This is a genomic window from Verrucomicrobiia bacterium (assembly GCA_035574275.1).
In the GTDB taxonomy this organism is placed as follows: domain Bacteria; phylum Zixibacteria; class MSB-5A5; order DSPP01; family DSPP01; genus DSPP01.
The window spans coordinates 1-57,671 of sequence record DATLYY010000073.1; the positions used below are offsets into that span (position 1 = coordinate 1).

General features: G+C 55.1%; 42 protein-coding genes and 1 tRNA gene (1 of these 43 running past the window's edge). 38 read left to right on the plus strand and 5 right to left on the minus strand.

Annotated elements, in window-relative coordinates:
- The 3 genes from VNL73_09780 to VNL73_09790 all read left to right on the plus strand — a co-directional run.
- Positions 1–971, plus strand: a 971-nt coding sequence (locus tag VNL73_09780) for an ATP phosphoribosyltransferase regulatory subunit (protein ID HXF49696.1), incomplete at its 5' end; no start/stop codon positions are given.
- A 9-nt stretch (positions 972–980) separates the two neighbouring features.
- Complete coding sequence (locus VNL73_09785) at positions 981–1,736, plus strand: enoyl-CoA hydratase/isomerase family protein (protein HXF49697.1); 756 nt, start codon at positions 981–983, stop codon at positions 1,734–1,736.
- Positions 1,733–2,575 (plus strand): amidohydrolase family protein, encoded by an 843-nt coding sequence (locus VNL73_09790; GenBank protein ID HXF49698.1) that lies wholly within the window; start codon positions 1,733–1,735, stop codon positions 2,573–2,575. Before VNL73_09785 ends, VNL73_09790 begins: the two co-directional genes overlap by 4 nt.
- Before the next feature lie 8 nt (positions 2,576–2,583).
- Here VNL73_09790 and VNL73_09795 read toward each other — a convergent pair whose 3' ends face one another.
- Positions 2,584–3,729: a saccharopine dehydrogenase C-terminal domain-containing protein gene (locus tag VNL73_09795; GenBank protein ID HXF49699.1), complete on the minus strand. Its 1,146-nt coding sequence runs from the start codon at positions 3,727–3,729 to the stop codon at positions 2,584–2,586.
- An 81-nt stretch (positions 3,730–3,810) separates the two neighbouring features.
- On the opposite strand from VNL73_09795, the gene VNL73_09800 reads away from it, so the two are divergent.
- From VNL73_09800 to VNL73_09825, 6 genes are read left to right on the plus strand one after another with little or no spacing between them, the layout of a single operon-like run.
- On the plus strand, positions 3,811–7,827 hold the full coding sequence (locus VNL73_09800) for a response regulator (GenBank protein ID HXF49700.1): 4,017 nt from the start codon (positions 3,811–3,813) through the stop codon (positions 7,825–7,827).
- Positions 7,824–8,384, plus strand: a complete 561-nt coding sequence (locus tag VNL73_09805; protein HXF49701.1) for a response regulator transcription factor — start codon at positions 7,824–7,826, stop codon at positions 8,382–8,384. The genes VNL73_09800 and VNL73_09805 overlap by 4 nt, the downstream gene beginning before the upstream one ends.
- 23 nt (positions 8,385–8,407) lie before the next feature.
- A complete protein-coding gene (locus VNL73_09810) occupies positions 8,408–11,578 on the plus strand; it encodes a PAS domain S-box protein (GenBank protein HXF49702.1) in 3,171 nt (1,056 codons plus the stop codon).
- Between the two features lie 17 nt (positions 11,579–11,595).
- On the plus strand, positions 11,596–12,063 hold the full coding sequence (locus VNL73_09815; GenBank protein ID HXF49703.1) for a response regulator: 468 nt from the start codon (positions 11,596–11,598) through the stop codon (positions 12,061–12,063).
- Positions 12,060–13,211 carry a hybrid sensor histidine kinase/response regulator gene (locus VNL73_09820; GenBank protein HXF49704.1) on the plus strand — a complete coding sequence of 384 codons (1,152 nt, stop codon included), beginning with the start codon at positions 12,060–12,062 and terminating at the stop codon, positions 13,209–13,211. The genes VNL73_09815 and VNL73_09820 overlap by 4 nt, the downstream gene beginning before the upstream one ends.
- A gap of 4 nt (positions 13,212–13,215) precedes the next feature.
- On the plus strand, positions 13,216–17,265 hold the full coding sequence (locus VNL73_09825; protein HXF49705.1) for a PAS domain S-box protein: 4,050 nt from the start codon (positions 13,216–13,218) through the stop codon (positions 17,263–17,265).
- A gap of 19 nt (positions 17,266–17,284) precedes the next feature.
- On the opposite strand, the gene VNL73_09830 is transcribed toward VNL73_09825, so the two are convergent.
- Positions 17,285–17,370: transfer RNA gene (locus VNL73_09830), tRNA-Leu, on the minus strand.
- 143 nt (positions 17,371–17,513) lie between these two features.
- On the opposite strand from VNL73_09830, the gene hrcA reads away from it, so the two are divergent.
- The 11 genes from hrcA (at position 17,514) to dnaG (ending at position 28,713) form a co-directional block, all read left to right on the plus strand.
- The gene (gene hrcA / locus VNL73_09835) at positions 17,514–18,545 is read left to right on the plus strand and encodes a heat-inducible transcriptional repressor HrcA (protein HXF49706.1); all 1,032 of its coding nucleotides are present in this window, start codon (positions 17,514–17,516) and stop codon (positions 18,543–18,545) included.
- A gap of 36 nt (positions 18,546–18,581) precedes the next feature.
- Complete coding sequence (gene grpE / locus VNL73_09840; GenBank protein HXF49707.1) at positions 18,582–19,178, plus strand: nucleotide exchange factor GrpE; 597 nt, start codon at positions 18,582–18,584, stop codon at positions 19,176–19,178.
- Positions 19,162–20,022 carry an MBL fold metallo-hydrolase gene (locus tag VNL73_09845; protein ID HXF49708.1) on the plus strand — a complete coding sequence of 287 codons (861 nt, stop codon included), beginning with the start codon at positions 19,162–19,164 and terminating at the stop codon, positions 20,020–20,022. The genes grpE and VNL73_09845 overlap by 17 nt, the downstream gene beginning before the upstream one ends.
- A gap of 82 nt (positions 20,023–20,104) precedes the next feature.
- On the plus strand, positions 20,105–21,265 hold the full coding sequence (gene dnaJ / locus VNL73_09850; GenBank protein ID HXF49709.1) for a molecular chaperone DnaJ: 1,161 nt from the start codon (positions 20,105–20,107) through the stop codon (positions 21,263–21,265).
- Positions 21,258–22,118 carry a 50S ribosomal protein L11 methyltransferase gene (locus tag VNL73_09855; protein ID HXF49710.1) on the plus strand — a complete coding sequence of 287 codons (861 nt, stop codon included), beginning with the start codon at positions 21,258–21,260 and terminating at the stop codon, positions 22,116–22,118. Before dnaJ ends, VNL73_09855 begins: the two co-directional genes overlap by 8 nt.
- Positions 22,119–22,120: 2 nt before the next feature.
- Positions 22,121–22,855 carry a 16S rRNA (uracil(1498)-N(3))-methyltransferase gene (locus VNL73_09860; protein ID HXF49711.1) on the plus strand — a complete coding sequence of 245 codons (735 nt, stop codon included), beginning with the start codon at positions 22,121–22,123 and terminating at the stop codon, positions 22,853–22,855.
- Between the two features lie 95 nt (positions 22,856–22,950).
- Positions 22,951–23,151, plus strand: a complete 201-nt coding sequence (gene rpsU, locus VNL73_09865; protein HXF49712.1) for a 30S ribosomal protein S21 — start codon at positions 22,951–22,953, stop codon at positions 23,149–23,151.
- On the plus strand, positions 23,142–23,588 hold the full coding sequence (locus VNL73_09870; GenBank protein HXF49713.1) for a GatB/YqeY domain-containing protein: 447 nt from the start codon (positions 23,142–23,144) through the stop codon (positions 23,586–23,588). Before rpsU ends, VNL73_09870 begins: the two co-directional genes overlap by 10 nt.
- A 132-nt stretch (positions 23,589–23,720) precedes the next feature.
- Positions 23,721–24,368, plus strand: a complete 648-nt coding sequence (locus VNL73_09875) for a CvpA family protein (GenBank protein ID HXF49714.1) — start codon at positions 23,721–23,723, stop codon at positions 24,366–24,368.
- Between the two features lie 76 nt (positions 24,369–24,444).
- A complete protein-coding gene (locus VNL73_09880; protein ID HXF49715.1) occupies positions 24,445–26,805 on the plus strand; it encodes an endonuclease MutS2 in 2,361 nt (786 codons plus the stop codon).
- 138 nt (positions 26,806–26,943) lie between these two features.
- A complete protein-coding gene (gene dnaG / locus VNL73_09885; protein HXF49716.1) occupies positions 26,944–28,713 on the plus strand; it encodes a DNA primase in 1,770 nt (589 codons plus the stop codon).
- Positions 28,714–28,766: 53 nt separating this feature from the next.
- Here dnaG and VNL73_09890 read toward each other — a convergent pair whose 3' ends face one another.
- Entirely contained in the window at positions 28,767–32,291 is a 3,525-nt protein-coding gene (locus VNL73_09890) for a hypothetical protein (protein ID HXF49717.1), read from the minus strand.
- A gap of 209 nt (positions 32,292–32,500) precedes the next feature.
- Between VNL73_09890 and cmk the strand changes: the two genes are divergently transcribed.
- The 6 genes from cmk (at position 32,501) to VNL73_09920 (ending at position 42,282) form a co-directional block, all read left to right on the plus strand.
- Positions 32,501–33,844: a (d)CMP kinase gene (gene cmk / locus VNL73_09895; protein HXF49718.1), complete on the plus strand. Its 1,344-nt coding sequence runs from the start codon at positions 32,501–32,503 to the stop codon at positions 33,842–33,844.
- A gap of 11 nt (positions 33,845–33,855) precedes the next feature.
- Entirely contained in the window at positions 33,856–34,728 is an 873-nt protein-coding gene (gene ispH, locus VNL73_09900) for a 4-hydroxy-3-methylbut-2-enyl diphosphate reductase (protein HXF49719.1), read from the plus strand.
- 157 nt (positions 34,729–34,885) lie between these two features.
- Positions 34,886–36,787, plus strand: coding sequence for a 30S ribosomal protein S1 (gene rpsA, locus VNL73_09905; protein HXF49720.1), 1,902 nt, complete (start codon positions 34,886–34,888; stop codon positions 36,785–36,787).
- 3 nt (positions 36,788–36,790) lie between these two features.
- A complete protein-coding gene (mtaB, locus tag VNL73_09910) occupies positions 36,791–38,062 on the plus strand; it encodes a tRNA (N(6)-L-threonylcarbamoyladenosine(37)-C(2))-methylthiotransferase MtaB (GenBank protein HXF49721.1) in 1,272 nt (423 codons plus the stop codon).
- On the plus strand, positions 38,059–40,830 hold the full coding sequence (locus tag VNL73_09915; GenBank protein ID HXF49722.1) for a GAF domain-containing protein: 2,772 nt from the start codon (positions 38,059–38,061) through the stop codon (positions 40,828–40,830). Before mtaB ends, VNL73_09915 begins: the two co-directional genes overlap by 4 nt.
- A gap of 66 nt (positions 40,831–40,896) precedes the next feature.
- The gene (locus VNL73_09920; protein ID HXF49723.1) at positions 40,897–42,282 is read left to right on the plus strand and encodes a dockerin type I domain-containing protein; all 1,386 of its coding nucleotides are present in this window, start codon (positions 40,897–40,899) and stop codon (positions 42,280–42,282) included.
- A 2-nt stretch (positions 42,283–42,284) separates the two neighbouring features.
- On the opposite strand, the gene VNL73_09925 is transcribed toward VNL73_09920, so the two are convergent.
- Positions 42,285–43,844 carry an NAD(P)/FAD-dependent oxidoreductase gene (locus VNL73_09925; GenBank protein ID HXF49724.1) on the minus strand — a complete coding sequence of 520 codons (1,560 nt, stop codon included), beginning with the start codon at positions 43,842–43,844 and terminating at the stop codon, positions 42,285–42,287.
- A gap of 96 nt (positions 43,845–43,940) precedes the next feature.
- Here VNL73_09925 and aroC point away from each other — a divergent pair, with 96 nt between their 5' ends.
- From aroC to VNL73_09985, 12 genes are all read left to right on the plus strand, one after another.
- Positions 43,941–45,146 (plus strand): chorismate synthase, encoded by a 1,206-nt coding sequence (gene aroC / locus VNL73_09930; GenBank protein ID HXF49725.1) that lies wholly within the window; start codon positions 43,941–43,943, stop codon positions 45,144–45,146.
- An 18-nt stretch (positions 45,147–45,164) separates the two neighbouring features.
- Complete coding sequence (locus VNL73_09935; GenBank protein ID HXF49726.1) at positions 45,165–46,289, plus strand: methylcobamide--CoM methyltransferase; 1,125 nt, start codon at positions 45,165–45,167, stop codon at positions 46,287–46,289.
- Positions 46,290–47,552 carry a serine hydroxymethyltransferase gene (glyA, locus tag VNL73_09940; GenBank protein ID HXF49727.1) on the plus strand — a complete coding sequence of 421 codons (1,263 nt, stop codon included), beginning with the start codon at positions 46,290–46,292 and terminating at the stop codon, positions 47,550–47,552.
- Positions 47,542–47,847 (plus strand): MTH1187 family thiamine-binding protein, encoded by a 306-nt coding sequence (locus tag VNL73_09945; GenBank protein ID HXF49728.1) that lies wholly within the window; start codon positions 47,542–47,544, stop codon positions 47,845–47,847. Before glyA ends, VNL73_09945 begins: the two co-directional genes overlap by 11 nt.
- Positions 47,844–48,164 carry a divalent-cation tolerance protein CutA gene (gene cutA, locus VNL73_09950; GenBank protein HXF49729.1) on the plus strand — a complete coding sequence of 107 codons (321 nt, stop codon included), beginning with the start codon at positions 47,844–47,846 and terminating at the stop codon, positions 48,162–48,164. Before VNL73_09945 ends, cutA begins: the two co-directional genes overlap by 4 nt.
- A complete protein-coding gene (locus VNL73_09955; protein ID HXF49730.1) occupies positions 48,164–48,583 on the plus strand; it encodes a PPC domain-containing DNA-binding protein in 420 nt (139 codons plus the stop codon). Before cutA ends, VNL73_09955 begins: the two co-directional genes overlap by 1 nt.
- On the plus strand, positions 48,580–49,347 hold the full coding sequence (locus VNL73_09960; protein HXF49731.1) for an SAM-dependent chlorinase/fluorinase: 768 nt from the start codon (positions 48,580–48,582) through the stop codon (positions 49,345–49,347). The genes VNL73_09955 and VNL73_09960 overlap by 4 nt, the downstream gene beginning before the upstream one ends.
- Positions 49,344–49,796: a transcriptional regulator NrdR gene (gene nrdR / locus VNL73_09965; GenBank protein ID HXF49732.1), complete on the plus strand. Its 453-nt coding sequence runs from the start codon at positions 49,344–49,346 to the stop codon at positions 49,794–49,796. The genes VNL73_09960 and nrdR overlap by 4 nt, the downstream gene beginning before the upstream one ends.
- Before the next feature lie 37 nt (positions 49,797–49,833).
- On the plus strand, positions 49,834–50,541 hold the full coding sequence (gene tatC, locus VNL73_09970; GenBank protein ID HXF49733.1) for a twin-arginine translocase subunit TatC: 708 nt from the start codon (positions 49,834–49,836) through the stop codon (positions 50,539–50,541).
- Positions 50,542–50,656: 115 nt separating this feature from the next.
- Positions 50,657–53,119: a protein kinase gene (locus tag VNL73_09975; protein HXF49734.1), complete on the plus strand. Its 2,463-nt coding sequence runs from the start codon at positions 50,657–50,659 to the stop codon at positions 53,117–53,119.
- Positions 53,120–53,145: 26 nt separating this feature from the next.
- Positions 53,146–54,399, plus strand: coding sequence for a Xaa-Pro peptidase family protein (locus VNL73_09980; protein HXF49735.1), 1,254 nt, complete (start codon positions 53,146–53,148; stop codon positions 54,397–54,399).
- An 18-nt stretch (positions 54,400–54,417) separates the two neighbouring features.
- Positions 54,418–56,655 carry a protein kinase gene (locus VNL73_09985; GenBank protein ID HXF49736.1) on the plus strand — a complete coding sequence of 746 codons (2,238 nt, stop codon included), beginning with the start codon at positions 54,418–54,420 and terminating at the stop codon, positions 56,653–56,655.
- Between the two features lie 7 nt (positions 56,656–56,662).
- On the opposite strand, the gene VNL73_09990 is transcribed toward VNL73_09985, so the two are convergent.
- Positions 56,663–57,671, minus strand: partial view of an HYR domain-containing protein gene (locus VNL73_09990; protein HXF49737.1) — the 3' portion only. 1,823 nt of this gene lie beyond the right edge of the window; 1,009 of the gene's 2,832 nt are visible here — the last part of the coding sequence; its start codon lies beyond the right edge, outside the window; it ends in the stop codon at positions 56,663–56,665.

The window sequence follows — 57,671 nt, forward strand, 5'->3', positions numbered from 1 at the left end:
GGCGGGCGGACAAGCCGCAAAAGGGGCGGTACCGGGAATTTTACCAGTGTGACGTGGATATCGTCGGGCAGGAAGCGCCGCTGGCGGATGCGGAGCTGGTGGCGATGACGTATGAAGTTTTAACGGCGCTGGGATTTTCCAATTTTTCCATCCGTGTCAATCACCGCCAGATTCTTTCCGCCCTCGCCGAGTGGGCCGGGATTGCCAAGGAAAAACAGGGGGGATTTTTTTCGGCCTTGGACAAACTGGACAAGGTCGGGTTGGACGGAGTAAAAAAAGAGCTTGGAGAACAGGGATTGTCCCCGGAGGCCGCTAAAAAGATACTGCCGGTGATAGAGGCCAATTCGCTGGATTTTTTAAGGCAGGGTTTGGGGCATACCGAGAAAGGGAAGAAAGCGATCGAAGAAACCGAAACCCTTATGACATACTGCGCGCGTCTCGGAATTCCCGCCGAGGCCGCGGCTTTTGACGTTTCTCTGGCGCGGGGACTCGATTATTACACGGGACCGATTTTTGAAACCGTTTTGAGCGACGCCAAAATCGGCAGCGTCACCGGCGGGGGGCGGTACGACCATCTCATCGGGCTTTTTACCGGCAAAGAAGTGCCCGCCACGGGAAGTTCTTTCGGGCTGGAACGGATTATCGATGTGCTGGAGGAGAGAGGAAAGTTGGAAGAAGCAGCAGGCGTCACCCAAGCGGTCGTTTTGCCGTTTGATGAAGCGAGTTTGGTATACGGGCTGGAGGTTGCGGCTTTTCTGCGGAAGAAGAAGGTTCGGACGGAAATATATCCTTTTGCGGAGGATAAAATGCGGGACAAGTTTGGGTGGGTATCGAAAAGAAAAATCGGCTTTGCGGCTGTGGTGGGGCCAGATGAAATGAAGGAGCGGCAGGTGGCGTTCAAAAATATGTCCACCGGCCAGCAGGTGAAGCTGCCTTTTGGGGAATTGCCTGTGGAGTTGAAACGGGGTTAAAATTGTTTTATGAAGTATCAGAATATCTTCGTTGAAAAAGAAAAGCATCTGGCGAGGGTTGTCATCAGCCGCCCGCCGTTGAATATCCTCGATATTGCCACGTTAGGGGAAATGAGCAAGGCGTTTGCAACCTTGGAGAAGGAAAAACCGCTTTTGGTTGTCTTCTCGGGGGAGGGCGAAAATTTCTCGGCGGGGGTTGAGATAAAAGAGCATTTTCCAAAAACGGTCAAAAAGATGCTTTCGGCTTTTCATGGGTTTTTACGGCGCATCGTCGGGTCGAACCTGATTACCTGCGCGGCGGCGGATGGTTATGTTTTCGGCGGCGGGTGCGAACTGGCGGCGGCCTGTGATTTCATTTTTGCCACACCCAAATCGGTATTTGCTCAACCGGAAGCAGCGGTTGGATGTTTTCCGCCGTTTGCCGCCGCTTATTTCCCGGTTCGAATGGGGCATCGGGCGGCCGCGGAGCTGATTCTGGAAGGAAAAAGTTATTCGGCGGAAGAGGCATGGCAAGCCGGACTGGTCAACCGAGTGGCCGATGATTTGGACGGCGAGATATGGAAGCTTTATGAAAAGCTTGCGCATTTCAGTCCGGCGGTTTTGCGGCTTGCCAAGAAAGCTTTAGCGGGACCAAAGGCGGGTATGGAGGCAAGGCTTAAGCACTCGGAAAACATATACTTGCGGGAATTGGTTAGAGTAAAGGATATGACGGAGGGGTTGAACGCTTTTCTTCAAAAACGAACGCCGGTTTGGAGCGGAAAATGAAGGTTATCGACTGCCACGTGCACATCCAGCCGTGGAATCAATTGAAGCCGGAGGTTCTGGTGCGGATGAAAAACGGGCGGCAGGATTATGACCAGATACAAAAATTCATCCAGTCGCCGGACGCGTTCGTAGAGTACCTCGACTCAACCGGAATCGCCCAGGCTTGGATCATCAATTATGATTCCCCCGATTTGATGGGATTCTCGTTTGAGGTCAACCGGTTTTGCGCCAATTACTGCAAGAGTCATCCGAAACGGCTGATCCCGTTCGGGTCGGTCAACCCGCGAACTTCCAAAAACGTCACGGAGGATTTGAAGAAGGTAATGGACTGGGGAATTCGGGGAATCAAGTTGCACCCGCCGCATCAGCTTTTTTCACCCAATGATTACCTATCGTCCCACCGCAACTTGGAGGAATTATACCGGTTTTGCGAGCTGAAGAAACTGCCGGTGATGTTTCATACCGGCACTTCGATTTTTCCCGGCGCCCGCAGCCGGTACGGGAATCCGATTCCGATTGATGACGTGGCCGTAGATTTTCCGAACTTGAAAATCATCCTGGCGCACGGGGGACGACCGCTCTGGCAGCAGGAGGCATTCTTTTTAGTGCGGCGGCACCCCAACGTTTATCTCGAAATCTCGGGCATTCCGCCGGCGAAGGTTTTGGAGAATTTTCCGCGGCTGGAGGAAATCGCCTCAAAAACACTTTTCGGCACGGACTGGCCGGGGCCGGGAGTGGCTTCCATCGCCAAAAACATCGAGGATTTTAAGAAGCTAAAGCTCTCCGATGAGGCCAGGGAGAACATCCTGCACAAGACGGCGGAGCAGTTTTTCAGTTAGAGAGGGAATCAAACCTCTTCGAGTTTGGTCTGGACGCGGAGGCCGCGGGCTTCCAATTCCGCAATAAACTTTTTCAAGGGGACGGCTTCTTCCTGACGGAGGGCGCCGGTTTGGGAAATCTCTCCACGAGCCAACAGAAGGGTAATAACGGAGGCGGGGAAGGCGGTGGCCTTCATCATCGCGGTGAATTTCGAATCGGCTCTTTCCACCAACTCATAGATCAAACGCATTTTCCTTCCTGCCTTGACGCCGTCCAGCCAGACGCGAAGCAGAACGACATCCGGGCCGGTTTTGGGGAGGAGTTCCGACAAGAGTTTAATCCATACCGCCCGCGGTGTCACTTTCATCTTGCCGATAACAATCTCCTTCTGTGACGCAAGCCCCATCTCGACAGCGGCGCGGATTATTTCGGTGTGGCCGGGGTAGCGGATGGTTTTATAGTCCAGCTCTTTCACTTTTCCCTTCAGCATTTCCGGCAGGGCGGCGGCGCCTCCGGAGGTGTAAAAGGCCTCCATTTTACCGAACGGGTCGGGGAAGCGAATCTCCTCCAATCCGTCCATCGACTCCGCGGCGGCCAGCCGGCCTTCCTTCAGGATTTTGGCCGGCTCGACGTATTCGTTGATCAAACCCTCCAAGGAGAAGACCTCCTGATAATTGAGCGGCGGTTTGGGATTGAGGGGCAAGCCGCCCACACGCATATGGATTTCGTCGACGGTATCGAACTGCTTCATTCCACCGTAGGCCAAAATCGAGGCCAAACCGGGGGCGAGGCCGACTTCGGGAATTATGGCAATTCCGGCCTTTCTTGCGGACGAATCCAATTTTCTTTGGGCGGCTACAACAGTGTCGTTTCCTCCCAAATCAACGAAGTGGGCGCGGTTTTGAACGGCCGCGCGGGTGGCGGCAAGGTTCAAAAAATACGGCAGCGCCGAAGCGAGGGCGGAATGTCCTTTTGTTAGACGGGCTATATGGGACGCACTGGAGAGGTCGGCGTGAATGGCCTTCAGTTTTGAGTTTTTGATGAAGCCCGCCGCTTCTTTAAGAATCCTCCGGTTTCCCTCCAACAGTGTGACTTTCTTTACATCCGGCTGCCGGCAGAAATCGAAGGCGATTGCCCGCCCCATTTTTCCCGCTCCCAAAACGGCCAAGTTCACCCCGGCGAATGTAACGGATGAAGACCGCAAGCACAAACCCCTCTTTGGGGTGGCAGGTATCCCTTTATGTTTTTTGGGGTTATGCCGAAAAAGAATAATGACATGCAGCAATTTGAACACAGCCTTCCCGGATTGGGAGGGCCCTCGTTTGGGGGGCACGAGCCCCTGCCTCCGGAAAGCCGGAAGGGATGGCTGGTAGTTTTTTCCGCGCTGGCCGTTTTAATCTTCGGCATCTGGGCGATTAACGTCATCAGCTCGGGATTGGAAATCCATTCCGACCGGGAGGATTTAAACCAGGCCTTGCAGATGGAAAGCCGGCTGCGGGATGCGCTTTTGCAGCTGAATCGGCCGGCCAACGACGTTTTGGAAAACTACCAGGTTGAAAAGGAACGGAAGCTTCTTGCGGCCTATCACCGGCACTACCAAAACGCCCGTTCCGAGTTTGTGGCCGCCTTGTCCAATGAGGTCCCGGCGGCTGTCATCATCAGCCAACTGGACAGCAGTGTGACCCGGCTTTTGGAGGAAGCTGAAAAGACCTTGGATGCGGCCGCAAGGAGGGAACGGCTGCGGAAGGGGGGGGCGGCGGAAAGAAAAATCCGGGAAATGGAGACTTTGGCCGGCGCCTCGATGGCCCGAATGGACCGGTATTGCGCCAGGGCGCTTGAAATCCTGCGAACGATCGAGAAAAAGCACCAAGAGGAACGGGCCAAGCTCATGGACGCCCAAAGCGGCCTCTTCAAGGATTTATACCTCTTGGCGGGGATCTCTTTTTCAATCGGCCTGTTCGCCGTCTGGCTTTTGATGCGGGTGCGGGTGGGGCAGAAGCGGGAACGGAGCGTCTCGGAGTCGCTTTCCCAGACGCTTGCGGAAGTGAAAGCCACGGAGGAGGCGCTGCGGCAGTCCAACGAGCGTTTTCACCTGGCCGCCTCGGCCACCAGCGGCGTGATTTATGACTGGGACATAGAAAAGAACAGGATTATATGGACCGAAAATATAACCGCCGTTTTTGGCTACAAACTGCAAGAGGTTGATCCGAACTTCGCCTGGTGGGAGGAACGGGTGCATCCCTCCGATCAGGCCCGCATCCTGACCCAAATCGAGGAGAACCTGGCGGCCGGGAAGGACTTTATCGGGGAGTACCGGTTTCGCCACAAGGAAGGGCATTACATCGACGTATGGGACAAGGGGCGTTTGGTGCGGGACGCCGCCGGCCGGATCAAGCGGATGGTCGGCAGCATGGTGGATGTTTCCGAGCAAAAACGGGTGGAAAAGGCCCTGCGGGCCATTGCCGAGGGAATCTCGTCGGCCACCGGCGTCAACTTTTTCCGTTCCCTGGTCCGCCACCTGGCGACGGTGCTCGAGGTCCGCTACGCCTTTATCGGCGAAGTACTGGAGGGAAGTCCGGAACGGGCCCGCACCATCGCCGTCTGGGCGGGGGACGGGTTTATGGAAAACTTTGAGTACGAACTGGCCGGGACGCCCTGCGAAAACGTGATCGGGAAGGGGATGGAGTTTTATCCCCGCGAAGTGCAGAAACACTTTCCGGACGACCCGATCCTGAAGGATTTGAACGCCGAAAGCTACCTTGGGACCCCGCTTTTTGATTCCGCCGGCAAGCCGCTCGGCGTTCTGGGCGTTTTGCACACCGAGCCGGTGGCGGACGAGTTCGACTTGCGCTCCATCCTCGGCATCTTCGGCGTGCGGGCCGCCGCCGAGCTGGAGCGGAAGCACACGGAGGAGGCATTGCGGCAGAGCGAAGAGCGTTTTCGCTCGATATTTGAGAACGCCTCGGCCGGGATGGTTACAGTAAGCCCCGAGGGCCGCTTCCTGCAGGTCAACCCGGCGTTCTGCAAGTGGCTGGGATACTCGGAAAAAGAATTGTTGCAAATGGCCCTGTTCGATGTTACCCATCCGGATGACTTCGACAAATCCCGGGTGGCTTTACGAGAAGTAACCGTTAGGGGAAAATCGACCGTCGAATTGGAAAAACGCTACGTCCGAAGAGACGGACAATTGGTTTGGGGGCACGTGTCGTCGGCTTGGCTGCACAGTGCAGATGGCAAACCTCTATACGGGGTCTCCCTGATTCAGGACGTTACCGAGCGGAAACGGGCTGTGGAGGAACTGGCCATGGCCCGGGATGCCGCACTGGAGCAGGCCAACTTGAAAAGCCAGTTTCTGGCCAACATGAGCCACGAAATCCGCACGCCGATGAACGGAGTTCTGGGCTATCTGGGGCTTCTTTCCAGCCGGGCCTTTGCTGACGAGCGGGAGATGGCCGAGTTCATCCGCGGGGCCAAAAGTTCCGCCGAATCTCTTCTAACCCTCATCAATGACATTCTGGATTTCTCCAAAATCGAGGCGGGGAAGCTTTCCATCGAGTCGATCGAGTTCGATTTGCGCTCCGTGGTGGAGGATACCGCCTCCCTTCTGGCTCCCAAAGCGGAACAGAAGGGGCTGGAGCTGGCCTGTCTGGTGGAGTTCGGCGTTCCGCTCGCCTTGAAAGGGGATCCCACCCGGCTGCGCCAGGTGCTCATAAACCTCACGGGTAACGCCGTCAAGTTCACAGAGAAGGGGGAGGTCGTCATCCGCGCCAGCTTGCTGGCGGAGGATGATAAGACCGCACGCATCCGCTTTTCGGTCAAGGACACCGGGATCGGCATTCCGGCAGAAAAGCACCATTTGCTTTTCCAGAGCTTCACCCAAGTGGATGGCTCCTCCACGCGGCGCTTCGGGGGAACCGGTCTGGGCCTGGCCATTTCCAAGCAATTGGTGGAGCTGATGGGGGGGGAGATCGGGTTTGAAAGCGAGCCGGGCAGGGGGAGCGAATTCTGGTTCGAAATACCCCTTTCCAAAAACCTGGCCGCCCGTCCCCGGATCGTCAGCGCGGATATCCGCAACGCAGCCGTTTTGATTGTGGACGACAACACCGTGAACCGGGACATTCTCTGCCGGATGGTGGAGTCGTTCGGCTGCCGGGCCTTTCCCGCCGGAAATTCGGCCGAGGGGATGAGGGTTCTGCAAAAACAGCTGACGCTGGGGGATCCCATCCGCATCGCCATCATCGATTTTCAGATGCCGGATGAAAACGGGGAGGAACTGGCAAGAAAAATAAAATCCCATCCGGCCTTGCAGCCGACTTTTCTCGTTCTTCTAACCTCCGTGGGGACGAGGGGGGACGCCGTCCGGGCCAAGGCGGCCGGGTTTGCCGCCTACTTGCACAAGCCGGTGAAGCAATCCCAACTATTGGAGGCGATAACGGCGGTTTTGGGGCGTTCGAAAGAAAGGGAGGCCGAGCAGCCGCTGATTACCCGTCACTGGCTGGAGGAGGCCAAACGGGGGGGGAGCATTCTCGTCGCCGAGGACAACCAGGTCAACCGGGCGGTGGCGGAGGCCGTGCTTTCACGGGCGGGCTATTCGGTCGTTTCCGTCAAGGACGGGCGGGAGGCGGTGGAGGTTTTATCCGCGCGGGAGTTTGATTTGGTTTTGATGGATGTGCAGATGCCGGAACTGGACGGGCTGGAAGCCACGCGGGAGATCCGAAAGATGGCGGGGCCGCAGGCCAAAATTCCCATCATCGCCATGACCGCGCATGCCCTTTCCGGCGACCGGGAAAAATGCCTGAAGGCGGGAATGAACGACTATGTATCCAAGCCGATCGAACCTTTGGAATTACGGGAGGTGGTCGAGCGCTGGATGGCCCGCCGGCCCCTCGCTCCTCCGGTTGTGGCGGCAAAGGAGAACAACCGAAGGGCGGCGCCGGTGGACTGGGCCCGGCTGGAGCAGGCCTCCGGCGGAGATGCCGCCTTTCGCCGGCAGTTAATCGAGGTTTTTCTGGCGGACTGCGAAAACCGCCTGGGTCTTTTGAACGAAGCGCTGCGGACGAAAAATTTCACCCGGATGGAGCGGGAGGCGCATTCCATCAAAGGGGCTTCCGCCAATTTCGGGGCATCCGGGCTTTCGCGTCTGGCCGGGGAACTGGAAGAGCAGGCGGGAAAAAAATCGCCGGCCCACTGCCGCAACACGCTCAAACAGATGGCCGGGGAGTTTGAACAGGTAAAAGGGAGTTTAGCCGCAAAGGGGGTGGTCAAAGGATGAAGATACTGGTGGCGGAAGATGACGCCGTTTCGCGGCTGATTTTGGAAAAAACGCTGACCGGCTGGGGGCATGCGGTTGCCGCCTGCGACAACGGCGCGGCGGGCTGGTCCCTTTACCGCTCGGGGGAGTTCCGGTTGGTGATCCTGGATTGGATGATGCCGGAGATGGACGGGCCGGAGCTTTGCCGGAAAATTCGTTCCCTCAAGCGTTCCGATTACACCTATCTCATCCTGCTCACCGCCAAGACCGGCAAGGAGAATTTTCTGGAGGGGATGGAGGCGGGGGCGGACGACTATTTAACCAAGCCGTTTGATGCCGATGAGTTGAAAGTCCGCCTGCATGTAGCGGAGCGGATTTTGTCCCTGCAGGCGGACATCCAGACGCTGCGCGGGATTTTGCCCATCTGCGCCTGGTGCAAAAAAATTCGCAGCGACAAGGCCCTCTGGCAGACGGCGGAAGAATATCTCAAGTCCCATACGGAAGTGGATTTCAGCCATTCCATCTGCCCGGAGTGCGCGGAGAAACAGAAAGAACTGCTGGTGGAAAGGAAAAAGTAATCACCGCTTTCAATTGAATTCAGATGTTTGACAAATACCCGCATAAAACTCCCATACCCAAAACAAGGAACGTCTGGCCGGTGGCACCGGTCGTTTTTGCCGCTCTCTTCCTGCCCGTTCTGGCCGTCGGTGTTTTCAGCTATTTGAAAACCAAAAAGGATTTGACCGAACTCGCCTTCGCCCAGAAGCGCTCGACTGCCCATCTCACCGCCATCACGGTAAAGGAAAAGTTTGACCGGTTGAAAGATTTGGGCTTGGCTTTGGCAACCCGGGTGCAGTTCCGCCGGCTGGTGGCGGAGAAAAAGTGGGGGGAGGCCATCCGGATTCTCGAGCACGTGCCGAAAGATTTCCCCTTTGTGGAACGGGCGTTCTTGGCGGACAGCTCCGGGACGCTTTGGGCCGACACGCCGGAGCTTGTGGGTGTGCGCGGGAGAAACTTTTCCCACCGGGATTGGTATCGCGGGGTGCTCGCCAGCGGTCAGGTTTATGTTTCGGACGTCTACACCCGCGCGGCGGAGCCGCGGATGAACGTGGTGGCCGTGGCCACACCCATCCGGGGGCGGGACGGGGGGATAGAGGGGATTTTGGTTTTGCAGATCGCGATCGGCACCCTGTTTGAATGGAGCAAAAGCATCGAGGCGGGACCGGAAGGGTTCGTCTACCTGACGGACCGTCAGGGGCGGGTGGCCGCCCATCCAAAATATTCCGGACAGGGAACAATCGCTGATTTCTCTTCCGTTCCGGTCGTCCAGCGGCTTTTGCGGGGGAAAGTGGGCGTGGATGTATTGTACAACCCCATCGAAAAGGAGGAGCGGCTCTCCGCCTATGAGCCCGTGCCCGGTTACGGTTGGGGGGTGGTGGCGCAGCAACCGACGGCAGCCGCTTTCGCCGAGCGGGATGCCAACCTGCGGCGGGTCACGGAGGTTTACGGCTTTGCGCTTTTCGTAAGCCTGCTCCTTGCCTATTTGATTCAACACGCTCTGACCGAACGCCGGCGCTCAGAAGAGACCCTTCGGGTCAGCGAGGAGCGTTTCCGGTCGGTCACGGAAATGGCGCATGACGCCATCGTGATGGCAAACCGGGAAGGGGTCATCATTCTCTGGAACAAGGGGGCGCAGGCCATATTCGGTTACACGCCGGATGAGATCATGGGGAGGCCGCTGACGCTTTTAATGCCTGAGCGCTACCACGATGCTCACCAAAAAGGGCTACACCGTTTTCTGCAAACCGGCGAGGCGCGCGTCATCGGGAAAACAGTGGAGTTGCACGGGGTGCGGAAGGACGGCACTGAATTTCCGCTGGAGCTTTCGCTGACCAGCTGGACGACGGCGGGGGAGGTTTTCTTCAGTGGAATCATCCGTGACATTTCCGAGCGTAAACGGGCGGAGAACCAGTTCCGGACGCTTTTGGAGTCGGCCCCGGACGCCATGGTCATCGTCGGAGAGGACGGCAAAATCGTGTTGGTAAACGCCCAGGCGGAAAAACTTTTCCGCTACGAACGGTCGCAGTTGGTTGGAATGAATGTGGAGCAGTTAATGCCCGAACGGTATAGGGGCCGGCACGTCGAGAACCGCAGGGGCTATATGAAGGAGCCGAGGGTGCGGTCAATGGGAACGGGGCTGGAGCTATACGGACGGCGCCGGGATGGCACGGAGTTTCCAGTGGAAATCAGCTTATCCCCCATAGAAACCGAACGGGGGCGGCTGGTAACCGCGGCCATCCGTGACATCAGCGAGCGGGAACGATTGGATGCCATCCTTCGGGATTCGGAACAGCGCTACCGGATGCTTTTTGACGAAAACCCGCTTCCGGCCTGGGTTTTCGAATTGGAAACCCTTTCCTTTCTGGCGGTCAACGACGCCGCCGTCCGGCACTACGGATACGCACGAGAAGAGTTTTTGAAGATGACCATCAAGGATATTCGCCCGGCCGAGGATGTTCCGGCCCTTCTGGAGCGGGTGTCTAAACTGAAGAACGGCGTCCATCCGCCGGGGGAATGGCGGCATCGGAAAAAAGACGGAACCATCATCCATGTGGAAATCGTATCGCACCTTTTGGATTTTGGAGGAAGGCGCTCCGAACTGGTTTTGGCCAACGACATCACGGAGCGGAAACGGGCGGAGGAGGAACGGGACAAATTTTTCACCCTCTCTCTGGAGATGCTCTGTATCGCCGGCTTCGACGGATACTTCAAGCGGCTGAACCCCATCTGGGAAAAGAATCTGGGTTACACGGTGGAGGAGATGTGCTCCAGACCGTTCCTCGAGTTCGTTCACCCCGACGACCGGGAAGCAACCCGGCGCGAGGCGGAAAAACTGTCCGCAGGCGTCAACGTGATTTCCTTCGAAAACCGCTATCGCTGCAAGGACGGCTCGTACCGCTGGCTGCAATGGAACTCCACGATGTCTTTGGAAAACCGGCTAATCTATGCCGCCGCGCGGGACGTCACCGACCGCAAGCGAAGGGAGGAGGAAATTCAGAAACTGAACGAGTCGCTGCGGCAGCAGGCGGCCCAGTTGGAGGCGGCCAACAAGGAGCTGGAGGCGTTTTCCTACTCCGTATCCCACGATTTGCGGGCCCCCCTGCGGAGCATCGACGGGTTTTCGCAGGCGCTTCTTGAGGATTGCGGGGAACGGCTGGATACATCCGGCAAGGATTACCTCGGGCGGGTGCGGGGGGCCTGTTTGCGGATGGCCCAGCTCATCGACGATTTGTTGAACCTATCCCGCGTCTCCCGCGGGGAGATGCGGATGGAAACGGTGGATTTGAGTGAATTGGCGCGGGAAGTTGTTTCCGAACTGCAAAAACAAGCCCCGGGACGCAAGGTCAGTTTTGTAATTGCCGATAATCTAAAAGGGAACGGGGATGCGCGGCTTTTGCGGGTCGCGCTGGAAAATTTGCTGGGAAACGCCTGGAAGTACACCTCCAAGCATCCGTCTGCGCGCATCGAATTCGGCGCCCGGCGGGAGCCGGACGGCAAGACGGTGTTTTTCGTCCGGGACGACGGGGCGGGGTTTGACATGGCGTACGCCGGAAAGCTTTTCGGCGCTTTTCAACGGCTGCACACGCCGTCCGAATTCACCGGAACCGGCATCGGACTGGCGACCGTGCAGCGGATCATCCACCGGCACGGGGGGCGGGTCTGGGCGGAAGGAAATGTGGAAGAGGGAGCGACTTTTTATTTCACTTTGTAGACGGAAGGAGTAAAGACGTGGACAAAAAAATCATTCTCCTGGTGGAGGACAACCCGGACGACGTCGAGCTGACCATGCGGGCGTTGAAAAAGAACAACATCCAGAACGAGGTGGTGGTGGCGCGGGACGGGGCGGAAGCGCTTGAGTATTTGTTCGGCACCGGAAAATATGCCGGCCGAAACATGGCCGTGATGCCCCAGCTTGTCCTCCTGGACCTTAAACTGCCGAAGGTAAGCGGGTTGGAAGTGCTGGAACGGCTGCGGGCCGACGACCGCACCCGCCTTTTGCCCATCGTCATTCTCACCTCCTCAAAGGAGGAGATTGATTTGGTCGAAGGATACAGCCGGGGGGCAAACAGCTACATCCGCAAGCCGGTCGATTTCAACCAGTTCACGGAGGCCGTGCGGCAGCTGGGGCTTTACTGGCTTTTGCTGAACGAGGCGCCACCGGTACAAAAGGCTCCGAACGCCAAAGTGAGGGTATGAGCAGGCCGCTCAAAGTATTAATCGTCGACGATTCGGAAGACGACGCCCTTCTTCTGGTGCGGGAGCTGCGGCACGGAGATTACGACCCGCAGTACCTGCGGGTGGACCGGCCGGAGGCGATGAAAAACGCGCTGGAAAAAACGGCGTGGGATTTGGTCATTTCCGATTTCACCATGCCGCATTTCAACGGGATGGCGGCCTTGTCCCTTTTGAAGGAAACCGGGCTGGACATCCCCTTCCTCATTGTCTCCGGCAGCATCGGGGAGGATGTGGCGGTGGCCTGCATGAAGGGGGGCGCGAGCGATTACATCATGAAAAACAACCTTACGCGGCTGGTTCCCGCGGTGGCCCGGGAGCTGGCCGAAGCGGATGAGCGCCGGGCCCGCCGGGATGCGGAAGAGAAACTGCGGGCCGCCGAGCGGCTGCAGATGGTGGGACAGGTGGCGGCATCCATCATCCACGATTTGAAGAACCCGATGCAGGTGATTTTGGGAAACCTCGACTTTCTCAACACGGAGGGACTCTCCTCCCCGGAAATTGGGAAAAAATACAGCGGGGCCATCGAAAAACAGGTGGATCGGATGCTGGGGATGTGCCAGGAGATTCTGGATTTTGCCAAAGGGGAGGTTTCGCTGGCGCTGGGCCCGGTCAACCTGCCGGAGCTCTGCCGGGAACTGGTGGAAACCTACGAAAAACCCTTCGCCTCCGCCGGCATTCGCCTGGTTTTGGAGAGGCAGGTTCTGCCCAACGCCCCTCCTTCCGTGCTGGCCGACCGGGAACGGATCTGGCGGGCGCTGGCCAATCTGATGGGAAACGCCAAAGAGGCGATGCCAAGTGGCGGAGAAATACTGCTTTCCGTGGCGGTGAGTTCTCATGAAGCCCGACTGGCGGTACGCGACAACGGGCCGGGGATTCCGGCTGAAATACAAGGGAAGATTTTCGACCCTTTTTTCACCCACGGCAAAAGCAAGGGGACCGGTTTGGGGCTTTCCATCTGCGAGAAAATCGTAAAGGCGCACGGCGGGAAGATTGAATTCAGCTCGGAAGCGGGTGTGGGGACGACTTTTAACATCCTGCTGCCCCATCAAACCCAGCCGGCCGTTTCTCCTTCCGATTCGAGGGGGGAACGATTGGAGAAGGGACGGTAAGCCGGTGGCCAAGCCGCTGCGGGTTTTGATCGCGGAAGATTCCGAAAACGACGCGCTTTTGATGGTCAAGGAACTCGAGCGGGGAGGGTTTGCCCCCGTTTTCGAGCGGGTGGAAACGGCGCAAGCGATGACCGCCGCTCTGGGCCGCGCCAACTGGGACGTTGTCCTGGCGGATTATTTGATGCCCGGGTTCACGGCACTTGATGCCTTGAGTGTTTTGCGGATGTCAGGCCTTGATCTGCCCTTTCTCGTGGTTTCCGGCAGCATCGGGGAAGAGATTGCCGTGGAGGCAATGCGCGCCGGTGCGCATGACTACATCATGAAGGACAATCTCACCCGGCTTTCGGCCGCCGTGGAGCGGGAACTGCGGCAGGCGGAGGGGCGGCGTTTGAAGTACAAAGCGGAAACGGCGCTCAAGGAAACCAACCAGACCCTCTGGTCGCTTATCAAAAGCTCCCCTTTGGCCATCGTCACCGTCGATTTGCAGCGCAACGTTACAATGTGGAACCCGGCGGCGGAGCGGCTCTTCGGCTGGAGCGATCGGGAAGTGCTGGGGACCACCCTTCCCATTGTGCCCAAGGACAAACACCCCGAATTCCGGGAAATGTTCGAGCGGGCCGTGCGGGGCCAGTCCACCGCCAATTTGGAAACGAAACGAAGACGGAAGGACGGTTCGCTGGTGGACGTGGCCATGACCGTGGCCGCACTTCTGGACGCAGAGGGGAAGCCGGCAGGTGCGATGGCGGTTTTCGCCGATATCAGCGAGCGAAAAAAAGCGGAGCAGATCGCTTCGGAAGTGGAGAACCGGAACCGGGCCATTTTGAAATCCGCCACGGACGGCATTATCACCATCGACCATCAAGGACGGATTGTGGAATTCAACCCGGCGGCGGAAAAAATCTTCGGCCATCGCCGGGAGGCGGTGTTGGGGAAGGAATTGGCGGAACTGGTCATTCCGCACCATCTGCGGGAACGCCACCGGGAGGGGCTGCGGAATTACCTGTCCACCCGGCACAGCCGGATTCTGGGAGAGCGGCTGGAAATGACCGCCCTGCGCGCGGACGGCAGAGAATTTCCCGTGGAGATTTCCATTCAGCGCATTGCGATGGGGGAGCCGCCCCTTTTCACCGGGTTCATCCGAGACATCAGCGAGCGGAAGAAAGCGGAGGAGGAACTGCGCCGCAGCGAGGCGCGGCTGCGGGCGTTTGTGTCCGCCATACCGGATTTGGTGTTTATTCTGGATGAAGATGGGCGGTACGTCGAAGCCCTGACTGCACCCACCAAGGAAAGGCTGCTTTACGAGGAAATACAGAAACTGAAGGGAAAATTGCTGCATGAGGTTCTCCCCAAAGAAGCCGCCGACCTGTATCTTTCCATCGTTAGAAAAACAATCGAATCCCAACAGCCGCAGATTCTGGAATACAGTCTGGACGTGCCGGCGGGGAAATGCTGGTTTGAAGGGCGCACGGCTCCCATACCGGGGGCCGAAGGTCCCCGGCTGGTGGTCTGGGTTTCGCGTGAAATCACCGAGCGGAAAAAATCGGAGGAAGCGCTCAAAAACAGCGAAACGCTTCTGGCCAAAACCCAGCAAATGGTGCGACTGGGCGGCTGGCAGCTGGATCTTTCCAACCTGGAGGACTTGAACAAAAACGAACTGCGCTGGACGGAGGAGTCGTTCCGGATTTTCGGCTATGAGCCGGGTTCCGTCAAAGTAACCAACGACCTATTCTTTCAAATCGTTCATCCGGAGGACCGGCCGAAAATTGTGGAGGCCGTGGCCCGCGCCCTGGCCGAGAAAACCGCGTACAGCATCGAGCATAGAATCGTGCGGCCGGACGGGGTGGAGCGGGTTGTTCACGAACACGCAGATATTGTTTTCGACGAAGAATCCGGCCGCCCGTTGCGGATGGTCGGGGCCGTGCAGGATGTTACCGAAAGAAAACGCTTGGAAGAAGCCCAGGCGGAACGGGAAAAACTGGCCCTCCTGGCGGCAGAAGTGGGGGCCGCTTTGACCCAGTCGACCTCCCTGAAGGAAATGCTGGATCGCTGTTCGGAGATTCTGGTGCGCAATCTGGATGCCGCCTTTGCCCGCATCTGGACGCTCAATGAAAATGAGCAGATGCTGGAGCTGCAGGCCAGCGCCGGAATGTACACCCATCTGGACGGCCCCCACGGTCGGGTGCCGGTGGGGAAATTCAAAATCGGACTCATCGCCCAAGAGCGGAAGCCGCATCTCACCAACTCGGTTATCGGCGACCCCCGCGTGGGGGACCAGGAATGGGCCAAGCGGGAGGGGATGGTGGCGTTTGCCGGGTATCCCTTAATCATCGAGGAGCGGCTATTGGGGGTGATGGCGATGTTCGCCCGGCATACGCTGACCGATTTTGCCCTGAAGGCTCTTTCTGCGGTGGCGAATCAGATTGCTCTCGGTATTGAGCGCAAGAGAGGGGAAGCGGCCCTGCGGGAAAGCGAGGAGCGTTTCCGCCAGTTTGCGGAAAACAGCAAGGATGTTATCTGGATTACCAATACCGGATTGACCGAGACGCTCTACGTAAATCCGGCCTATGAGAAAGTGTTTGAACGCAGCCGAGAACGGCTATTCTCCGAGCCGCGGGCCTGGATGGAAGCCATCCATCCTGAAGACCGGGAAAAAATGCTGGTTCCGGGTGTCTCGGCGGAAGTGCCCGACAGTCCTTTCAGCCAGGAATTTAGAATCGTCCGGAACGACGGGTCCCTCCGCTGGATTCGGGCCCGCGTGTTTCCCATTAAAAATGATGCGGGCAAGACCTATCGCCAGGCCGGAATCGCGGAGGATATCACCGAGCAAAAGCAACTGGCCGAGCAGTTCCGGCAGGCCCAGAAAATGGAAGCGGTGGGGCAACTGGCGGGCGGCATCGCCCACGACTTCAACAATTTGCTTACCGCCATTGGCGGCTACACGGACTTCGTTTCCGAACAGGTGGAGCCAAACAGCCGGTTGAAACAGGATGTGGAGGAAATCAAGAAAGCCACCGAACGGGCGGCGGCTTTGACCCGGCAGCTTCTGGCTTTCAGCCGGCGGCAGGTTATGCAGCCGGTCCTTCTGAATCTGAATGAACTGGTCTGTGGGATGGAGGGAATGCTCTCCCGGCTTATCGGGGAAAATCTCGAACTGGTCACCGTTCCCGCTCCCCAATTGGCGCTGGTGAACGCCGACCCGAATCAACTGGAGCAGGTGATCATGAATCTTTGCGTCAACGCCCGTGATGCGATGCTGCAGGGGGGGCGGCTCACCATCGAAACAGGCAACGTCGAACTGGATGAGGCGTTTGTCCAGCAACATGTGGGTGCGCAGCCGGGGGCGTACGTGATGCTGGCCGTATCGGACACCGGAACCGGAATGAGCCCCGAAGTGCAAAAACATCTATTCGAGCCGTTTTTCACCACCAAGGAAAAGGGGAAGGGGACCGGCCTGGGGCTTTCTACCGTGTACGGCATCGTCAAGCAGAGCGGCGGTTACATTTCCGTTTACAGTGAACCGGGACGGGGTTCCTGCTTCAAAATTTATTTGCCGCAAGTTGTTCAGCCGGCGCCGGAAAAGCCGGCAAAACCGGCCGCACCGGCTCCGTTAAAAAACACGGGAGGAACGGAGACCATACTTTTAGTCGAGGATGAGGGGGCCGTGCGGGCTTTGGCGGGAAAGATACTGCGCGCAAATGGGTACACCGTCCTGGAAGCGGGGGATGGAGCCGAGGCGCAGGAGGTTGTAAAGGAGCATAAAGGAGCTTTGGATTTGCTCCTAACCGACGTGGTTATGCCCCGAATGGGGGGACCCGAACTTGCCGCCCGGCTGAAGCGCGCCCGCCGGGGGGTGAAGATTCTTTTTATGACCGGTTATACCGACCATTCCGCCTTCCGGGAGGGAAGCTTGCCCGACGGAACGGGATTGATTCAAAAACCGTTTTCCCCGCAGGGGCTGGCCCAAAAAGTGCGCGAAATTCTGGACAGCACCAAAAATAGCGCCCCCTCGTTTGACGAGACAGAAAAGCTGAAAAAACCAGCGGCCAAAAAGTAGAATCCTTTTCCCCTCAAAATGCCGGAGGTCGGAATCGAACCGACACGGGGTTTAGGCCCCACGGGATTTTGAGTCCCGCGCGTCTACCAGTTTCACCACTCCGGCTTCTTTTCCCAAAATCGTTTTTGGAGGCCCTATCGTCAAGTGCAATCCGTTTTCGGGTGTATAATTCATTGAACGATTAACATTCGGGGATTGTCATTTGTGAAGTTGACAAGGCGGATTTTTGAGGTAACTTATTATCAGATATGGCGTTTGAAAATCTGAACGAGAGGGAGCGGCGGATTTTGGAGGTGCTCATCGCGCATTACATCCAGACCGCCGACCCGGTCGGTTCGCGAGTAATTGCCAGTCGCTACAAGCTTGGGATTTCTCCAGCCACCGTGCGGAACACATTGCAGGATCTGGAGGAATTGGGGCTTTTGGAACAGCCGCATACTTCCGCCGGGCGGGTGCCAACGGATACGGGATACCGTCTTTATGTGGACCGGATGCTGAAGCCGGAAGCGCTGTCCGAAGAGGAAAAAGAGAAGATAAAAAGGGAAATTTCAGCCGATTTGGCGGCCGTCGACCGCATCTTAGAGCAGACCTCCCGGCTCTTGGCCAACCTCACCCGCCAATTGGGGCTTTCGGTTGCCCCCAGCTTTGAGCGGGGGGTTTTGACCCGCATTGAATTGGTGCCGGTGGCGGAGCGGAAACTCTTGATGATTGTGGCGGTCAAGGGAGGGCTGGCGCGGTCGATTTTGCTGGAAGTGGACGTGAAAATCGATTCGGTTGCGCTCGAAGAGACCCGCCGGGTTTTGAACGAGCGGCTCTCCGGCCGCTCCCTTGGGGAGATTCGCGCCACCCTTGGCGACCGGTTCAAGGACGTATCTTCCGGGGATGCCCGGCTCATCAAGCTTTTCTTGGATCATTCGGAAGCGCTATTGCACACTGCTGCGCCGGAGCAGGTGCACCTCGAAGGAACGGCGAATATCCTGCGCCAGCCGGAGTTCAAGGATCAGGAAAAGGTGTCGGCCCTGGTCGATTTTCTGGAGGAGAAGAAATCACTGGTGGAAGTGGTCTCCGCCAAGGGGATAAAGGAAGGGATCGTCATCACCATCGGCCGGGAGAGCGATCGGGACGAAACCAGAAATCTTTCGATGGTTACCTCCACCTACGAGGTCGGCGGCCTGAAGGGGACCATCGGGGTCATCGGGCCGACCCGGATGCCGTATTCCAAGCTCGTTTCCATCGTCGACTACACGGCCAAATTGTTGACCGAAATTCTATCCGAGTAATTCGTTTTCAGCCACTGTTTGATTAAAACTATGCATATGTCTGAAGAAAAAAAGAAAACCGAGCAGCAACCGGAAGCCGTCCCACAGGAACCGGCCCCTTCTGAAACCGAGTCAGAGGAAGCGGAAGCGATGGTAGCCGAGGCGGAGACCAAGGCAGCGGAGCTTTCCTCCAAGATGAAAGAACTGGAAGATCGGTATCTTCGGCTGGCGGCGGAATTTGACAACTTCCGCAAGCGGACGGCGCGGGATTTTCAATCCGTCGTCAAAACCGCCAACGAACGGCTGATTCTGGAACTCTTGGATATGCGGGACAACTTCGAGCGGGCGCTTTCCAATTCCGCCGGAAATGCCGAAGGCTTCCGGAAGGGTATCGAACTTATCGCCGGGCAGTTAGACGGCGTTTTGAAAAAAGAAGGGGTGGAGGAATTGAAAGTGGACGGGCAGCCGTTCGACCCTTCCACTTCCGAGGCGATTGCCCATCTCGAATCGGAACGGCCGGAAGGGGAGGTTCTGCAAGTTTTATCCAAGGGTTACTCGCTGGGGGGTAAGGTCGTGCGTCCGGCACGTGTGACCGTATCAAAAGGAAAAGCACAAACCGAATCCGCCGAGGAAGCGAATGACGTCAAAGAATAGATTCTCTTTCATTTTCCTGCTTTTTGTCTTCTTTTCATTCTGCATAACCCGGGCAGCCGACTTTGAGATTCAGAAGCTCTCCGAGGGGGTGTATGCCGCCATCGCCCAGCCAAGGGGAAAAGCGGTTTCCAACTCCGGGTTCATCGTCAACGACAGCGAAGTGGTGGTCATCGATTCCCACATCAGTCCGGAGATGGCCCGGATGTTGCAGGGGGAAATCCGCAAAGTCACGAACAAACCGATTCGCTATCTGGTGGTCACCCACAAGCACCGCGATCACGTCGGCGGGACGACCGCCTTTGGAGCGGCGGTGGAAATCATCTCCCACGATAACACCCGGGCGGTCATGGCCGCAGACACAGCCCCAACCTTCCGCGTTCCCACTGTCACCTTCAACCGGAAACTTGTTTTCCATCGTCCCAACCGCACCATCGAACTTTTGTATTCCGGGCGGGGGCATACGGACGGGGATGTAGCTGTCTGGCTGCCGGAGGAAAGAATCCTTTTTACCGGTGATTTGTCCTTCAACGGCTCGGCCGGGGTTATGCGGGACGCGTTTCTGCGGGACTGGGTGGCGACCCTGGAGGAACTCCGCTCCCTATCCGCCAGGACGGTGGTGCCGGGGCACGGGCCGGTCTTCGACAATGCAGGGCTTTTAAACTTTCAAAATTATCTGACTGATTTCATCCGGGCGGTAAAAGCGCAGGTGGATGCCGGGAAAACGCTGGAACAGGCGTTGAAGGATTTTTCCCTGTCCCAATACAAGGATTTGGCCGGGTGGGAGAATTGGCTCCCAATGAATGTCACGCGCTGCTACAACGAGCTAAAAGGGGAAAGGAAGTAATTTTAAAAATTTCCGAGCCCGTTTGGTTTCCCGCTTTTTTGTGAATTGCCTGCTTTCGTTTATCCCGATATATTGAATAGCCATGGCCAAACGGGACTACTATGAAGTTTTAGGGGTGGAGCGGGGGGCCTCCGAAGAGGATATCAAAAAGGCCTACAAAAAGCTTGCGTTTCAGCACCATCCGGACAAGAATCCGGGGGATAAACACGCCGAAGAGAAGTTCAAGGAGCTGGCGGAAGCATACGAGGTTTTGCGCGATCCAGAAAAGCGCCGACGCTACGACCAGTTCGGCCATGCGGGAGCACGGTCCGGGGCGCAGTATGCCGATTTCAACTTCGGCGGGTTTGACCTGTCCGACGCCTTGCGCACTTTCATGAGGGATTTCGGCGGGATGGGGGGGGTTGAGGATATTTTCGGCGAGCCATCCAGAGGCCGGCGCAGAGGTCGGGCGGCCGGCGAGCGAGGGCGGGATTTAAAAGTCGAAATAAAACTCACCCTCGAAGAAATAGCCAAAGGGGTGGAGAAAACCATCAAGCTGAAGCGGCTGATTCCCTGCGAGGTTTGCAATGGGAGTGGCGTGGAGCGGGGAAGCGGAAAAACCACCTGCCCGCAGTGCAAGGGAGCGGGAGAAATACGCCAGGTCCGCCAGTCCATTTTTGGGCAGATGATGACGGTGACCACCTGTCCCCGTTGCCGGGGAGAGGGGGAAATTATCGAGAAACCCTGCACCAACTGCGGAGGGGATGGCCGGGTTCGGGGCAGTTCCACCATCAACGTCAAGGTTCCTCCCGGGGTGGCCACCGGCAATTACATTCCTATCCGGGGGCAGGGGGATGCCGGGGCGCGCGGCGGGCCGGTGGGGGACGTGTATGTTTTCATTGAAGAGGAAGAGCATCCGGTATTCAAACGGGAGGGAAACGACGTTCTAATTCATTTGCCGATAAGCATTGCCCAGGCGGCCCTCGGCGATGAAATCGAGGTGCCGACTTTGGATGGGAAGGCGGTACTCAAAATTCCTTCCGGAACGCAGTCGGGCAAAATCTTTCGAATGCGGGGCCGGGGGATTCCGGCCTTGAACGGCTACGGCAAGGGGGATCTTCTGGTGCAGGTGGTGGTCTGGGTGCCGACCTCCCTTTCTGCCGAGGAAAAACGAATTTTGAAACAGCTTTCGGAAATGCCCGGCTTCAAGCCCCCCAAGGATAAAAGCTTTATGGAGCGACTGCGGGAGACCCTTGGTGTCTAACAGGTACTGTGCCATCGTGGCAGAAATCGACAAGCGGCTGGAAGATCCGGTGGTGGGCTTCTTTGTCCAGAACCTTTCCCATAATCTGCTTCTGGAGGAAAACGGGAAGAAAATGCGGGTGGTGGGGTATCTTTCTCCGCGCCTCTCGATTCAAGAGAAAAAGCAGCATTTGGCTCGATTTTTATCCGAACTGAAGGCGGCCAATCCCCGCTGCCTTCCGGGGCGGGCCCTCGTTCGCTATGAAAAAGAATTTGACTGGGTGGAGGAGTTCAAAAAAAGCTTCCGGCCCCGGCAGGTGGCGCCGGGCTGGTGGGTGGCGGCGCCGTGGCACAAGGGGCGGCACAAAAATGAAATCATAATTGAGCCGAAAATGGCCTTCGGCACGGGTGAACACGCCACCACCCAGCTTTGCTGTCAAGCTGCCTTGGGTTTGGTCAGGCCCGGTATGAAAGTGCTGGACTTCGGCACCGGTTCCGGCATTCTGGCAATTTTGGCGGCGAAGCTGGGGGTCGAAGGAGTATTGGGCATCGACAACGATTCTTTGGCGATTGAAAATGCGGAGGAAAATGCAATCTTGAACAGGGTTGGTCAGAAAGTCAAACTGAAACTCGGTTCCATCGAGGCCGTGCCGGACGAGAAGTATGATTTAATCTTTGCAAATTTGATTTTGTCTCAAGTTAAACAATTTTTTCCCCGTTTCAAAAAAGCCCTGAAAAAGGACGGCCTTTTGGTCGCCTCCGGTGTATTAACCTACCAGTTGGCCGAGCTCGGACGTTTTTTGAACGAACAGGGAGCCGGTTTGGTGGCGTTTGGGCGGGACTGCGACTGGGCGGCCTTGGTCGTTTCCCCGTAACGTTGCGCTTCGTAACCCAATTTTACGTCGAACCCTGCAATGTGACGGGGGATATGCTTCGTCTTACCGGCGACGAGGCCCGGCATTGCGCGCAGGTTCTTCGGCATAAGAAGGGGGACCGAATCGCCGCTTCCGACGGGTTGGGGAAGACCTATGAAGCGGAAATTCGGTCCGCCTCCGCAAAGGAAGTTGAAGCCGAAATCCTAAAATCCGAAACAGGCAAAAACGAACCGAAAACGGAGGTGATTTTGGCCATCGGACTAACCAAAGGGGAGAAGCTGGACTGGCTGGTGGAAAAAGCGACCGAAATGGGGGTTAGCGCCATTTGGCCCTATTTTGCTCACTATTCAGAAGTCAAATGGGATAAAAAGCAGGTTGATAAGAACCTTGCCCGCTGGCAAAGAATCGCCTTGGCGGCTTTCAAGCAGTGCGGACGGTCAGTTATACCCAAAGTCGAGATTTTGAAAAATCTTGCCGAAGTTATTAAAAGGAAAGGAGATAGAGAGCTCGTAGCGGCCCATCCAGTGGAAAGTGGAGCTTCGATGTTCGGCGGCTCGTCTTTTGGGCAAGAAATCATAGCCGTTATCGGGCCGGAAGGCGGGTTTGCCGCCGAAGAAATTGAAACCATCCACCAAGCGGGTGGCCGGTTGGTTTCGCTCGGGCTGCGGCGGCTGCGTACGGAGACGGCGGGGCTGGTTTTGGCCGCCAAACTGTTTGTACTTAAAGCAGAGCTTTAACCCTTGACAGCCCCATCCCTACCCCGTATATTGGTTTGGAGACTGAAGTTAACGCTAACTTCCGCCGACGCCTATTGTGAAAGGGGGTCGATTTAATGACCGGCGTTAGAGTGCGGGAAGATGAGACATTCGAGAAGGCCCTGCGCCGATTTAACAAATCGTGCGAGCGAAGCGGCATTTTGGCCGATTTGAAGAAACATCAGCACTTCGAGAAACCATCCGAACGCAAAAAGAGGAAAATGGCCGCGGCCAAAAGAAAAGTCCGCCGCCAGCAAATGATGGAAGAATGGGAATAAAAGAGCGAATGGAGGCCGATTTGATCGCCGCCCAGAAAGCGGGGGACAAAGTCAAACTCGGCGTACTGCGCGTTCTGAAATCCGAAATACGCTACAAGGAAATTGATTTAAAACATCCGCTTACCGACGAGGAGACGATTTTGGTGCTCTCCTCGTCGGTAAAAAAGCGGAAGGAATCGATTCAAGAATTCAAAAAGGGGAACCGGCCGGATTTGGTCTCCAAGGAGGAGGCCGAACTGGGCATCGTGCAATCTTACCTCCCCGCCGAACTAACCGAGACCGAACTTTCCGACATCGTAAAATCCACCATCGCCGAAGTCGGCGCCACCTCCAACGCCGATTTGGGAAAAGTGATGAAAAGCTTGATGCCCAAGGTCCGGGGGCGGGCGGACGGGAAAAGAGTGAACGCGCTCGTCGCCGCACATCTCGGAGGATGAAGTTTGTACGGGAATTGGAAAACCGGCTGCCTTAAACGAAAGGAGGGCGGCTTTTTTCATCGGAGCGCCGCCCGGAGAAACGGTTTCTCCGGCGCGGGAAAATACAAACCCTAACTCACGGAGGGGTGGGTTATGAACTGGTTGGATTTCGTTTTGCTTGCGCTTTTGGTCGGTTCGATCGCCCTGGGAGTCAAGCGGGGACTGATTCGGGAGGTGATGGGATTTATTGGATTGATCATCGGCGTGGTCATCGCCATCAATAAGGTGGATGCCGTAACGGCCTGGGTGCTTTCCCATATGAAGGCCTCGCCAGTGGTGGTTTCGTTTGTCTCCTTTGTTTTGATTCTGGCCGCCTTTTACTTCGCCTTCCGGCTTCTGGGACTCCTGTTCAACAAGGCGATTTCCCTTTCGAGCTTGGGGAAAATCGACCAGGTGGGGGGCGGGCTGGTCGGATTCATCCGCGGCTGGGTTTTGGTGGGGTTTGTTCTGTTTCTGCTTTTTTACCTGCCGTTTCCCCAGCGGTTCTACGATTCTGTTGAGAACTCATTTTTCGCCCCGGCTTTGACCGGTTCGGTGCCGATGCTGTACGAGAGCACCGATTTTTTACACCCGCGGAGCCCGGAGTTTATGCCGAAAATTCGCGCCTCGCTCGACCCACGGCCAGCCGAGCGGGGAAACGGCAGCCGGCGGATTGCCTTTGGGCGTGATGACGGGCGGTATGGGGAGCGGGTTTCGCGCGTTCTGGCCAATCTGGAGGCGCGCTACGGAGAAAATCCGTAAGGAAAAGAACGGAAAATTGTTTTATCTTACGACCCCGGGGTTTACGCTCCGGGGTCGTTTTATTTGAGGTCAATGAATGATTGCCGACTCGCACAGCAAAGACGCTTTAGAATTTGAGAAGATAAAAAAAATTGCCGCCGGATTTGCCCTTTCTCCTGCGGGGGCCGGGAAAATTCTGGCCCTGGAGCCGTCCGACCGGCATGAGGAAATTCAATTTCGTCAAAAGCTGATCGGCGAGCTTTTGGAGATTGTCAAAAGCAGAACCCCGTTTCCCCTTCAACGTTTTGAAGATTTGGCTGCGCTTTTCCCCAAGCTCGGCATAGAGGGAATCATCCTGACTCCCAAAGAGCTCTGGGAGGTGGCCAATTTTGTGACGCTTGTCAACCAGCTGGTCAAGGCGCGCAAGGATTTGGAGGAACGGTATTCTGGGCTGGCCGGATTTCTTGCACCTTTGGAGACCGATAAAATCTTTCCCAACGCCTGCTTCAAGGCATTGGAGCCCTCCGGCGAGGTTAAAGACAGCGCCACAGCGCTTTTGAAATCGCTAAGGCAGAAAATCCGGGCTTTCCGGGATAAAATCGAAAATAAGCTCTGGAACATATTGGAAAAAAAGGGGCTGGTCGGGCGGCCGGAGGGATACGTAACCCTGCGGGAAGGGCGTTACGTCATACCGTTCGGCGAAAAAGATCCGGATTTGAAAAAGGCCATCGTCCACGACCGTTCCGGCTCCGGGGCGACATTTTTTGTTGAGCCGCTGGCAACCGTTGAGATGAACAACGAGCTGAAAGAAGCGGAACTGGCGGAGGAGGAAGAGGTCAAACGAATTCTGTCCAATTTGTCCGCCCTCGTCGTAGAGCGGCACGAGAAGTTGGAGAAGGAATTTGAAATTCTTGCGCAACTCGACTGTTTCTTCGGGCTGGCGAGCTTCGGAAGCCGAATCGAAGGGGTTTTGCCCGAGCTTTCGCAAGAAGACATTGTCCTACGGAGCGCACGCCACCCCCTTTTGCTTTTTCCTAAAGGAGAATATGACCCATCCGGGGTGGTTCCCTGTGATTTGACGCTGGGGGAGAGCAATCGAATTCTTTTGATCTCCGGCCCGAATGCGGGGGGCAAGACCGTCACCTTGAAGTTGGTAGGGCTTTCGACCTTGATGTTTCAATCCGGGTTTCCTCTCCCGGCGAAAGAGGGAACGAAACTTCCGGTTTTTAAGAAGATTTTTGCCACCATCGGGGATGAACAATCGATTGAGCTTTCGCTTTCCAGTTTTTCCGCCCATCTCGTCCGCTTGAAAGAGAGTTTGAAGGATTTGACCCCGGACAGCCTGCTCTTATTCGACGAACTCTTTTCGGGCACGGACCCGAAGGAAGGGGTGGTGCTGGCGGAGGCGTTTTTGGCCTATCTCCACAGGGTGGGCGTGAAGGTTGTAATCACCACGCACTATTCCAGCTTGAAGACCCTGCCGGAGGTGTATCCGGCAATGCAGAACGCTTCGCTCGATTTTGACACGAACACCCTGCGGCCCACCTACAAACTGCGGCCCGGCATTCCGGGGGCCAGTTTTGCCATTGAGCTTGCCTCACGCATCGGGCTTTTGGAGAACATCGTGAACGAGGCGAGAGGAAAAATTGGCACGTCCGAACGGGAGCTTTCCAACCTGCTTGCCCGGCTGGCGGAAAAAGAGCGGGCGTTCGAAGAAAAATCAAGGGAATTGCAAAAGCTTGAACAACGGTTGTCCTCTGAAAGCCAAGTGCTTGAAGCGGAACGTGAGGAATTCAAACGATTCGAGAAGGAGAAAAGAAAAAAAGTGCTGGAGGAAGCGACCCAGTACGTCCGCCAGGCAAAAAGGGATATGGAAGCGCTTTTGGAGGCCGCCAAAAAACAGGCCAAAGATAAGTCCGTATTGGAGCAAACGCGCCGGCAGGTGACCGCGCGGATGCAGGTCATTGAAAAGGAAAGAGAAAGCTTGATGGAGAAAACGGTTTTTTCAGACGAGCCGCTGGAGGTCGGCAAAATGGTTTTCGTCCCTTTTTTTAATGCAAGGGGAACTCTGGCAAATCTGGACGGCGCCGAAGCGACCGTTGAAATCGAAGGGAAAACCTATAAGCTGAAGCGGGAGGAGGTACGTCTCATTGCCGCATCGTCTGCCGAAAAGAAGGCGGCAGTTTTTTCCTCGGGATCTTTTGAGGAGGCAGCCTCCATCGAAATCGATTTGCGCGGGCTTTTGGGGGATGAGGCCGTTTCGGAAGTGGACAAGTTTTTGGACCGGGCACTGTTGTCCGGGGCGCCGTTCGTGCGGCTCATTCACGGAAAGGGAACGGGGGCTTTGAAAAAGCGAATCGCCGAGTTTCTGAAAACGCATCCCGCCGTTCTGGAAAGCCATCCGGGTGAATCGGGTGAAGGGGGGGAAGGGGTGACGGTTGTCACGCTGAAAAAATAAATTTTTATTTGCCGATTGACTTTTCCCGAAACCCGTCTATATTAAATTCGTACAAAAAATCCGGCGACCTCCAAAAAACTTTGCTGCGGGAAAATAGCCGGTGATATAAACAATAAATTTAGAAAACCGGGATTGGGGATGCAAAACCAGGCAAAAAAGGGAAATCTATCCAACGAATGGACGGAGCGTGTCCGCGAGGCGACCGACATTGTCGATCTCGTATCCGAATATTTAACGCTCAAGAAAAAAGGGAAAAACTTTTTGGGGCTCTGCCCCTTTCACCAGGAAAAAACGCCCTCGTTTTCAGTATCGCCGGAAAAGGGGGTGTACCACTGCTTCGGCTGCGGCAAAGGAGGAGACGTATTCAACTTCGTCATGGAAGTTGAACATCTCTCCTTCCCGGAGACCTTGCGCTATTTGGCCCGCAAGGCGAACATCACTTTGCCGGAAAAGCGGGACAAAAAGGAGTTGGATTACTACGAACGGCTGTATTGGGCCGTTTCCACGGCGCAGGAATATTTCCGTGAATCTTTGATGGATGAAAAGCTGGCGGCGGAAGGATGGGCGTACCTGAACCGCCGGGGCGTCACCCGCGAAATGATTGATACCTTCCAAATCGGCTATGCACCGATGAACTGGGAGGGAATCATCGAATTCGGCCGGAAAAGGGGGGTGACGACGGACAGCTTGTCCATTGCCGGGCTGGCGGTGAAAAAGGATTCGATGCTTAGGATTCCGACCGGCACCGGCTATTACGACCGCTTCCGCCGGCGCTTCACCTTTCCCATCCAAAACATCTCCGGTCGCATCGTGGCTTTTGGCGGGCGGGCGGTCAACCCAAAAGATCAGCCGAAATACCTGAATTGTCCCGAAACGCCCATTTACAAAAAGGGAAAGGAGCTGTTCGGGCTGGCCGTTACGAAAGAAGAAATTCGAAAAACAAAAACGGCCATTCTTGTTGAAGGATACATTGACTTGATTTCGCTCTATCAGCGGGGGATATTGAACGTGGCCGCAGCGCTCGGCACGGCCTTCACGGCGGAGCAAGCGGTGCTTTTGGCCCGCTTTGCGGAAAACGTAATTATCATCTTCGACCGGGACGCTGCCGGCGAGTCCGCGGTCTTCCGCGCCGTGGAGAATCTCTATGACGCCGGGTTGAACGTTCAGGTTGTGCAGCTCCCCCCCGGGGATGACCCGGATTCCTTCATCCGCGACCACGGCAAGGATGGGTTTGACCTTCTGGTCAGGCAATCGACGAGTTATCTCGAATTTCAGAAGAACCGGATTGGCGGGGCGTTGCGGGTGCTTCCGCCCTCCGAACAGGAAAAAGTACTGCTTGAGCTGGCCGGGATTTCCAACCGGATGCGGGATGACGCCCGGTCGCTTTTGTTTCTCGAAGAAGCCGCGCGGACCTTGGATTTCGATTTCCGGCTTATGGAGCGATATTCCAAGCGGCTGCGCAAGGCCGGCGCCCCGGCGGCGGAAAAAGCGCAGCTGCCAGTCCCGTCCGATTTGGAAGGGGATTTTCTGGCCCTGCTCATCTCCAAACCGGAGCTTTTGGCCGGGTCTTCCGCCGAATGGCTGGAATATTTTTCCAAACCGGACTCGTATTCCCTTTTTGAAGTTCTTTTGGAGCGGCACGTTCAGGGGCAAAAAATCGGGTTTGACGTTTTGATGAGCGAACTGCCGGAGGATAAGTTCCACCCATATCTTTTGGTTCTGTCGCAACGTGATTTGGGAGACGCCGATCCCAAGCAGCTCTTGACAGATTATGTAAACAAGCTGTCCGACCGGAAGAAAAATCAAAGGGTGCGGGAGCTCAAACAGCTTTTGATGCAGGCGGAAAAGGCGGCGGATGAAAACCGGGCGCGGGAACTCGTTTCCGAACTGGACAAAATAATTCGATAAAACCTCTTGCTTCAGAGGTGTGTAAGGGCGGCTTTTGGCCGCCTTTTTTATTTTCAGATGCAAGGTTTCAAACAGTTTGGGCAGGCAGCTCCTTCACTGAAAGCACCGTGCAAAACAAATACTACATCGATCGGAGTTAATCCGCCGTCGTTGTTCATATCCGCCACACAGGTGGGGATTACGTTTCCAAAAGAGACATCATTCCCCAAGAAGACATACTGCAATTCCTCGACTACGTCCGCCGGGGTGATGATGCCGTCGTTGTTCAAGTCCCCTTTGCGATATGTTTGAATCGGGCCGACGTGGGTATTGGAATGGTTGACGTACCAGTCGATGCCCTTGACGGCGTTGGCCATCAGGTCTGGTAGTCCGTTGCCGCTTGAAGCGACATGGATGATGGTATAGGTTTCCCCAGCGCCGGAAAAGAAGGTATCCACCGAGGCGGCCAGTCCATCCAGCCCAAAGCGGGCCACGACGCCGCTGCCGCCGCCGTTGACGGGCAGATTATAGACCTTCTTGGCGATGGCCATATATCCAATATCCGCCCGCCAGGGCGGGCCAGTGCTATAGTTCCCGCAGATGGGGCAGGTGCCGTTGGCAATGCAGGCGGCTGTAGTATCCTGCCAGGTGCCGGTCAAGGAATCCTGATTCCGATCGCGGGTACTGGCGAGTTCGTCGAGATTCCAAGCGTAGCGTTCCAAGAGCGAATCACCGCCGATGGGGTTTTCGCAGCCAATGTTGTAGGAAAAGCCGGACTGCTGGTACACCACGGCGCCGCGGGGGCGAACCGTGTCGCCCGGATTGCCAATGGAGCCGGGGACGACCACAAAGCCATAGGCAAATTGCCCCGGGGAGCAGGTGTCGATGGCCACGTCATTGCCGGAGACCCAGCCAAGCCACCACTGGCGGCCGAGGTGGGAAACGGTGGTGTCGCCGCCGACGTTTTCAGATGCCGAAACCACGCCCGTAACGTCCACATCCACGTCGTAAATCACCCCCATTGCCACGCTGTCAATTGGATCGGGGCCGATATTGATGACCCTTGTTGTTTGAACGAGAAAGTCGGAGGAATCGGCGTGGGTCGATTGCTCCCAGATATTTTGATAGGCGATGGTGGAATCCTGAATATCCGTGCCGACCGATTTGAGAAAAAGATTGTAATATGAACCGGTGCCCTGAACCGAGTCCAGAATACCGTCCGCCACACAGCGCAGGAATTTGTCGCCAAAGAGCTGGCGGGTTACTTTGCGAGGAAAACCGTCTGCACAGTTGCCCCGGCCATCCGGCAAATTGTTATTCCAAGCAATCAACACCCCGCCGTCGTAAAAGTTGTCGTGTTCGTTTACAACGTAATGCATTCCGTAAGTGCCAAGGGCTTGATCTTTAATGGATCCCTGAACACCTATATCTGAATAGTTGCTGGAAGAGTGGATTTGCATTTTGTGATTTAGGCAAAGGTTGATGACGATAAACGCATTAATCGAGACCTTGACGGTTTTTTGGCGCAATTCCGACGGAACGCCCAAATTATCCGTATGCACATACGCTTCCAAAAAGCCAGAGCGCAAGCCCTGATTGGTCGAGCCCACGCCGGAGGTATTGAGGGTGAGATTGAAATAATAGATTTGACTCACCGATATGGATGTGCCGGGGAGGGCGTCGGTGGATGTGACCAGATAACCATCATTCAAAGTTCCGGTAAACTTGATGCTGTCCAAAATGAAATCGGCCAGACCGATATTGGCAAGCTGCATTGGAAAATTGTAGATTCCGGCTCTTGGTTTCAACTGGATGGAATCCAGCGAGGTGGTATCGCCGGGAAGGAGGTCCAAGTCAACGCGGAGGGAGGGTATTGGCGCGCGGGCCGGGACGCGGTAGAGGCGGAAAATATCCCGCGTTTCTGTTATGGGGCCGACATCCGGGGAAATTCCTGAACGGATATTGGATTCCTGAATTCCGGGATAGCGCTGGGTCATTGCCACAACATTGACCACCGAATCGGCGATTTCTGCCGTAGAAAACCAATCCTCATGGTGGCAGGGGTCTCCGACAGAGCCGTCGCAACCGGGATTGTTGGTTTGGGTAGCATTTTGGGCATCATCCCAAGCCCGGCCATTGTTTGGGGAAGCGGAACAGAAGATGTCATAACAAGCCAGGACGCCGTATTGTTCGTAATCCGCCCAGCCAAAATTGCCGTTATCCGGGGGCTGGGACCAAAGGCCGTAGAGGACACCGGTGGTTGGATTGTAGGTTAAAGAGACATTTGGCCAGACACCCATTGCAAATCCGAAAAGTGTATTGGAACGGCCGGGCAAACGACCATCAATATTTATATCCGCAATTTTGTGCGGCCCCTGCACCGTGCCGTTCGGCTCCACGGCGGCGTGGTGGACGTGGCCGCCCGGGCCAGCGAAGCCATAATCATGCCAGTTATTCCAGTCCGTCCAAATAACATGCAGTGTATCGCCAATCATCAAGGCGGAAATGCCGAGCATATTGGATAGATAATCGGGCTGCTCGAAGGGGCCGGTGATGTCTTGAATAGTGCCCCAAGTCAAACTCCCCGTAGTGGGGTTATAGGTGCCTTTCAAATAGCAGGGACGCTCGGTGGTGGTAAAGGCGCTCGGGTCGTTCGGGTCGGCGTGGGAGACGACATAGACGGTGTTGCCGGCGCCGGTGATATCGACGGAATTGAACCAGGGGCTGTAGGTGGGCAAAATGCCTACCGGCGTCCAACTTTTTCCCCTATCCGTGGTGTAGCTCCAGCCGACGTCCGAAGGATTGCTGCTGGGCCGGCAAGTCGCCACCCAAGCAGATTCGTTTAAAGGATACATTACCCAGTGCACAGCGATGGGTGGAACGTTATTGGGAACCAACGTTGTGTCCATAGAGAACATTCCAAGACATTCGGCGCTGTCTTTCATCGTGGCCGCGCCGCGGCGGGAGAGATCGGCGGCTACCGGGGTTTCGGTGCGCAGGATGTAGCGGTTGCCGTAAACCACCGGTGTATTTGAACCGGGGGGAATGAAAATTCCGCCTTGGTTCATTACTCTGGGTCTTGGGTCGGTGGGCGGGCCGGGGGCAATCATTTGCTTGTCCAAACTACCGAACTGCAGGCTATCCGAGCCACCGCAGTCATAAGCATTATAAAAGTAGAGGAAAGTGCGGGCGGAATCCGCGGCGGCATATCCGCTGATGACTCCATAAACCATATGCACCACGCCGTTCGGGCTTAAGGCAACCTGACGGCGCATATGGTTGTTGCCGCCGGGGGTTTCCGGAATGCCAATCCGCACATCTATGTAGGGAGAGGCGGCGGTTTCAATCTTTGTCGGACCCAAGTAGCGGGGTTCGGGCGCAGGGACTGGAATGCCGCTTTGAGACGTGCGCATTTCATCGTCATCCAAAACCAACGGAGTGGAGCGGGCCGGGGCATTTTTAACTGGGCCGGAAGGCGGGGATTTGGAGGTCTGTTTTTTATCCTTGGGAAGCGCGAAAAGCAATGGAGGAAAGACCAAAAAAGACAACGCAATTAAAAGAGCAATGAAACACCAGGACTTTTTTACTCGAGCGTTCATATAACTCTCCTTTCCCCCTGCCGGGCGCTCGCTACCCACCCGTAAGGTACGCTCGAAAGTAGCCCTGTCAAGCCGGTCTTTGCAATGCAAAAAATTTTGCCAAAAGTGCAAAAAATTTTGAACCCCCCTCCGCTCCACTGACTCCGATTTGGACGGGATGGCAAGCTCAATTCGGTCTTAACTTGACCCGGGAGGAAATTCTGGTTTAAATGGGGCGAATGGGAAAAGTCATCGCCATCGACGGGCCGGCCGGGGCTGGGAAATCGACTACGGCGCGGATGGTGGCAACCCGGCTCGGCTATACCTACTTTGACTCCGGCGCGCTGTATCGGGTCGTGGCGCTTTTGGCGCTCGAGCAGGGGGTTCCCCTTGATAATGAGGAAAAACTGGCGGAGCTCGCAAGAGAGATGGGCATCCGGTTTCAAACTGAAGAGGGGGGCAACCGGGTTTTCGTTGGCGACCGCGAGATAACCGATGCCATACGGACGCCGGAAATAGACCGGGCGGTAACGCCGGTGGCCGCCCTGCCGCGGGTCCGCGAAGCAATTGTGGAGCGATTGCAGAAAATGGGAAAGGGCCAAAACGTAGTGGCCGAAGGGCGGGACATCACCACGGTCGTCTTTCCGGCAGCCGACTTGAAAATCTATCTCGATGCCTCGGTGGGAGAACGGACGAAACGGCGGTTTCTCGAATATAAAAAAGCCGGCCGGGAGGCGGATTTATCCAAACTGGCCGAAGAAATCAACAGGAGGGATGAGGCGGATAAAAGCCGTTCTGAAGGAGCCCTGCAAATTGCGCCGGGGGCGGTGGTCATCGATACGACCGGCTTTTCCATTGAAGAACAAGTGGAAAAAGTGCTTGAGCTCGCGAAAGAAAAATTGGGCTTAAATAGTGGCAAAATGCCGAAGGTCAAACGAAGCCCAATGAAGTGGTTTTATTTGTTCATATGGACGCTGGTGAGAAATCTTTCCCGCTTTCTTTGGCGGCTGACATGGGAGGGGGTCGAGAATATTCCACGCGAAGGGGGGATCATTCTTGCCAGCAACCATATTTCCTGGTACGACCCGCCGTTTGTTTCCGTAAGCTGCCCGCGAGAGGTACACTTTATGGCCAAGCGGGAGCTTTTTTCCATTCCCGTACTTGGGTTTATCATCCGTCACTTGAACGCCTTTCCGGTCAGCCGGGGAAAGTATGACCGGCAGGCGTTGGAGGCGGCCATTGAGGTCTTGAAAAAGGGAGAGGCGCTCATCGTCTTCCCCGAAGGAACCCGCAGTCGAAGGAAAGGGGAGTTTCTGCCTCCCAAGGCCGGAATCGGCGTTTTGGCGAGGGAAGGGGGGGTCCCCATCGTACCCACTTACATTTCCGGTTCGGACGAGTTGCCCAAAATTTTTTTCAGTTTTGGGCGGGTGCGGGTGATTTTTGGAACGCCGATTCCGAAGGAATGGGTGATGTCGGTTGCAGAAGGAAAGCCAGGATATCAACAGATTGCGGAAGAGGTTATGCGCCGGATTGGGGAGCTAAAAAAAGGTTGCCAATCCGGTTCGGTTGTATAAATTGATGCCAGATGGAAGTCATACTTTCCAAGGAAGCGGGCTTTTGTTTCGGCGTGGAACGGGCCATACGGATGGCGATGCAGTCCACTGAAAAGGAGGCCGGAAAGGTTTATACCTTTGGTCCCATCATTCACAATCCCCAAGTGGTGGAGGACTTCAAGCGCAAAGGGGTCGAAGTCATCGCAGACCCGGAAGATATCAACGCCAAGGGGGTGGTGGTCATCCGGGCACACGGGGTCAAGCCGACTGTCGAATCGGAAATTAAGCAGATGGGGGTGGAAGTCGTTGACGGCACCTGCCCCATCGTCAAGCACAGCCAGAAATACGCCAAAAAGCTTTTTGACGAAGGGTATCAGGTGGTGGTTATCGGCGAGCGGCATCACCCCGAAGTCATTGGGCTTTTGGGATACACCAACGAGACCGCCGTCGTCATTGACCCGGATGTGACCGAAGTAGAGATTCCGCCCGGGAAAAAACTGGGGGTCATCCCCCAAACCACGCTCGAGGTGAAAGATTTTCTGCGGGTGGTGGGGCTTTTGATAGAAAAGGCCCGCGAAGTGCGGGTTTTCAACAACGTCTGCAACGCCGTCACCGATATTCAGGAGGCGACCAAGGAGCTTTCCCAGGAAGTGGATATGGTTCTGGTCATCGGCGGCAAGAACTCCGCCAACACCTCGCGGCTGGCGGTTATCTGCCGGGCCTTGGGAAAAGCGGCCCACCACATCGAGACCCCAGAGGAGATTCAAAAAGATTGGTTTTATGGGATGAGACGGGTAGGGGTGACAGCGGGGACTTCCACACCGGACTGGATCATCCAGGCCGTAATGGAGCGGGCGCAGAAGCTGGGGGAAGAAGCGGAACGGGAGGTCTTGGCGTCCAAGTAGCTAAAGAGTTCTCTCATTTTAGCAGTTCCGATTGCCGACAAAAAGAGTAGCCCGAGCCGTGGCCGTTTAACCGTAAACGGCTTGCGTTTCCCGTTTGGGTATTTATATTAAGGTGTTTTGCCAAGAATGGCGAAAACCAAAGGAGGAAAAAAAACGAGTGGTATCGAAGTCCAAAGGCGCTAAAACTGTTTCCAAAACGGGAGGTGCGCGCACAAAAACAAAAGCGAAACGAGTTGTCCCCACCGATTCAAAACCGAAAGTAACCCGCAAGCTGAAAGAAAAAACGGCCGCCGTGCCGTCCACCGTTCCCCCCGCCGCTTTGGTGGTGGGAGATGCTTCCGCTTTATTTGACGAAAACGAAAAAAACAGCTCCGGTTTTGCCCAGCTTTTGGCCAGCCGCAGCACGACCTCGCCGGACGTCAAGGAAGGGGAGGTTGTAAAGGGGCGGGTTATCGGCACTGCCGGGCAGGACGTTTTGGTGGACGTCGGCTTTAAGTCGGAAGGGATCATCCCGCTGGAAGAGTTTGGCGACGCTTCGGGCGTGCATCCGGGAGAAGAGATTGACGTTTTAATCGAGATTTTGGAAGACCAGAACGGCCAACTCATCCTCTCCAAGCAAAAGGCGGATTTCCTCCGGGTTTGGGACCGCATCAAGGAGGCGCACGACACCAACCAGGCGGTCACCGGCAAGGTTATGCGTCGCATCAAAGGCGGAATGGTTGTGGACGTCTTTGGCGTGGAGGCTTTTTTGCCCGGCTCTCAGGCCGGGTTGCGCCAGGTGATGGATTTCGACGCCATGGTCGGGCAGAACATCGAATTGAAGGTTGTGCGAATCAACAAGCTGCGCCGAAACATTGTGGTTTCCCGCCGCCAGCTTTTGGAGGAAGAACGGGACAAAATGCGCCAGCATTTGCTGACCGAAATCGCCGTCGGCCAGGTGCGGGAAGGAATCGTGAAAAACATCACGGACTTCGGCGTTTTCATCGATTTGGGGGGAGTGGACGGGCTTCTGCATATCACGGACATGTCCTGGGGACGGATTTCACACCCTTCAGAGGTTGTGGCGATCAATCAGAAAATCAACGTTAAGATACTGGATTTCGACAAGAACACGGGAAGAATTTCGCTCGGCTTGAAACAGCTTACTCCCTATCCCTGGGAAGGAGTGGAGGAGCGGTATCCAATGGGGCGGCGCGTGAAGGGTCGCGTCGTTTCGTTGACCGACTACGGGGCTTTCGTGGAACTGGAAAAGGGAGTGGAAGGTCTTATTCACATTTCCGAAATGAGCTGGACCCAGCATGTCAAACACCCCTCCAAAATTCTTTCCGTGGGTGATATCGTTGAAGCAATTGTGCTTTCCACCGACAAGCAGAATGAAAAAATTTCGCTCGGCATCAAGCAGTTGACCCCGGATCCCTGGCAGACATTGGATTTGCGTTATCCGGTGGGGACACGACTTTCCGGCAAGGTACGCAATCTAACGGCATTTGGCGCTTTTGTTGAGCTGGAAGAGGGAATTGACGGGCTGGTGCACATTTCCGACATGTCCTGGACCAAGCGGATTTCCCATCCTTCGGAAGTGATGAAGAAGGGAGACAAGGTAGACGTGGTCGTTCTGGGGGTGGACAAAGACAACCGCCGGGTTTCGCTCGGCTTCAAGCAGATGCAAAACGACCCCTGGCCCTCCTTGGTGGACCGCTTCCGTTCCGGCACCGAGATGCAGGGGAAAATCTCTCGCTTCATGGACCGCGGCGTGGTAGTCGAACTGCCGGGGGACGTGGAAGGGTTTGTGCCGCTCAATCATTTGGGAATTTCCGGCTTGCCCAAACCCCAATTGGCTTTCAAGGAAGGGGAGAGTTTGCCGGTCGTTATTCTGGAGTTCGACGCCGGCAACCACAAAATCATCTGTTCGGTCGAAAATTACTTTCAGCGGCACGATGCTTCCGAGCGCGAAAAATACGTCGCCGCCCATCCCATCCGGCCTGAAAAGCAGGAAAAGCATCCCGCCAAGGCACCCGAGCCGGTCGCGGCCGAGCCCCCTCCCGCTCCGGAAGGATAAGCCGTGCCGAGGGTCGCCCTTTTCACCCTTGGCTGCCGGTTGAATCAAGCCGAAACCGAGGGGATGGGGGAGGCTCTCGAGTCGGTTGGTTTCGACACCGTTTCCTTCGGAGAGCAAGCCGAACTCACTTTAATCAACACCTGCACGGTGACCGCCTCGGCGGATGCTTCCTCCCGCCAGGCAATTTTCCGTGCTAAAAGAATCTGGCCGGAGACCCGGGTGGTGGTCACTGGTTGCTATGCCGAAACCCATCGGGATGCCCTTGAGGCGATGCCTGAAGTGGCTGGGGTTATTCCCAACGGCAAAAAAGAGGAAATTCTTGCCGAGCTTTCGGAGCTCTTTCCTGAGGATATTCTTTCTGGAAGATTTTCGGTTCCGATTGATTTCGTCAGTCCCAATCGAACCCATACCCGTGCTTTTGTAAAAATCCAGAACGGTTGCGAGGATAACTGTTCATATTGCGTCATTCCCTTCTCGCGCGGGAACGACCGTTCTCGTTCCTCCGAAGATGTGTTGGCTGAAATATTGCGCCTCGAAAAAGCGGGCTACAAGGAAGTGGTTTTGACGGGCGTGCATATCGGAAAATATTGGGACGGAAAGATTCGTTTGGACGGGCTTTTGCGTCTCATTTTGGAACGGACGAAGATTCCGCGCTTGCGGCTTTCTTCCATCAAAGTCAATGAGGTAAATGAGAAACTTTTGGAGCTTTTCCGCTCCGAGGAGCGGATTTGTCCGCATTTTCATACGCCGATTCAATCCGGCTGCGACACCGTTCTGGAGCGGATGAAAAGACGCTACCGCACCGCGCAGGTGCGAGAAGTGTTGGCGCAGTTGAAGGAAATCCGTACTGATTGCACCATCGGCACCGATTTGATCGTGGGATTTCCAGGCGAAACGGAGGAGGAATTTGAGTCCGGCCATGATTTCATCGCTTCCCTTCCGGTGGACCACATGCATGTCTTTCCCTATTCCGACCGACCGGGCACGGCGGCTTCCGAAATGTCCAATAAAATTGAATCCGCCGTCAAAAATGAGCGGGGGGAGAAATTGCGCAAGCTTTCAGAGAAAAAATGGGACGCGCACATTTCCCGTTTTGTAGGCCGTAAGCTTTCGGTTTTGTTTGAAGGCGGGCGCTCGCGCGAATTTGGGGTTTCGGCGGGAACGGCGGACAATTATATTCGGGTCACTGTGAACGCCGACGGGGCTTTGGCCAACCAGTTGAAAACGGTAAGAATCCTTTCCGTGGAGGGGAAAAGCCTGCGGGGGGAGGTTTGAAAGGACTCTGGGGGGCGGTTTTGCTTGCAGGCGCGGCAGGCGCTTTATTTTTGGGCTTGCGCCGGGACAGGAGGTTTTTTTTGAGTTTCGCCGCCTTCCTGCTTTCCGCTTCCTTTTTTCTTCTGCCCGATCTTCTTGGGTTTGAAAACCAGCGCCTTCTGTTTGGGGTCGATCCGTCAGTTTGGGCCGCGGCGCTTTTCGCTCTTGCCGGTTTCTATTTTGCTTTTCGCACGCTTGAGGCGAGGGAGGAAAAGGTGGTTGTCGAGGCGGCGCCCCTGGCGGAATTTTTCGGCGCAATGAAAGAACTTTTGATGCACCCCCATACGTTAGTTGAAGTTTTCAACCTGTCCCTGCGGGAAATCTGCCGGCTTTGGGGAACGCCCGCGGGAGCGGTCTTCATTTATCATTCCGGCACGGATGAACTGCTTTTGGCCGCGAGCTTCGGGCTTTCCCGCGAGCAGGAGAAAAAGTGGGAAAGGGTTCGCGCCCGGGAGGAGCTTTTCTCCCGCTCCGCCAAGACCGGGATGAGCCTGGTCATCGGGGATTTGGCGCATTCGCGCAAGACCTGGGCCGCTCTGGCGCCATTCGTGAATTTCGGCTCGCTGGTTTCCATTCCGATGATCGGGCGGGAGAGGGTTTTGGGGGTTCTGGTTTTGTTGGCCGCCGAGCCGTACCGTTTTGGCCGGGTGGAGGAAGAGGAACTCGGGCCGGTGGGGCTGTCTTTGGGAATGTTTGCCGACGGGGTGCGCTTGATGCGGGAAGGGCGGCGGCGTTCGGAGGAATCCGAAGCGTGGAGGCGCGAACTGGAAAAAACCCTTTCCGGAATTGCATCCATTTCCAAGGGGGACGCGCTGCATAACATCCTCGATTTGGCCGCCGCGCGGCTGCCGTACCGCCTCGGAATGATTTTGGCCCACCGCCTGGAAAAATGGGAAGTGGTCTCTTCCAGCTTGGAGCCGCTGGTGGGGGATCGGCTATCCCCCGTATTGACCGAAACCGTTTCCAACGGCTGTCAGAGTCCCGAACCAAAACGGCTCTACGAACTACAAAAACTCTCTTCCTTTTTTGAGCATCCGCACGAACTGCCCCCCATTACTGAAGCGCTCTTGCTGCCGCTTTTCGACGAGCGGAAAGTTGTCGGCGCGATTATGCTTGGATTCGAGGGGAACGCCCCGAACGGGGATTATGTTTTGTCCCATCTTTCCGCCTTGGCAGGGGTCGCCGTGGCGCTTTTGAGCCAGCCGGTGGCGGTGGCCCATGCGGAGAACTGGGTGGGGGCTTTGCAGACGTTGGCCACGGTCAAACGCGAAGGAGAACTGCGCTCGTTTTTAGATTTTGCTTTAGTCACATTCTTTCACTTCGATACCGGGTTTCTTTTCCGTTTTGAAGACGACAAGCTCCGACTGACAAAAAACTGGGGGTATCCGGCCTTCAATTCGGTTGAATTGGAGCTGGAGGAAGGAATTTGGGGGCACGTCGCTTTGGAAAGAACGCCCCTCATCGTTCCACGTGAGCGAGCCAAGGAGTTTATGGAGACGGTCAACCGGGCCGCCTTCGACCAGATTCTAAAAGCCACCGGCGGAATCGGGCTGCCGATTTCGCAAATGGCCGTGGCGCTGGTTCGGGGAGAGAAAGTTTGGGGAGTTTTGAGCTTGGAGCGGTACCGACATTCCTTTACGCCGGCCGATTTTGAAAAATTCGCCGCCTTGGCGGAGCTGGTGTCGATAAAACTTTCGGCCCTCGAAAAGAAAGAATTGGGGTTGGATGACGGGGTTGAAATCGGCAATGAAATCAACAACGAGTTGACCGCCATTATCGGCAACTTGGAGCTCACCTCCGCCGAACTGCCGGAGGGGTCGCCCCTGCGTGAAAAGTTGGGTGAACTGGTCGGTTTGGCGCAAAAGACGGGGGAGAAGGTGGGGCGGTTGGCCCGCAATCTCTCAACCCTGGCCGGACAGCATCGGGATATTAATCGTTTGCTGGATGAAGTGGCTGAGGCGGAAAAAGAAAATCTGGCTGCCGATTTGTCACCGTTGCCGGAAGTGCGGGTCGATTCGACAAAATTGAAGGACTTTCTGCGGGAAGTGATACACGAACTTATGGCCAAAGGTGCAAGCAACGCTTTAAGCTTGAAAACCGATACCGACAACCAGTACATTTACATCCGCCTGCTTTCCAAAAATCCGGAGGCGCGCCACGACAGCATAACCGGTGTCAGCTTCGGCCAGATTTTCCGCTCCGATTTTTCACGTCTCGAAGAAAGTTTGTCCCCAACCGATTTGGGCTGGATAACCGAAGCGGGAGGGCAGGTCAGTTTGGTCGAAGATGAAATCGCCGGGCGTTCACTGACGCTCCGTTTTCCGATTCCCAAGGCGGCCAAAAAGGGATGGAAAAAGTCGCTCAAAATTCTGGCCATCGACGACCAGGAGATCATCCGCGATTTGTTGGTCAATATGTTCGGCTCCGCCGGGCACGAGGTCACGACCGCCGAGCGCGGCGAGGAAGGGATTGCCAAGTTCAAAATCCAGCGGTTCGATTTGGTGGTCACCGATTTGTCGATGCCCGATTTATCCGGCTGGGAGGTGGCGCGCGAGGTGAAAAAGCTCCGAGCCGATATGCCGGTCGTTCTCATCACCGGCTGGGGGCAGAATCTGGACGAGGAAAAGCTGAAGGAATCCGGCGTGGACCGGGTGGTCACCAAGCCCTTCCGCATCGAGCAGTTGATGAAAACGGTAGAAGAGTTGCTTTCCAAGCCGGTGGCCCGTTAATCTACCCCTCATAATTTTAATTGTTGACCCAGAATTATTAGCTATATTTCCACCGGAGGAATTGATATGTCCTCACGCTGGCTCTTGGCTCTGCTTTTAGTTCCGCTACTCTCAAGTATTGCCTTTTCTCAAAAGCTGATAGACGGTTTCACCCGCGAATTCGCCATTCAGGGATTGCCCACCGGTTTTTTGCTTAAAAGTTTTGATGTAACCGGGGACAGCGTTTCGGAGCTTTTTGTCATCACCAGCAATCAACTTCAGGTTTTCGACGGCAAGACCTTTTCGTTAATTTTCAAAGACTCTACTGCACCCGGCACGAATAACCTAAACCAAGCCGATGTGAATAGCGATGGAAGCCCCGACTTGATTGCAAATAGCAAAGATACGGCAATAGTGATCTGGAATGGGCCCGATTTTTCTACGCGGAGGTTTTTCCCTGCACCGCAGCGCGGTTTCAATACGTTCGCAGTGCGAAATAGAGAAGATGGGCAGGTTGAATTTTCTTTTGGATTTCGCTTAGATTTTTCTATTTCTTGCCCTCCATCCTCGGGTACCGGTACGTCGGGATACCTTAAACGATACCTTGATACGACTTTTACTTTGGCCGATTCGTTCGGCCTTCCCGGGGCACCAGTTCAAATAGAACCGGTGAAAATTGGCAGTTCGATCGATTTAATTATTGTTGAAGACGATGTTTCCAATCAGCGAAATTGTGACCCGTCGACTTTTAGTCACAGTCTTCTGTTTCAGCGGCTCCACTTGGGTGCCTTGACTGGGTCTACCTATTACAGTTTTTCCTGCTTTCACTGCGGACCGGGTTGTTTTTTGGCGTTTTCCGGGGGTCCAGCAATAGGGAATATTGACTCCGACCAAGGACCGGAATTCATTGTCAAGTGGGAAGAATGGAATTCTCTATCCTGCACCCCCCCTAATCCCACACCTCGGTATTTGCTTGTATATGACCTCGCTTCGAACACAGGTCAATTTTCTCATGCGGACTCTTTTCCGTACCTTAGTCCTCTGTTCGTATTAGATATCAACCGGGATGGAAAAGGAGAGCTTTTGTCGCATCAAGTCATTGGCGGTAAGCCAGGATTTATCGAATATCAAACATCAAATGGATCAACGCTTGGGTTTACAGAATATCCATTTACTCCATCTACTAAATTAACGGGCCAATTCGGTCAACCGGCTTCTCCAAAAGTTTTGCTTGGGCAGGGGGATTCCGTGGTTGTATTTGGAATATGTACCGCTGTGAGTAGAGGAGATTTAAATGCAGATGGAAACGTCACAGTTTTTGACGTGACTTTGCAGCTCAATTGCGTTTTTCTCAACGAAGGGGATTGTAATCTCTGTTTTGCCGATGTCAATTGCGATGGGGCTTTAACGGCAGCGGATGTGGTTTTGGAGTTGCTCGCTGTATTTCTGGAAAGACCCTTTCCCTGCTCTTAGCGTTACCGCACTCGTACTTCTAAATCCTTCATCACCCGCATTGCGGCGTTGTGGCCAGCGGAGCCGATGACCGAGCCGGCCGGGTGGCAGCCGGCACTGCAGGAATACAGCCCGGCAATGGGAGTGGCATAGGGCATCCTTTGGTCAAAGCCGAAGGTGTTGTCAATATGGTGGATGTGCCCATAGGTGATGCCGAAATGCTTTTCGATTTTCTTGGGAGTCAAGGGAAAAACATCCACCACGCTGTCTTTGAACCCGGGCGCAAAGCGCTCGGCAATGTCGAAAAGATGGTTTACATAACGCCATTCTTCTCTCTCCCACGTTGAGTTTTTTAGCTCATACGGCACCCACTGCACAAAAAAGGCGGAGTTGTGATGCTCTTCTTTGTCCTGCAACGATGGGTCGGCGGCGGTGTGAATGTACCATTCGATAGTGGGGAAGTCGGCCAGCTCCCCGGCCTGGACTTTTTCAAACCCCTCGCGGATTTTGCGAATCACGTCCGGCCCCTGCGGCAAAAGGTGGATGGTGGCGTTGTGCTGGCCGCGGGCTTCCGGCAGGCAGGCAAATTTGGGCAGCCGGTCGAGCGCAAGGTTCACCTTCATCGTCGTTCCGGTGCGCTTAAAGTTATCCAGTTTGGCGTTGAACGCTTGCGGAAATTTCTCCTGCCCGACAAGGGCGCAAGTGCGGAACGGGTCGGCGTTGCTGATGACGACTTCGGCAAAAAATCCCCGGCCATCCTGCAAAACCACGCCGATTACCTGCCCGGCTTTGGTCAAAACCTCCTTCACGCCTGCCTCGGTCAAAATCTCCGCCCCCGCCGCTTTCGCCAGCCGGGCAAGTTCCCTGGTGACGCTCCCCATCCCGCCCTGCGCAATCATCCAGGTGCCGTCCGCGCCGGGGAGGCGGCACATATTGTGAACGAGAAAATTCATCCCCGTGCCGGGGGTGCCAAAGCTGGCGGAAAGGCCGGAAAAGCCATCCGTGACGGCATACATCGCGACCAAAAGCTCACTTTCAAATCCAAACCGCGCCAGATACTCTTCCACCGGGTGGGTAACAAGGTCAATAAATGTTTTCCGCAAGGCGGGGCGTATATATTTTTCAGCCGTTTCCTGCAACGATAGCGGTTCTTCGAGCCAACTGGGGGCGATGTCTTCCCGAATTTGGCCGATTTCTTTGTTCAGGGCTTCGTTTGCCTTCCAGTCCTTTTCGGTGAAAAACTCCAAAAATTGGCGGCGCATCGATTCACCATCGGAGCCAAAAAGCAAGTAGCGGCGGTCGGTGGTGGGAAGGAAATAATGCGGGTCGCGGCGGATTAGTTTGAAATTCGCACCCAGTTTGGCAATCAACTCCGGCTGCATAACTCCCAAAAGATAGGCGCCGGTGGAGGTGCCCAGATTGGGAGCTTTGGGAAAAGGGTACTCCGTTTTTGCCGCACCGCCGACGGCGGCTTTTTCTTCGAGAACAGTGACTTTCAGCCCCGCCCGCGCCAAAAAAACCGCCGCCACGAGGCCGTTATGCCCCGCACCGATTATGATAATGTCCGCTTTTGTCTTGTTCATAATCAAAAAAGCTTAACGCTTCCTCTGCGGTTTGTCAATCTTCGCTCCTCAAGAAACGATTGGCGCGGGGAGGCGTTTTGTATAAATTGGCCCCCGATGCTGCGCTTTTTAACCGCTGGGGAATCGCACGGGCCGGCCTTGGTTGGAATCATTGAAGGATTGCCGGCCGGGTTGGCGGTCGATTTTGATTTCATCAACAACGAGCTGGCGCGGCGGCAGAAGGGATACGGCCGCGGGGGGCGGATGAAAATCGAGCAGGATAAAATCAAAATTCTCTCCGGCGTTCGCCATCAAAAAACGCTGGGGAGCCCGGTCGCCTTTGAAATTGCCAATCTGGATTGGGAAAACTGGAAAAATATTATGAACATCGAGGGCGCGGGGCCGAATCCGCAAACGGAAGAGGAGAAAAAGAAGGCCAATCCTTTGACGGCGCCGCGCCCGGGCCACGCCGATTTGGCGGGAGCCATCAAATACAATCAGTCCGACATCCGCAATGTGTTGGAGCGGGCTTCCGCCCGCGAGACGGCCGCCCGTACGGCCTCCGGCGCATTTGCCAAGCTTTTCTTGCAAAAATTCGGCGTCCGCATCACCAGCCACGTCATCGATATCGGCGGAGAAAGATTGCCGGAAGGGGCGCGTCCGCCGTTTGATGTTTTGGCGCAAAAAGCGGAGGCCTCGCCCGTGCGGGCTGTCGATGGTGGTTTGGAGAAGCGGATGATGGCGAAAATTGACGAGGCAATTCAGAAAAAAGACACCGTCGGCGGCGTGTTTGAGGTCATTGCCACGGGTGTTCCAGTCGGTTTGGGGAGCTACGTTCACTGGGATAGAAAGCTGGACGGGCAACTGGCGGCGGCGGTGATGTCCATCCATTCGGTAAAGGGGGTGGAAATCGGCGCCGGGTTCAGGCAGGCGGGGATGTTCGGCTCGCAGGTGCACGACCAGATTTATTACGTTTCAAAAATGTCGGCAGAGAGAAAGCGCACGAAATATTTTTTCCGGCGGACAAACAACGCCGGCGGGCTGGAGGGAGGCGTGACGAACGGCGAGGATATCGTCATCCGGGGCTGCTGCAAGCCGCTATCCACCTTGATGCAGCCCTTGAAAACGGTGGACATCAAAACCAAGGAACCGAAGGAAGCGATTGTGGAGCGCTCGGACGTTTGCGTGGTTCCCACGTATGGCATTGTGGCGGAAGGGATGGCGGCTTTGGTTTTGGCCTCTGCATTTTTGGAAAAGTTCGGCGGCGATAATATGAACGAAATTGAAAAACACTATCAAACTTATTTGGAAAGTGTATTTTAGAAACCGAAGCGAGGTGAAATGATAAAAACGACGGTGGTCGGCAATTATCCAAAAATTTCATCGGACAAAAGCGTTCCTAACTTGCGGAACGCGCTGAACAACTTTGACCAAAAGAAAATTTCCGCAGAGGAACTGGAACGGGTCTATCAAGCCACCATACAACGCGTCGTCCGGGAGCAGGAAGAAGCGGGAGTCGATTTGCCGACCGACGGGCAAATCCGCTGGGATGATATCGCCACCTTCTTCGCCAAAAATTTCGAGGGGGCGCACATCAACGGTCTAATCCGTTTTTTCGACAACAACGTCTATTACCGCAAGCCGGTCTTTACGGGGGAGCTGCACTCGAAAACCGCCATCGCGGGCGTGGAATATCGAAATGCCTCGATTCATTCGAGACGCCGATTGAAAGGGGTAGTAGTCGGCCCGTATACGTTGGCAAAAATGTCGGTGGATGAGTATTACAAGGATGAAGAGCGGCTGGTGATGGCGCTGGCCTCCATTCTCCGCAGTGAGGTTTTATCGCTTCAAGATGCGGGTGCGCAATACATCCAAATTGACGAGCCGTACCTAACCTGGGCGCCGGAGGGTCTGCCGTTGGCCAAGCGGGCCCTGACGGAAATGCTGGAGGGCGTGCGCGCCAAGAAAATCTTGTGTTTGTATTTCGGTACAATAAAGCCGCTGGTGCCTTCTCTGTACGATTTTCCGGTGGATATATTTGCCGTCGACACGGTTTCAAAACCGGAAAATCTGGAGTTATTGCTTCAGGCGCCGGCGGATAGGGGAATCGTTGCCGGCTGCCTTGACGCCCGCAACATCAAGCTGGAGCCGAAAGCGGAGCTTTTCTCCATCTATAAAAAGCTGGCGTCACAAAACCGGCCCGAAATTTTTGTCTCCCCTTCCTGCGGGCTGGAGTTTCTGCCGCATTCGGACGCGGTCGCCAAGCTGAAATGGATGGTGAAGACGGTCAAGGAATTCAATGCTGGTACTTCTGTACCCCTCAAGGCCAAAAAGAAAAAGGCGCCGGCAGGGTCGCAGACCAAGAAAAAAGCAGTCGAACGCAAACCTGTGAAAAAGAAGAGCAAGCCCTCTTCCAAAACCGCAGCCAAAAGGAAAACTTTCAGGGGCCGGAAAAAGGGGAAGTAAATGCTGGAGCATCTCAAGAAAACCGACCCAGAGACCTACGCAGCTGTTCAAAACGAAACCCGGCGGCAGGCGAACAAGCTGGAGTTGATTGCCTCCGAGAATTTCGTCTCCGAGGCGGTTTTGGAGGCGATGGGTTCGCCTTTGACAAACAAATATGCGGAAGGGTATCCGGGACGGCGCTATTACGGCGGATGCGAGTTTGTGGATGTCGCCGAAAATCTGGCCATTGAACGGGCCAAGAAACTTTTCGGCTGCGAGCATGCCAACGTCCAGCCCCACTCCGGCTCGCAGGCCAATATGGGGGCTTATCTTGCGGCTTTGGAAATCGGAGATAAAATTTTGGGGCTGAATTTGTCCCATGGAGGGCATTTGACCCACGGCCATCCGCTCAATTTCTCCGGCAAATTTTTCAAAGTAGTGGCCTACGGTGTTTCACCGGAGACGGAAACCATCGACTATGATGAATTGGAAAAGCAGGCGATTGCCGAAAAGCCGAAAATGATTGTCGCCGGCGGCTCGGCCTATCCGCGCATTCTCGACTTCAAGCGGTTCAAAGAAATTTGCGATAAAGTCGGGGCTTATTTAATGGTCGATATCGCCCACATCGCCGGGCTCATCGTGGCCGGCCTGCATCCCTCCCCCGTGCCGTATGCCGATTTTGTCACCACCACCACCCACAAAACCCTGCGCGGGCCGCGGGGAGGAATGGTGATGTGCAAAAAGGAACATGCCCAAAAGTTAGACAAACTTATTATGCCCGGCATTCAGGGTGGGCCTTTGATGCATGTCATCGCCGCCAAGGCGGTGGCTTTCAAGGAAGCGTTGACGGAAGAGTTCAAGGAGTATCAGCGGCAAATTGTTTGCAACGCCCGTGCGCTGGGAGAAAGCTTTGCACGGCGGGGTTACCGGCTGGTTTCCGGCGGAACGGACACACATCTGTTCCTTGTGGATTTGCGGCGCAAGGAGATGACCGGAAAGGAGGCGGAGGCCGCGCTCGACTTGGCCGGTATTACCGTCAACAAGAACACGATTCCATTCGACCCGCAACCGCCCTTGGTCACTTCCGGCATACGCGTTGGAACCCCGGCCGTGACTACGCGCGGAATGAAAGAAAAAGAAATGGAGGAGATTGCCGGTATGATGGACGAGGCGCTACAAAATCGCCAGTCCAAGGAAAAACTGGCGGAGGTGGCCAAAAAGGTGAAGGGTTTGGCTTCCCGATTTTCGCTCTACACCCAACGACTGTCCGGTTATGCTGGTTGAATTCGCCACCTTTCCGGTTGACAAGGGGCCCAAGTTTTCCGAGCCGGTGGCCAAAGTCATCGATTTAATCGACAAAAGCGGGCTCAAGTATCAAACCACGGCGATGTGCACCCTTGTCGAGGGGGATTGGGACGCGGTTTTCGCCTTGATTAAGAAGTGTCATTATCTTTTGCGCAAGGATTCCACACGGGTTTATACCCGCATCGTGGTGGACGACCGAAAGAACTTTCCCAGCCCGCTGACAGAAAAAGTTGACCGAGTGGAGAAAGCGCTGAAACGAAAAATCCGGCGATGAAAGTCACCACTCACCACTGGCTGGTTCTGGTCACCGTTCCAAATAAAAAGATACGGGAGAGATTGACAACCGTTTTGCTTGAGGAAAAATTAGCCGCCTGTGTCGCATCGTTTCCAGTTTCCTCCCAATATCGTTGGAAGGAAAAAATCGAGCGGGCCAAGGAATTCCAGCTTTTTATTAAAACAGCGGCTCCTATCGAACGGCTAAAAAGAAGGATTGTTGAACTGCATCCTTACGAAGTCCCGGAGGTTCTGGCTTTTGAGGTTAAAAAAGGGCTGGCCGAATACCTGACCTGGATGCGGAGGGAATCGGGCTGATGAAATACCGAAAAGTCGAGAACGGATATTTTCTCCGGCTGGGAAAGGGGGAAGAGGTTGTTTCCTCCATCGTTGAGTTCGCGACAAAAGAGAATATCAGTTCTGGAGCATTCTTTGGGTTGGGTGCCATCAACAATTTTGAACTGGGCTACTACGATTTAAAAACCTGTAAATATGAGAAGGAAAAATTCGAAGAGGATATGGAAGTGGGCAACATCACCGGCAATATCGCCGCGCTGGACGGCAAACCGTTCGTTCACGCGCACGTCACCGTTTCCGGCAAGAATTTGAAGGCCTTCACCGGCCATCTTTTCTCGGCCGAAGTGGCCCTAACTTTGGAAATATTTGTTTTCACTTCATTTGCCAAAATTGAGCGCAAAATGGATGCGGAAATTGGTTTGAATTTACTGGATTTGTGATCACGTTTTCCTCCGATTTCGGCACGGCCGATCCTTATGTCGCTATTGTAAAGGGAGTAATTTTATCGATAAATCCCAAGTGCAAAATAATGGACCTCTCGCACGAGCTGGCCGCCCACGACATTTGCCGGGCGGCCTTTTTTGTTGCCTCCGCCTGCCCGGTTTATCCCGCCGGCACCATCCACCTCTGTGTGGTTGACCCCGGTGTCGGCTCCAACCGAAAACCGATTTTGCTTGTCACCGGGAAGGGGGCTTACGTCGGGCCGGATAACGGCCTTTTCGGCTTGGTGTGGCAAAACAGCAGGAATAAAAAGGCGTTTTGGCTCCAAAATGAAAAATATTTTTTTTCGGGTACCTCCCAAACTTTTGACGCCCGGGATGTTTTCGGGCCGACGGCGGCCTATCTTTCTTTGGGTGTTGCGCCCGAGGTGTTCGGCCCCGCCTTGGACTCGATACATTTGTTTCCGTTCCCCCAACCGGTCAGGCGGGGCGGACATTCTGCCGGGGAAATTATATATATTGACCGCTTCGGGAATCTGGTGACCAATTTTACTTATGGAATGATTCAGGGGAAAAGAGTAGAGGTGAAACTGGGAAATCGCAAAATGAGCGGCCTTGCCCCAAATTACGCAAGCATTCCAAGGGGACAAACTGCTCTTATTTTGGGAAGTTTGGGTTATCTTGAAATCGCCGGTAATGCGATTTCTGCTCAAAAACTTTTAAGAGCAAAAATTGGCGGCAAAGTCGGGCTGAAACTGTTATGAAGTGTCCCTACTGTGGCAAGGAAGAGGACAAGGTCATCGATTCCCGCAGCGTGCAGGACGGCAAAGCAGTCCGCCGCCGCCGGCAGTGTCTGGCCTGCGCCAAGCGTTTCACCACCTATGAATATGTAGAAAACGTCTCGCTGATGGTGGTCAAGAACGACGGCCGCCGGGAGCCGTTCGATCGCCAAAAACTTCGCATGGGGATCGAACTGGCCTGCAAGAAGCGCCCGGTTGGTTCCAAACGAATTGATGCAATGGTGGATGAAATCGAAGAAAAACTTTTGTCCATGTCCAAAGGGGAAATAGAATCGCCGTCAATCGGGGAACTGGTGATGGAAAAGCTGCGCGAAATTGATGAAGTGGCCTATGTCCGGTTCGCATCGGTCTACCGCAAATTCCAGGACAAAGGGCAATTTTTGGATGAATTGAAGAAGCTGTTGAGTTCTTAAATCTATCCCTTACGAAAACACCTAAAGATTTTTAGGTATGACTAAAAATCAAAGAGAAATGACCTTTGTCGAGCATCTGGAGGAGCTACGCGGACGGCTAATCGTCTGCCTCGTTTCCGTTTTGGTCACCTCCGTCGCCATTTGGTTTTTTTCCAGGGAGATACTGGATTTTATAACCCGGGATGTGCCCAAGGTCTATTTCACATCCGTTACCGAGGCGTTCGGCGTGCGCATCAAAATCTCGATGTGGGGTGGGCTTATCGCCAGCGTCCCGGTCCTTCTTTATCAAGCCTGGCAGTTCGTGGTGCCGGGACTTTTGGAGCGGGAATCCAAAGCGGCCTTTGGGGTCATTTTCTTTGGCACGTTTTTTTTTGCAATTGGAGGGGCTTTTTGCTTTACCATGGTCTTGCCGGTAGCGGTGAAGTTTCTTTTGGGCTTTCAGACCGAAAAACTGGCCCCCCTTATTACGGTGGGGGACTACGTGGGGTTTGTAGCGTTTATGGTTTTCGCTTTTGGAGCGGTTTTTGAACTGCCGGTCGTGACTTTCTTTTTGGGCAAGCTGGGAATCGTGAATGCCGTGATGCTGGCCTCCGGGCGGCGTTGGGCAGTTGTTGCCATTCTAATCGTCTCCGCCGCCGTTACACCGACCCCCGATTTGTTCTCCCAAGTGGCATTGGCCGTTCCGCTTTACATCCTGTATGAGCTTTCCATCTGGATTGTCCGCCTTACCGGCAGTCGGGGCTGACCCCTTTACTTTCCTTCCCTAAATAGGCATACTAAAATGGTATGAAACGGGCGGGCGGCTATTCCGACGGCTGTAATATTTCCTTTTTTTTCTTTGCAGGTTTCTTCCAGCAAAAATGATAGGCCAGACCGTTTCCCACTACCGGATTGAATCGGAAATCGGCCAAGGGGGAATGGGGGTGGTTTACCGGGCACTGGACACCCGGTTGGAGCGAGCGGTGGCGCTGAAGTTTCTTTCCCCGCAATTCGTATCCCATCCCGAGGCCAAAGCCCGTTTTTTGAACGAAGCCCGGGCCGCTTCGGCTTTGAACCATCCCAACATCTGCACCATCTACGAAATCGGGGAATACGACAGCCGGGAGTTTATCGTGATGGAGTTGGTGGAAGGGGAGGCTCTTTCCAAAATCATCGCCGTCGGCAAACTTTCGGTGCCCACCGTTCTCGATTATTCACTGCAACTGGCTGAAGCGCTGGAAGCGGCCCACAAAAAGGGGGTTATTCACCGGGACATCAAACCGGACAACATCCTTGTGACCGCCGAAGGGCGGCTTAAGATAATGGATTTCGGCTTGGCCAAAATCCGGCACACCACCCGGATTACGACGACCGGGGCCGCCCTTGGAACCGCCGCCTATATGGCTCCGGAACAGGCCCGTGGGGAGTTGGTGGATGCTCGGGCGGACCTTTTTGCTTTGGGGATGATTATGTATGAAATGCTCACCGGTCGGCATCCCTTTGCGGGGCCGCAATCCCCGGAACACCCGGCTGCGGTCATTTATGCCATTTTGCACGAAAAACCGGAACCCTTGGCGCATTATGCCGCCAATATCCCGGCCGGGTTGGAGACGGTCATCTTGAAGGCGCTGGAAAAAAGCCCGGCTCGCCGTTACCAGAGTGCCCGGGAACTGGCGTCCGATTTGCGTCTCTTGGTTCAATCCCCCCTCCATACCCTGCCCGTGGCGCAAGCCCCCATCCGCCCTTCCGTGGCGGTTTTGCATTTTGATAATCTGTCCGATTCTGAGGAGGATAAATATTTCGCCGCCGGAATCACCGAAGACATCATTACCGATTTATCCAATATCGAAGGGCTGCGGGTCGCTTCCCGAATGCAGGTGGAACAATTCCGCTTCAAGCCGATCGACTTGGCGGAAATCGGCCGCCGGCTGCAGGTTGATTATGTTTTGCAGGGCTCCGTGCGCCGGGCTGCCAGCATCGTGCGCATCACGGCACAACTGACCAAGGTCGCGGACGGTTTTCAGGTCTGGTCCCGTCGCTTTGACCGAGAAATGAAACATATTTTTGAAATTCAGGATGAAGTTTCCAAGGAAGTGGCATCGGCCTTGAAAGTCCGGTTATCCCCCGACGATTTGGCCCGCATCGAAAAGATTCCGACCAACAATTTGCAGGCCTACGATTATTTCCTCAAGGGCCGGGAATACAACTGGAGTGTAGTTACTGAAGCGCAGAAGGAGTACATCGATTTGGCGGTGAAAATGTTTGAAAAAGCGATTGAGTTGGACCCCGCCTTTGCCGAGGCCTGGGCCGGTCTGGGAGAAGTGTACACCTCCTACAGCATCCGGCGCATTGATTTTAATCCGGAGTACATCAAAAAGGCCGAGGAAAATATAAAAAAAGCGCTGGAGATCTCACCGGATCTGGCGGAAGCCCGCCGGGCTTTGGGGCGCTTCTACGCCAGCCAGAGGCGTTTTGCCGAAGCAGCGGTCGAACTGGGACGGGCAATTGAGTTGAAGCCGAACTACGCGGATGCCTACTACAGTTTTGGTGCCGCCCGTTTTGAGGAAGGGAAATACGCCGAGGCGCTGCGGGCCTTTCAAAAAGTACTGGAACTCCGTCCAACCTTTTTTCTGGCGTTTCTAACGGCGGCGGAAACCGCCTGGGTACTGCAGAATTATGAGTTGACGGAAAACTACCTTAAACGCTGCGATGAACTGGTTTTGGGGCATTTCAAGGCGTATGACATCGCCGGTTGGTTGCATATCCGCCAGGGGAAGCTCGAGTTGGCCCGGGAGGACTTTCGACTGGCGGCGGAGCGTTGCGAAAACCCAAGTTTTGCCGAAACCATTAGTTTCGGTTTGATTCTGCTATCCGACCATGATCGTGCCATTCAACTTTTGCAACGGGTAGGGAATTCGGTCAACGGTACCAACCTCTACCTGCTGGGACTGGCCTATGCCCTCAAAGGGATGGAAAAGGAGGCCCGGCTGGCTTGGGGAACGGGAAGGGCGTTTCTCGAACGACAGCTTGACGAAGTCCCGGTCTTGCTGACCCCGTTGATGCTGGCCAGTCTGGCTTTAATTAGAGGGGCGGAGGGGAAATTAGAGGAGGCTTTTTGCGCTGTTCGGCAAGGGGAGGCAGTGGAGTTGGCCAAGCCCGAGGAAAAGGCCGCCTTGAAGGTGGTCGCGGGGATACTGTTTGGACAAAAAAAGGATGCCGTTCAAGCCGTGGAAGCTTTAAAAAACTCCCGCTCCAAATATTACACTCCCGTCGAGGCGGCCTTGGACCCGCGCTTGAAAGATATTGCCAACTCCCCAGGATTTAAAGCATATTTGACCAGTTGAACATTCAACGAAGAGGAGAACTAATAATGAAAAGGACATTGTTCGCGCTGGTAATCGCTATCGGTATTGCGAGTGCCACTTACGGGTTGCCCAAGGAAATTTTCAAAGAGCGGCGAGCCAGACTGATGGAGCTGATGGGGGACGGAGTGGCCGTTTTGTACGGCAGGACCGGAAGCTTTGAAGGGGAATTTGAACAGGATAACAATTTTTATTACCTGACCGGTGTGGAGGAACCAGGCGCCATTTTGGTTTTGGCCCCCAAGGAAAGAAGCCGCAAGGATGTTTTGCTTTTGGCTCCCCGCAACCCGGAAGATGAGCGCTGGAGCGGCGAGCGCCCCTCACTGGGTAAAAAACTTGAGGACTCGCTCGGTTTCGAATATGTGGGGCGCACCGGCGGGCTGGGATGGATGGTTAACTCCTATCTCCAGCATACCACCAACTTGTGTTACCTTTCTCCGCCGGTTGCTTCGAATTCTCCCATTCCGGCCGATCTTAATTTCTACAAGGACGTGACCGCCCGCGTGCCCGGTACCTCCATCAAAAATATGTCCCATTTAATCCGCGAGATGCGTGCCATTAAAAGCGAAGAAGAGCTGGTGGTGATGCGGAAGGCCATCGACATTACAGGCGAGGCGTTTGGGAAAGCGGCGTCAACGATCAAGCCGGGAATGACGGAACGGGACATCCAGGATATCATTGAGAATGAGTTCAAGGCCCGTGGGGCTCGACGCGTGGCCTTTCCCTCCATTGTCGCCACCGGAAAAAACACCACCATTCTGCACTACCGGCGCAATGACGCCGTCATAAAAGAGGGGGATTTGTTCCTGATGGATATTGGGGCGGAGTTTGACCACTACGCCGCCGACGTTTCCCGCACCATTCCCGTCTCCGGCAAATTTACACCCGAACAGCGGAAAATCTACGAAATCGTTTTGAGAGCGCAAAAAGCCGCCATGGCCAAAATCAAGCCGGGCGCATACGTACGGGAAGACGTTCACGCGGAAGCCAAACGGGTGATCGAGGAGGCGGGGTACGGGGAATACTTCATCCACGGCACCAGCCATTTCATCGGACTGGACGTACACGATGTCGGCGATTACGGCAGCCCGCTTAAAGCGGGGATGGTCATTTCCGTCGAGCCGGGGATTTACATCCCCGAAACGGGAATCGGTGTGCGCATCGAGGATGACGTTCTGGTCACCAAGACGGGTTACCGGCTTTTAACCGGACATATTCCGAGGGAAACGGACGAAATTGAAAAACTCATGTCCGGGAAATAAGCTTATATTTGTTCCGGGATGAGCGGGCCGGATTTTGCGCACTACAAAATCCTGAAAAAATTGGGGGCCGGCGGTATGGGCGAAGTCCATCTGGCGGAGGACACCAGGCTCGGCCGCAAGGTCGCCCTCAAGTTTCTTCCCCTTGGAACGTCCGTAGACCCGGAGGCCAAACAGCGTTTTCTGCACGAAGCCCGGACGGCCGCGGCTTTGAATCACCCGAATATTGTCACCATCTACGAGGTCGGGGAGTTTGGCGACCGATCCTACATTGCAATGGAGTACGTGGAGGGGCGCTCGCTTAAGGATATAATCGTTGTCGAGGGGCTGCCGATGGAGCGAGTACTGGAATTGGGGGTGCAAATCGCCGAAGGTTTGGCCAAGGCTCACCAAGCCGGCATCGTGCACTGCGACATCAAGTCGGACAATATCTTGGTGAACGCAGACGGACAAGCCAAAATTTTGGATTTCGGTTTGGCCCAGCTTAAGGGGGTCTCCGGCCTCGGCCCCGAAACTTCGGCCGGAACGCCAGGGTATATGTCCCCCGAGCAGGCGGAAGGGGGAGAACTCGATTTTCGCACCGACCTCTTTTCGTTTGGGATAGTTTTGTATGAAATGGTCACCTCCCGCCTACCCTTCAGCGGAGCCCACCCGGCAGCCGTGGTGTATGCCATTTTGAATGAAAAACCGCTACCCCTGAGCCGGTTTCGGCCGGAAAGCCCATCTTCTCTCCAATCCGTCGTGGAGCGGACATTGGCTAAAGACCGGGACAAACGCTTTTCCTCCGCTGCCGAGCTGGCTTCCGCGCTCCGGGATTGCCAAAGGGAATTGGTGGAACCGAGAAGCGGGAAAAAAGATAAACAGTCGGTGGCCGTTCTGTATTTCGACAATTTGAGCCAGGACCCGGACAGCGATTACTTCTGCGCCGGAATGACGGAGGATATTATCACCGACTTGTCCAAAATTGAAAGCATCCGGGTCGCTTCACGCAATGCCGTTTTGCCCTTCAAGGACAAGCCGGTCAATGTCCTGGAGCTGGGAAAAAACCTCGCTTTGGATGCCGTTTTGCAGGGGAGTTTGCGTCGGTTTGGAAACCGCATCCGGATTTCCGCGCAGCTTATTGACGCCCGGGAGGGTTTCAACCTGTGGGCAGAGCGCTACGACCGGGAACTGACGGAAATTTTTGTATTGCAGGAGGAGATAGCCAAAAACATCGCCGGGGCCTTGAGAATACGGCTCTCCAATCAGGATGAGCAAAAAATAGCCCTGAAGTACAAAGGAAACCTTGAGGCGTACGACAATTATCTTAAAGGGCGGAATTACTTCTACAAGTACACCAAACAGGATTTGCTTATCGCCATACAGATGTTTAGAAAGGCCCTGGATATTGACCCCGACTATGCTTTGGCATACGCCGGACTGGCCGACAGCTACGTGCAGATGATCGACCGTTATTACGAAACGGATAAAGGAATATTAAGAAAAGCAGAGGAGGCCGCTCAAAAGGCGTTGGCCATCGACCCCTTATGTGCCGAAGCCTATAAATCGCTGGGGCTGATTTATTACAAAGAATGGCGTTTCCGAAAAGCCAAGGAGCAGTTTTTGAAAGCTCTCGAATTGAAACCGAGTTTCGCAGCGGCCCGTTCCAATCTCGCGAGCACCTACATATATCTTGGCGAATTTGAACGGGCGGAGCGGGAATATCTACGTGCCTACGAGGAGGATCCTTCGCTAACCTTCGTGCTTTGGCTTCTTGCGCGGTTGTACCTGAGCCTGAACCGGTTTTCCGAAGCGGAAAACTATATTCAAAAAGTTTTTGATTCCGGCGAGTCCTCCTTCCACCTGGAAATTGGCTATTATCTTTTATCGAGAACATACTTTTATCAGGGGCAATCTGAAAAAGCCCTGCATTATTTGCAGAAATACGTCGAAGTGGAGCCGAACGAACCGTTCGGCGATTCCGCCATGGCCTCGCTCTATGCTGCGCTTGGCCAGCCGGACAGGGCACGCGTCAAAATCGCGGACACCTTGAAAAACGCCCCTTGGGATGAAGACATCATCGAGAATCTGATACTTGCGTTTTGGTTTTTGGGAGAAAAGGAGAACTTCTACGAGTGGATCCGCAAGGGAACGGCGGAAAACAAAATCGTCTGGGTTTTTCTGGAAAGGAATCCGCTTTTGGAAAAAGCGCGGAGCGAGCCTTTGTTTCAGGAATTGCTTCGTTTATTGAAGGTGAAGACGATGGGGGAAATGGTCTAAGTGGGCCTTACTGCACGCAGAAGATCGGTTCTGCCAAAAAGGTCGCATTCAGAAGAATCACGACATCGGTCGGGCTTATCAGGGAACCGTCGCAGTTCATATCGGCTATTTCAACCGGGCAGAAGCCGCTATTCAGATAAATGCAGTTAAGCAAAAGCACCACATCCGCCGCCGCCAAGCGTCCGTCACCGTTCATATCTCCTTTAAAGGCGATTTGGTAAACGAAAGCTGAACCAGCGTCGGTTTCCGTTCCAAAGTCGGCTCCCGGAGCGCCGATAAGGAAGCGGGTAATTCCTTCTTTGCCGGTAAGCGACTCAAAGATGCTCACCGACCCGCCCAGCCGGTCTCCGGAGGATTCCCCATCCACCTGGAAAAGGGGCTGGCCGGTTTCACCCGAATAGACCGTCATCGTGCCTGCATCGATTAATCCGTTTGGATCAGCCTCCGGGCCAGCAATGTAAAAATCGTCCTCACCCCCCATGTCCACGTCTTCAATCAAGCCGACGGATCCGCCCAAGCGGTTGGCCTCTTCCGTTCCCTTGAATTCATGCAGAAGCGTCCCGTCCGACCCGGAATAGATGTAGGCGGCGCCGGCATCCAACAGTGTGGCGGCGCTCCCCGCAGAGAGAACATCCGTTCCCGGCGCGCCGACGATGAAATCATCCCCGCCGGCGCCGTCCGGGTTTCCAGAAATTCCAACCGCGTACCCGAACTGATCACCGGCTGCTGGACCGTAAATCGAATACAGAAGTTGCCCGGTCTTACCGGAATAGACATAGGCCGCGCCCGCATCGACCATCCCGTTTATATCCGCCTCCGGCGTTCCGACGATAAAATCCTCCACGCCGTCTTCATCCACATCCCCTCCGACTCCCAGGGATCCCCCCAGCCGATTGGCGGCCTCTTCGCCGGTTATTTGATAAAGCAGGCTGCCGTCCAGACCGGAATAAACGTAAACTGCGCCGGCATCTTGCAGGACGGTCGAGCCCCCCGCCCCGCCCCCATCGGCGCCCGGG

Bases quoted from the DNA above. Each gene is read 5' to 3' on its own strand.
- VNL73_09870 (HXF49713.1), top strand. From the start codon at position 23,142: ATGGGAATAAAAGAGCGAATGGAGGCCGATTTGATCGCCGCCCAGAAA.
- VNL73_09805 (HXF49701.1), top strand. From the start codon at position 7,824: ATGAAGATACTGGTGGCGGAAGATGACGCCGTTTCGCGGCTGATTTTG.
- aroC (HXF49725.1), top strand. From the start codon at position 43,941: ATGCTGCGCTTTTTAACCGCTGGGGAATCGCACGGGCCGGCCTTGGTT.
- VNL73_09800 (HXF49700.1), top strand. From the start codon at position 3,811: ATGCCGAAAAAGAATAATGACATGCAGCAATTTGAACACAGCCTTCCC.
- tatC (HXF49733.1), top strand. From the start codon at position 49,834: ATGACTAAAAATCAAAGAGAAATGACCTTTGTCGAGCATCTGGAGGAG.
- VNL73_09985 (HXF49736.1), top strand. From the start codon at position 54,418: ATGAGCGGGCCGGATTTTGCGCACTACAAAATCCTGAAAAAATTGGGG.
- VNL73_09845 (HXF49708.1), top strand. From the start codon at position 19,162: ATGACGTCAAAGAATAGATTCTCTTTCATTTTCCTGCTTTTTGTCTTC.
- glyA (HXF49727.1), top strand. From the start codon at position 46,290: ATGCTGGAGCATCTCAAGAAAACCGACCCAGAGACCTACGCAGCTGTT.
- dnaJ (HXF49709.1), top strand. From the start codon at position 20,105: ATGGCCAAACGGGACTACTATGAAGTTTTAGGGGTGGAGCGGGGGGCC.
- cutA (HXF49729.1), top strand. From the start codon at position 47,844: ATGAAAGTCACCACTCACCACTGGCTGGTTCTGGTCACCGTTCCAAAT.
- VNL73_09875 (HXF49714.1), top strand. From the start codon at position 23,721: ATGAACTGGTTGGATTTCGTTTTGCTTGCGCTTTTGGTCGGTTCGATC.
- VNL73_09975 (HXF49734.1), top strand. From the start codon at position 50,657: ATGATAGGCCAGACCGTTTCCCACTACCGGATTGAATCGGAAATCGGC.
- cmk (HXF49718.1), top strand. From the start codon at position 32,501: ATGGGGCGAATGGGAAAAGTCATCGCCATCGACGGGCCGGCCGGGGCT.
- VNL73_09980 (HXF49735.1), top strand. From the start codon at position 53,146: ATGAAAAGGACATTGTTCGCGCTGGTAATCGCTATCGGTATTGCGAGT.
- VNL73_09790 (HXF49698.1), top strand. From the start codon at position 1,733: ATGAAGGTTATCGACTGCCACGTGCACATCCAGCCGTGGAATCAATTG.
- VNL73_09925 (HXF49724.1), bottom strand. From the start codon at position 43,844: ATGAACAAGACAAAAGCGGACATTATCATAATCGGTGCGGGGCATAAC.
- VNL73_09945 (HXF49728.1), top strand. From the start codon at position 47,542: ATGCTGGTTGAATTCGCCACCTTTCCGGTTGACAAGGGGCCCAAGTTT.
- ispH (HXF49719.1), top strand. From the start codon at position 33,856: ATGGAAGTCATACTTTCCAAGGAAGCGGGCTTTTGTTTCGGCGTGGAA.
- VNL73_09785 (HXF49697.1), top strand. From the start codon at position 981: ATGAAGTATCAGAATATCTTCGTTGAAAAAGAAAAGCATCTGGCGAGG.
- VNL73_09955 (HXF49730.1), top strand. From the start codon at position 48,164: ATGAAATACCGAAAAGTCGAGAACGGATATTTTCTCCGGCTGGGAAAG.
- VNL73_09890 (HXF49717.1), bottom strand. From the start codon at position 32,291: ATGAACGCTCGAGTAAAAAAGTCCTGGTGTTTCATTGCTCTTTTAATT.
- nrdR (HXF49732.1), top strand. From the start codon at position 49,344: ATGAAGTGTCCCTACTGTGGCAAGGAAGAGGACAAGGTCATCGATTCC.
- VNL73_09820 (HXF49704.1), top strand. From the start codon at position 12,060: ATGAGCAGGCCGCTCAAAGTATTAATCGTCGACGATTCGGAAGACGAC.
- rpsU (HXF49712.1), top strand. From the start codon at position 22,951: ATGACCGGCGTTAGAGTGCGGGAAGATGAGACATTCGAGAAGGCCCTG.
- grpE (HXF49707.1), top strand. From the start codon at position 18,582: ATGTCTGAAGAAAAAAAGAAAACCGAGCAGCAACCGGAAGCCGTCCCA.
- hrcA (HXF49706.1), top strand. From the start codon at position 17,514: ATGGCGTTTGAAAATCTGAACGAGAGGGAGCGGCGGATTTTGGAGGTG.
- VNL73_09810 (HXF49702.1), top strand. From the start codon at position 8,408: ATGTTTGACAAATACCCGCATAAAACTCCCATACCCAAAACAAGGAAC.
- dnaG (HXF49716.1), top strand. From the start codon at position 26,944: ATGCAAAACCAGGCAAAAAAGGGAAATCTATCCAACGAATGGACGGAG.
- VNL73_09920 (HXF49723.1), top strand. From the start codon at position 40,897: ATGTCCTCACGCTGGCTCTTGGCTCTGCTTTTAGTTCCGCTACTCTCA.
- VNL73_09880 (HXF49715.1), top strand. From the start codon at position 24,445: ATGATTGCCGACTCGCACAGCAAAGACGCTTTAGAATTTGAGAAGATA.
- VNL73_09935 (HXF49726.1), top strand. From the start codon at position 45,165: ATGATAAAAACGACGGTGGTCGGCAATTATCCAAAAATTTCATCGGAC.